Source organism: Bacillus sp. AFS088145 (assembly GCF_002564465.1).
GTDB lineage: Bacteria > Bacillota > Bacilli > Bacillales > Bacillaceae_G > Gottfriedia.
In genome coordinates, this window is record NZ_NUUX01000015.1 from 57,672 (window position 1) to 115,342 (window position 57,671).

The 57,671-nt window shown below is 34.4% G+C and carries 50 protein-coding genes, 1 riboswitch and 1 other annotated feature (2 of these 52 cut by a window edge); of the genes, 6 read left to right on the forward strand and 44 right to left on the reverse strand.

Annotation, left to right across the window (positions count from 1 at the left end):
- The 14 genes from celB to COI44_RS11425 form a co-directional block, all read right to left on the reverse strand.
- On the reverse strand, positions 1-1,234 hold the 5' portion of the coding sequence (celB, locus tag COI44_RS11360; protein WP_098428050.1) for a PTS cellobiose transporter subunit IIC. It extends 83 nt beyond the left edge of the window; 1,234 of the gene's 1,317 nt are visible here — the first part of the coding sequence; it begins with the start codon at positions 1,232-1,234; the stop codon falls past the left edge of the window.
- Positions 1,235-1,256: 22 nt separating this feature from the next.
- A complete protein-coding gene (locus COI44_RS11365) occupies positions 1,257-1,562 on the reverse strand; it encodes a PTS sugar transporter subunit IIB (RefSeq protein WP_069035316.1) in 306 nt (101 codons plus the stop codon).
- 487 nt (positions 1,563-2,049) lie between these two features.
- Positions 2,050-3,390, reverse strand: a complete 1,341-nt coding sequence (gene ypeB / locus COI44_RS11370; protein WP_098428051.1) for a germination protein YpeB — start codon at positions 3,388-3,390, stop codon at positions 2,050-2,052.
- A gap of 16 nt (positions 3,391-3,406) precedes the next feature.
- Positions 3,407-4,120 (reverse strand): spore cortex-lytic enzyme, encoded by a 714-nt coding sequence (sleB, locus tag COI44_RS11375; RefSeq protein WP_098428052.1) that lies wholly within the window; start codon positions 4,118-4,120, stop codon positions 3,407-3,409.
- Positions 4,121-4,275: 155 nt separating this feature from the next.
- A complete protein-coding gene (locus COI44_RS11380; RefSeq protein WP_098428053.1) occupies positions 4,276-6,042 on the reverse strand; it encodes an LTA synthase family protein in 1,767 nt (588 codons plus the stop codon).
- 53 nt (positions 6,043-6,095) lie between these two features.
- Complete coding sequence (locus COI44_RS11385; RefSeq protein WP_098428054.1) at positions 6,096-8,348, reverse strand: glycosyltransferase; 2,253 nt, start codon at positions 8,346-8,348, stop codon at positions 6,096-6,098.
- 7 nt (positions 8,349-8,355) lie between these two features.
- The gene (locus tag COI44_RS11390; protein ID WP_098428055.1) at positions 8,356-8,694 is read right to left on the reverse strand and encodes a hypothetical protein; all 339 of its coding nucleotides are present in this window, start codon (positions 8,692-8,694) and stop codon (positions 8,356-8,358) included.
- A gap of 158 nt (positions 8,695-8,852) precedes the next feature.
- Positions 8,853-9,773 (reverse strand): DMT family transporter, encoded by a 921-nt coding sequence (locus tag COI44_RS11395; RefSeq protein ID WP_098428056.1) that lies wholly within the window; start codon positions 9,771-9,773, stop codon positions 8,853-8,855.
- 226 nt (positions 9,774-9,999) lie between these two features.
- Positions 10,000-11,478, reverse strand: coding sequence for a protein adenylyltransferase SelO (locus COI44_RS11400; protein WP_098428057.1), 1,479 nt, complete (start codon positions 11,476-11,478; stop codon positions 10,000-10,002).
- A 254-nt stretch (positions 11,479-11,732) separates the two neighbouring features.
- The gene (locus COI44_RS11405; protein ID WP_098428058.1) at positions 11,733-12,284 is read right to left on the reverse strand and encodes a VanZ family protein; all 552 of its coding nucleotides are present in this window, start codon (positions 12,282-12,284) and stop codon (positions 11,733-11,735) included.
- Positions 12,281-13,201, reverse strand: a complete 921-nt coding sequence (gene vanY / locus COI44_RS11410) for a VanY-A/VanY-F/VanY-M family D-Ala-D-Ala carboxypeptidase (RefSeq protein WP_098428059.1) — start codon at positions 13,199-13,201, stop codon at positions 12,281-12,283. The genes COI44_RS11405 and vanY overlap by 4 nt, the downstream gene beginning before the upstream one ends.
- A gap of 102 nt (positions 13,202-13,303) precedes the next feature.
- Positions 13,304-14,416, reverse strand: coding sequence for a HAMP domain-containing sensor histidine kinase (locus COI44_RS11415; protein ID WP_098428060.1), 1,113 nt, complete (start codon positions 14,414-14,416; stop codon positions 13,304-13,306).
- Positions 14,409-15,107 (reverse strand): vancomycin resistance response regulator transcription factor, VanR-F/VanR-M family, encoded by a 699-nt coding sequence (gene vanR / locus COI44_RS11420; RefSeq protein WP_098428252.1) that lies wholly within the window; start codon positions 15,105-15,107, stop codon positions 14,409-14,411. Before vanR ends, COI44_RS11415 begins: the two co-directional genes overlap by 8 nt.
- A 260-nt stretch (positions 15,108-15,367) precedes the next feature.
- Positions 15,368-17,899 (reverse strand): vitamin B12-dependent ribonucleotide reductase, encoded by a 2,532-nt coding sequence (locus tag COI44_RS11425; protein WP_098428061.1) that lies wholly within the window; start codon positions 17,897-17,899, stop codon positions 15,368-15,370.
- Positions 17,900-18,263: 364 nt separating this feature from the next.
- Between COI44_RS11425 and COI44_RS11430 the strand changes: the two genes are divergently transcribed.
- A complete protein-coding gene (locus tag COI44_RS11430; RefSeq protein WP_098428062.1) occupies positions 18,264-18,758 on the forward strand; it encodes an acyl-CoA thioesterase in 495 nt (164 codons plus the stop codon).
- 100 nt (positions 18,759-18,858) lie between these two features.
- Here the strand turns inward: COI44_RS11430 and COI44_RS11435 are convergent, their stop codons facing one another.
- The 5 genes from COI44_RS11435 to COI44_RS11455 form a co-directional block, all read right to left on the reverse strand.
- Positions 18,859-19,566, reverse strand: coding sequence for a M48 family metallopeptidase (locus tag COI44_RS11435; RefSeq protein ID WP_098428063.1), 708 nt, complete (start codon positions 19,564-19,566; stop codon positions 18,859-18,861).
- A gap of 156 nt (positions 19,567-19,722) precedes the next feature.
- Positions 19,723-20,538, reverse strand: coding sequence for a DUF5995 family protein (locus COI44_RS11440; RefSeq protein WP_098428064.1), 816 nt, complete (start codon positions 20,536-20,538; stop codon positions 19,723-19,725).
- A 561-nt stretch (positions 20,539-21,099) separates the two neighbouring features.
- Positions 21,100-21,414, reverse strand: coding sequence for a hypothetical protein (locus COI44_RS11445; RefSeq protein ID WP_098428065.1), 315 nt, complete (start codon positions 21,412-21,414; stop codon positions 21,100-21,102).
- A gap of 231 nt (positions 21,415-21,645) precedes the next feature.
- Complete coding sequence (locus COI44_RS11450; protein WP_098428066.1) at positions 21,646-23,373, reverse strand: AAA family ATPase; 1,728 nt, start codon at positions 23,371-23,373, stop codon at positions 21,646-21,648.
- A gap of 212 nt (positions 23,374-23,585) precedes the next feature.
- Positions 23,586-23,882 carry a hypothetical protein gene (locus COI44_RS11455; RefSeq protein WP_088014129.1) on the reverse strand — a complete coding sequence of 99 codons (297 nt, stop codon included), beginning with the start codon at positions 23,880-23,882 and terminating at the stop codon, positions 23,586-23,588.
- A gap of 368 nt (positions 23,883-24,250) precedes the next feature.
- Between COI44_RS11455 and COI44_RS11460 the strand changes: the two genes are divergently transcribed.
- On the forward strand, positions 24,251-24,982 hold the full coding sequence (locus COI44_RS11460) for a hypothetical protein (RefSeq protein ID WP_098428067.1): 732 nt from the start codon (positions 24,251-24,253) through the stop codon (positions 24,980-24,982).
- 113 nt (positions 24,983-25,095) lie between these two features.
- Here the strand turns inward: COI44_RS11460 and COI44_RS11465 are convergent, their stop codons facing one another.
- From COI44_RS11465 to asnA, 10 genes are all read right to left on the reverse strand, one after another.
- Positions 25,096-25,767: a GNAT family acetyltransferase gene (locus COI44_RS11465; RefSeq protein ID WP_098428068.1), complete on the reverse strand. Its 672-nt coding sequence runs from the start codon at positions 25,765-25,767 to the stop codon at positions 25,096-25,098.
- Positions 25,768-25,782: 15 nt separating this feature from the next.
- A complete protein-coding gene (locus tag COI44_RS11470; protein WP_098428069.1) occupies positions 25,783-26,454 on the reverse strand; it encodes a GNAT family N-acetyltransferase in 672 nt (223 codons plus the stop codon).
- A 34-nt stretch (positions 26,455-26,488) separates the two neighbouring features.
- A complete protein-coding gene (locus tag COI44_RS11475) occupies positions 26,489-27,343 on the reverse strand; it encodes a carbon-nitrogen hydrolase family protein (protein WP_098428070.1) in 855 nt (284 codons plus the stop codon).
- 113 nt (positions 27,344-27,456) lie between these two features.
- A complete protein-coding gene (rpiA, locus tag COI44_RS11480; protein ID WP_098428071.1) occupies positions 27,457-28,131 on the reverse strand; it encodes a ribose-5-phosphate isomerase RpiA in 675 nt (224 codons plus the stop codon).
- A 465-nt stretch (positions 28,132-28,596) separates the two neighbouring features.
- A complete protein-coding gene (locus COI44_RS11490; RefSeq protein ID WP_098428073.1) occupies positions 28,597-29,946 on the reverse strand; it encodes an FAD-binding oxidoreductase in 1,350 nt (449 codons plus the stop codon).
- 98 nt (positions 29,947-30,044) lie between these two features.
- Positions 30,045-31,376 (reverse strand): cytochrome P450, encoded by a 1,332-nt coding sequence (locus tag COI44_RS11495; RefSeq protein WP_098428074.1) that lies wholly within the window; start codon positions 31,374-31,376, stop codon positions 30,045-30,047.
- Positions 31,377-31,685: 309 nt separating this feature from the next.
- Entirely contained in the window at positions 31,686-33,473 is a 1,788-nt protein-coding gene (locus COI44_RS11500) for a helix-turn-helix transcriptional regulator (RefSeq protein WP_098428075.1), read from the reverse strand.
- A gap of 94 nt (positions 33,474-33,567) precedes the next feature.
- Positions 33,568-34,146 carry a sensor domain-containing protein gene (locus COI44_RS11505; protein WP_098428076.1) on the reverse strand — a complete coding sequence of 193 codons (579 nt, stop codon included), beginning with the start codon at positions 34,144-34,146 and terminating at the stop codon, positions 33,568-33,570.
- Between the two features lie 199 nt (positions 34,147-34,345).
- Positions 34,346-35,686, reverse strand: coding sequence for an erythromycin esterase family protein (locus COI44_RS11510; protein WP_098428077.1), 1,341 nt, complete (start codon positions 35,684-35,686; stop codon positions 34,346-34,348).
- A 467-nt stretch (positions 35,687-36,153) separates the two neighbouring features.
- Positions 36,154-37,137, reverse strand: a complete 984-nt coding sequence (gene asnA / locus COI44_RS11515) for an aspartate--ammonia ligase (RefSeq protein WP_098428078.1) — start codon at positions 37,135-37,137, stop codon at positions 36,154-36,156.
- A 69-nt stretch (positions 37,138-37,206) separates the two neighbouring features.
- Positions 37,207-37,466, reverse strand: a binding site (T-box leader).
- 389 nt (positions 37,467-37,855) lie between these two features.
- Between asnA and COI44_RS11525 the strand changes: the two genes are divergently transcribed.
- On the forward strand, positions 37,856-38,986 hold the full coding sequence (locus COI44_RS11525) for a serine hydrolase domain-containing protein (protein WP_098428079.1): 1,131 nt from the start codon (positions 37,856-37,858) through the stop codon (positions 38,984-38,986).
- A 275-nt stretch (positions 38,987-39,261) separates the two neighbouring features.
- Here the strand turns inward: COI44_RS11525 and COI44_RS24845 are convergent, their stop codons facing one another.
- From COI44_RS24845 to mmuP, 5 genes are all read right to left on the reverse strand, one after another.
- Positions 39,262-39,567, reverse strand: a complete 306-nt coding sequence (locus COI44_RS24845) for a DUF4304 domain-containing protein (RefSeq protein WP_098428080.1) — start codon at positions 39,565-39,567, stop codon at positions 39,262-39,264.
- A complete protein-coding gene (locus COI44_RS24155; protein WP_167555278.1) occupies positions 39,521-39,658 on the reverse strand; it encodes a hypothetical protein in 138 nt (45 codons plus the stop codon). Before COI44_RS24155 ends, COI44_RS24845 begins: the two co-directional genes overlap by 47 nt.
- A gap of 213 nt (positions 39,659-39,871) precedes the next feature.
- Positions 39,872-40,048 (reverse strand): hypothetical protein, encoded by a 177-nt coding sequence (locus COI44_RS24160; protein ID WP_179887093.1) that lies wholly within the window; start codon positions 40,046-40,048, stop codon positions 39,872-39,874.
- A gap of 466 nt (positions 40,049-40,514) precedes the next feature.
- Complete coding sequence (mmuM, locus tag COI44_RS11535; protein WP_098428081.1) at positions 40,515-41,468, reverse strand: homocysteine S-methyltransferase; 954 nt, start codon at positions 41,466-41,468, stop codon at positions 40,515-40,517.
- Positions 41,443-42,852 carry an S-methylmethionine permease gene (gene mmuP / locus COI44_RS11540; RefSeq protein ID WP_098428082.1) on the reverse strand — a complete coding sequence of 470 codons (1,410 nt, stop codon included), beginning with the start codon at positions 42,850-42,852 and terminating at the stop codon, positions 41,443-41,445. The genes mmuM and mmuP overlap by 26 nt, the downstream gene beginning before the upstream one ends.
- An 83-nt stretch (positions 42,853-42,935) precedes the next feature.
- Positions 42,936-43,043: riboswitch (SAM riboswitch) on the reverse strand.
- 240 nt (positions 43,044-43,283) lie between these two features.
- Here mmuP and COI44_RS11545 point away from each other — a divergent pair.
- On the forward strand, positions 43,284-43,472 hold the full coding sequence (locus COI44_RS11545; protein WP_098428083.1) for a hypothetical protein: 189 nt from the start codon (positions 43,284-43,286) through the stop codon (positions 43,470-43,472).
- A 17-nt stretch (positions 43,473-43,489) separates the two neighbouring features.
- Here the strand turns inward: COI44_RS11545 and COI44_RS11550 are convergent, their stop codons facing one another.
- The 8 genes from COI44_RS11550 to COI44_RS11585 all read right to left on the reverse strand — a co-directional run bounded on the left by COI44_RS11550 (position 43,490) and on the right by COI44_RS11585 (position 54,027).
- Positions 43,490-43,891 carry a nucleoside 2-deoxyribosyltransferase gene (locus COI44_RS11550; RefSeq protein ID WP_098428084.1) on the reverse strand — a complete coding sequence of 134 codons (402 nt, stop codon included), beginning with the start codon at positions 43,889-43,891 and terminating at the stop codon, positions 43,490-43,492.
- A 172-nt stretch (positions 43,892-44,063) separates the two neighbouring features.
- The gene (locus COI44_RS11555) at positions 44,064-45,236 is read right to left on the reverse strand and encodes a sugar ABC transporter permease (protein ID WP_098428085.1); all 1,173 of its coding nucleotides are present in this window, start codon (positions 45,234-45,236) and stop codon (positions 44,064-44,066) included.
- A 15-nt stretch (positions 45,237-45,251) separates the two neighbouring features.
- Positions 45,252-46,766 carry a sugar ABC transporter ATP-binding protein gene (locus COI44_RS11560; RefSeq protein ID WP_098428086.1) on the reverse strand — a complete coding sequence of 505 codons (1,515 nt, stop codon included), beginning with the start codon at positions 46,764-46,766 and terminating at the stop codon, positions 45,252-45,254.
- Positions 46,767-46,877: 111 nt separating this feature from the next.
- A complete protein-coding gene (locus COI44_RS11565) occupies positions 46,878-48,026 on the reverse strand; it encodes a sugar ABC transporter substrate-binding protein (protein WP_286163888.1) in 1,149 nt (382 codons plus the stop codon).
- A gap of 374 nt (positions 48,027-48,400) precedes the next feature.
- Complete coding sequence (locus COI44_RS11570) at positions 48,401-49,942, reverse strand: response regulator (protein WP_098428087.1); 1,542 nt, start codon at positions 49,940-49,942, stop codon at positions 48,401-48,403.
- Between the two features lie 17 nt (positions 49,943-49,959).
- Positions 49,960-51,381, reverse strand: coding sequence for a sensor histidine kinase (locus COI44_RS11575; protein ID WP_098428088.1), 1,422 nt, complete (start codon positions 51,379-51,381; stop codon positions 49,960-49,962).
- Entirely contained in the window at positions 51,371-52,363 is a 993-nt protein-coding gene (locus tag COI44_RS11580; protein ID WP_098428089.1) for a sugar-binding protein, read from the reverse strand. The genes COI44_RS11575 and COI44_RS11580 overlap by 11 nt, the downstream gene beginning before the upstream one ends.
- A 413-nt stretch (positions 52,364-52,776) precedes the next feature.
- Entirely contained in the window at positions 52,777-54,027 is a 1,251-nt protein-coding gene (locus COI44_RS11585; protein WP_097973421.1) for a dicarboxylate/amino acid:cation symporter, read from the reverse strand.
- A gap of 248 nt (positions 54,028-54,275) precedes the next feature.
- On the opposite strand from COI44_RS11585, the gene dcuS reads away from it, so the two are divergent.
- Both dcuS and COI44_RS11595 read left to right on the forward strand, forming a co-directional pair.
- The gene (gene dcuS, locus COI44_RS11590) at positions 54,276-55,886 is read left to right on the forward strand and encodes a DcuS/MalK family sensor histidine kinase (RefSeq protein WP_098428090.1); all 1,611 of its coding nucleotides are present in this window, start codon (positions 54,276-54,278) and stop codon (positions 55,884-55,886) included.
- Positions 55,879-56,592 carry a response regulator gene (locus COI44_RS11595; protein WP_098428091.1) on the forward strand — a complete coding sequence of 238 codons (714 nt, stop codon included), beginning with the start codon at positions 55,879-55,881 and terminating at the stop codon, positions 56,590-56,592. The genes dcuS and COI44_RS11595 overlap by 8 nt, the downstream gene beginning before the upstream one ends.
- 64 nt (positions 56,593-56,656) lie before the next feature.
- On the opposite strand, the gene COI44_RS11600 is transcribed toward COI44_RS11595, so the two are convergent.
- Both COI44_RS11600 and COI44_RS11605 read right to left on the reverse strand, forming a co-directional pair.
- A complete protein-coding gene (locus COI44_RS11600; RefSeq protein WP_286163899.1) occupies positions 56,657-57,145 on the reverse strand; it encodes an ABC transporter permease in 489 nt (162 codons plus the stop codon).
- A gap of 231 nt (positions 57,146-57,376) precedes the next feature.
- Positions 57,377-57,671 carry the end of an amino acid permease gene (locus tag COI44_RS11605; RefSeq protein ID WP_098428092.1) on the reverse strand. 1,058 nt of this gene lie beyond the right edge of the window, so only the last 295 of its 1,353 coding nucleotides appear in the window; its start codon lies off the right edge, out of view; the stop codon is at positions 57,377-57,379.

The window sequence follows — 57,671 nt, forward strand, 5'->3', positions numbered from 1 at the left end:
CAAGATTAATCAATTGCATTGCAGAACCTCTCCAGTTACCACCAGTTGCTAGCCAACCGCCGATAATTGGTGGAGTCGTCCAAGGAATTGCAATACCATGTGTTTTTGGAGCAAATCCCGTTTTCATTCCTATATATGTGGTTACAACAAGTACTAATGGCGTTAGAATAAATGGAACTAAAAGCAATGGATTCATTACTACAGGCGCACCGAACGTAATTGGTTCATTAATATTGAAAATACCAGGTCCAATCGATAGCCTTCCTAGTTGTTTTGCATGCTGACTCTTTGCAAATAATAGCATCATAAGTGCAAAACAAATTGTTGCACCAGAACCACCCATGTAGATGAAGATATCAAAGAATTGTTGTGTAACGACATTTGGCATTGCATGATGAGCTTGAAGTGCTAAACGGTTTGCATCAGTTGCTGCTAACCATACTGGGCCCATTACACCACCAACAATTGCCGCACCGTGTAAACCAACTGACCATAATAATTGAATTAATAATACAGCAATTAACGCGCCAGCTAATGATCCACCAAGTCTACTAAGTGGATCTTGTAATAGATCCCCAACGACATTGTGTAAAGTTTCATAGTGTGTATGTTCAATTAATAAACGAATAATCCATACTAAAAGAATAACTAGAAATGCAGGGAATAATGCAACGAATGATTTACTTACACTAGGTGGTACACCATCCGGCATCTTAATAACAAAATTCCTTTGAATTACCCATCTATAAATTTCAGTTGAGAATAACGCGATTATAATAGCAACAAACAGACCCTTACTTCCTAAAAATGCCATAGGGAGTACTCCGCCTACTTTAATAGCAGCAGTTGCCCCATCTGGCGTAAACATTGTGAAGTATGGTGTTGATAAAATAAATGAAGCAATCGAGATCGCACCAGCATTCAATGCATCTACTTTGTAATGTTCAGCGAGTCGATATGCAATACCAAATCCTGCAATGAGCGCCATTATATCAAATGAAGCACTTACAGGATAAAGCAGCTTTATTTGCCAAGCTGCACCGAATGTTTTTGCCATAAAATCTGGATATCCGTCAAACGGTAAGAAGCCTAAGATTAAGAAAATCGAACCGACAATAATAAGAGGCAGTGTTAAAATAATTCCATCACGTAATGCTTGCAAGTGTTTTTGACCTGCAATTTTACCAGCAACAGGCATTACTTTCTCTTCTAACATTTGAGTAAAGTTGGCCATCACGAATCACCCCTATATGAAATTATGAACCTATTAAATCGATTGCAAATTTCAGGACCTCTGCTCCTTTACACATCCCGTAATGAACCGGATTGATGGCATCAACTGGTATTCCTTTTTGTAAACCTTCTTTTTTTAATTGTGGGAGTAGATACCTTACTTGGGGACCTACAAGTAATACATCTGCTTGATCAAGATGATTTTTAACATCATTAGCACTCACTGCCCAAATCCTTGCATCGATTCCTTCAGATTTTGCAGCAGCTTCCATTTTTGTAACTAATAAACTTGTAGACATACCGGCAGCACAACATAATAATATGTTCATTTAATCCCCCTTTCTCTCTAAAGAAAACGCTTACAATGCAATTAAACTTCTACTTACAAGCAGACTCTATCCCTTACCTCTCTCCCTCTAGAATTTTAATCTCAAGAAATATATATTCACCGTTTTGGACATTAGGACAAATACAAAAAATATTTTTCCACTAATTGAACTCTATAAATTCCTACTCCTAAAGTCGCTTAAAATAAAGCTTTGTACAAGCCTAAAGTATGATAACTTGTCAGAATTAACTGGCAGGATTTTGTATTTAAACTATCTGAAAAAACTCTCGTATTTGTAATAAATAATGCATGTATTTTGAACTGAAATGCTAGTTTTCCATTTTTAAATCTAGTAAAAATGAAAAGGAAATGGTTCTAACTCAAACCATTTCCTTTTTTTATCTTCATTAATATTAGGAAAATCTTTAAAATTACATAGAGGACTTAAGTTACATACTTAGGTCCTCATCGTTAAAAAAGTATGGGCTTCAGTCGTAGTTTTCGACTAAGACATTCAATTTTTTAATCTGTTCTTCTACACCAGTATCCGCATTCACGAATATTTGATATGTGTCATTACCTCGTGTTCCTACAAATTCATAACAAAGTACTTCTTGATTCAATTTATTTAAAATGATCGCTTGGCGCTCTTCCATTATTTTTAAGTTTGAATTAATACTATTTCTAGCTTCTTCAACCGATCGTTTCGGCTTTGGAATCGTTCGTTTTGTATATGCTGCTAAATAATTTTTTGCTGAAAATCCTACAATACTTCCGTCATCAAGAGCAATCTTCATCGTAACTGATTCTGGATAGATTCTTACGCCGTCCTGTTTTGTTACGTATGTAAATACACCAATCGTATCATATTGCGAGCTTTCTGTTAGTTCCATATTGGAGAATTTATTACGTTCTAAAAATTTCAGACCGTTAATTGAAGCTTGATTTAAATCGATTTTTTGCGCTTTAATATCACGACTATCAATAACCCAGACTGGATATCCTCCCTTTTCAGTAATATCCATATAAACTTCACTATTTGTTTTTGGTTCCCTAATTTCTAAGCTATAATACCGATCTTCTAATTTTTCACCTGTAAGACTAACTTTTATTTGTGCGGTACTATTTAATTCAAGAAACTTTTTCGCAATGTCCTTCGCTTGCTCTGGCGTTATTTTTTTGCCTTTTACATTCGAAAGGCTAGCACGGTTTACTTTATAATTTGTCAGTGATGGGTCTGCATTGGCATCGGAATAGGTCATTACATTCCTTTCCACTGACTTGAATCCATCAATAATGACGTTATTTTTCGGATTTTGATCTTTTGCATAAGCAAGCTCTACATCCATCCAACGTAATTTATTCTCAAATACCATATGCTGAACTTTTCTAATCTCCCCTTGAATTTCAGCAGAGTTATCATATAACTTTTGCAGTGTTGCGTATTCATTTTGGGTCAAAGGTTCTTTATCTAAATCTCTTACTGCAGTTCGATAACTAAAATCACCAATATTTGTTAGAAATTCTTCCGTCTTATTAACTGGTAATAGTCTCAAAGGAAGTTGCCCTACGTTAGATCTAGCTTGAGAAGTTAGTCCCCATACTTCAACCAGCGCTGGAGAGAGAGATGACTTTGATTTCATTGCTAAAGTATCGCCAATTTTATCATGTAATAAATCTAATTCATAAGTTAGTTCATGAAATGCCCGTTGATAGTTGTTTTCTGCCTGGATATTGATTTCGTTTTTAGCCTTTTGCTCTGTATAACCCCAATATGATGTTCCGATAAGTCCAATTGCTAACACACCTATTGCAGCTTCCTTAATCACTTAAAACACTCCTTTCTTATCGGCAAAATATATGTCTACCAATTTGTTTTATTTGTGGTCTGCTCCAAATCCAAGCACTTGTCGCTGTGTCTGGATTAAAATAATAAAGTGCACTTTCACTCGGATCCCAACCATTTACAGCATCTAAAACAGCTTTTTTGGCCGTCTCATTTGGTGTTAAATAGATTTGTCCGTCAGATACAGCGGTAAATGCACCCGGCTCAAAAATAACACCTGACACAGTGTTTGGAAACGATGAATTGCTAACGCGATTCAGAATTACTGCAGCAACTGCTACTTGTCCGATATACGGTTCACCACGTGATTCACCATAAACTGCATTAGCCATTAGCTGAATATCATTTTGTGAATAACCATTTGGAACATTCGATCCAGCACCTGCATTTTCACCTTTTTCATATTTTGTAGCTTTTACGAGCATCGCTTTTGTCTTAGCTCCAACAACCCCATCGACAGGCATTCCGAAATTATTTTGGAAATTCCTAACCGCCCAATATGTGTTGTACCCAAACACACCATCGACCTTGCTAGTGTAATAACCGTTGTATTTTAACCGAGTCTGTAATTCAATAACATCTTCTCCTGTAGCACCCATTTGAAGTACTTGGCTTGTAAAAGCATTTACACTGTTAAGTTGAACATTACAAAAGAAACTAAAAAATACTATTAGTAATATTAAAGGACCTTTTAAGAAAACTAGTTTCCTCATCTCAAACCTCCTAAAGTATAATTATCTCTTTTTGTATTTTTTTCAAGAACCACCAATTTATGTAAATACTTTTAAAATGCAATAAGATTTCTTTCCAAAGTCTAAAAATAAGTCAGTTTTTCACCCAATAAAAAAGGGACCTTTTGGCCCCGTTTTTACTTTCTATTAAAGGTTATACCTTCTCCATATACTCGATCATAGATTACCCAATCCCAAATATCATTTGAATGATTTTGAAGTACCCAATCATACCATGAATGTTCAATCTGATCGTTTGTTAGAACTTTCATTAGAAGAGGTGCAATTTCGTAGGATTCTAATTTAAGATTTCCTTTTTCTAAAAATGGCTTCGAATAGTTTCTAATCTTGTCCATTGTATTTTTGTCATTACTCCAAATCCACATCGGTGTTTCATTATACCAATCTTCTCCTTCAATCTTCTCCACTGGTGCTCCCCAATGCTCGTATGTTGCCTTTTTATCGCCAAATGTTGGACGATGGTCACCATAAAAAAGGACAATTGTAGGATTCTTACGTTTTTTTATTTCTTGCCATACTGAAACAAGAGAATTGCCGCTTTTATAAATACCACTTGCATAACTCTCCACTTTTCCTTTTAACTCTTCATCCATCGGTACTCCACTAACTTTCATGTTCTCTTCAGGAAAATGGCCTTTTCGCCAGTCAAAATGATTTTGCATTGTCACAAAAAATACAAATTGGCTCCCTTTTTTATTCATTAATGATAATGCTTTTTTCGAGCTACACTCGTCTGATAAATAAGAACCAAATTTTTGGCAAGAAGATAAATCTGCCTCTGACAAGAACCGATTAAATCCTATGTTAGGATAAACTTCTTTTCGTTTGAAAAATGATGTTTTAAATGGATGAAGGGCTATTGTATCCATACCGAAGTGTCTAACATCATGAATGAAACTTGGTGAAAGTCTATTCCCCATTTTTCCTTCTTGGTATGGTGTCCGATCTTCGAATTTCCGTTTTAATTTTAGACTAGTTAATACTTCAAACTCCTCGTTAGCCGTCCGTCCTCCAAATGTATTACTTATTAGAGTTCCATGAATACCTTCATTTATAGAGCGAAGAGGTGCATTTGGATCAGTGTTCCATTTTAATTTCATGTCATCTAGCATACTGTATGCTTCACTTTGAATCACTAAAATATCTGGTAATTGTTTCGGTTTAGAAAGTGGTTTTAAAGAATTGATTTCTTTAATGACCTCATTTTTTACTTTATTAGTTACATTAGGTTCTCCACGTTTGCTATTTACATAAGTTACTAAAAATGCTGGATACATACCATATCTTTCAACACTAGTCTCGTAATTCCAAGGTATATATTGTACATTTGAGTTTTTAACAAAATAAGCATAGCCTTCTTTTGAACCAAATGTAAAAAAGACTCCAAGTAATACGATTAGTAAAAAACGTAGACTATTTTTCCTTGCAGAAGCATTTCTCCATTTTTTATAGGCAAAGAAAGTCCCTAAAAAAAGAAATGTTATGATTCCAATTAGCCCTCCCCATTTGAGAAGAAATGGAAGCTTTGAAAATTGTAAAAAAACGATTGGGTCACGTAGGAAAAATAAGTCACTTGGATGAAAAGGCTCTCCGGTATATTTTATTTTTTCTGATAGTGCATATGAAAAAATTCCAATTGAACCTACAATCGTGATTAAAATCCACCAAACATTAAAGCCTAGAGCAGAAAGTCCAATTACTAGTATTGAAACAACAACTGACACAATCACAAAGTTCCATTTAAAAAAATCCGTGATAATCCAATTCTGATAAAGATTCACATTGTTCTTCCACAAATAATTATGTGACCAAACAACAAGTAAATAGCTACAGACCAATCCGATTAGAATTGGTCCTAGCAAATTAAAACTCTTTTTAATCATGAAGAATCTACCCTTTACAAAATTATTATCATTAACTTTGTTTATTGTCGTTTTTACATTAATTTCTCATTTGGTAATGCTTCATCAAGTTGGTTGAATTGTTGAATTAATTTCTCCGTAACTAAAGATTCAAACACTTTAGTAGCACCTTCAATATCGCCAATCTCTGATTTGTATTTCGTTTCAAATCTACTTAGAATACTGCCTTCTTCAAAAATTCCCCATATATTATTCCCACTACCTTTGTAATCGCTCAACTTAGAAGGTAAGTATGGATTAATATTTTTATAATCCTTCGTAAACGCATCATTAACAATTAGACAATCGAATTTTGTTGTAAAATTTAAAAACTCTAAAAAGTTAACATATGGGTTTACTTTTATATGCTTTTCAATTACTTCTCCCGAAAGTTCATTTGCAAGTGACTTTGGATCTGAAGTGAAAACATGAAGTTTAATTTTATCCCTTAATTCAGGTTTCGTTAATTTAAGTCCTTCAATTATTTCATTTAATTTCCTCGTTTGATAAAACGCTCCAAAGTAACCTAGATTTACTTTATTCTCATCAATTCTATATTTACTTGCCTTAACGTGATAATATTGCTTCGGTAATGTCGGTTGATTACAAATTCTAGCTTTATTTAAAATGACTTCTTTCATTTCTTTCATTGGGAACATTTCTGACATGTATTTCAACTGATTTTCATTTGTAAAAACAATTTCATCTGCAAATGCATAAGCGATGTATTCACACCAAAAAAACATATTATGATTAAACGCTAGTGGGAATTTTTTTTTCTTTAAAAGAGCATTTACTTTTTTATAGAACCCTAAATCAATAATTGCTGACTTCCGTTCTTTTCCATGAATATCTAATAAGATTGGATCTGAGAATTCTGCAACCCATTTAACCTTTGGATTTTTTAATTTATATTCAAATGCTAAAAAGTGTGAAGCTGGCCAAAGTGCACGGCTATAAATTTTATGATATGTACCGTTTTTTCTTTCTTTTAACTTTATTTCCTTAAGAGATTTGTTAATAAATTCTTTCATTGACTTCCACTGTTTAAAACTACTAGTAGATGATATTTCCATGCGATTATTAATAAAACCATCGACCATTGCATTTTGTCGATAATCAATTTCCCTTACCTTCGACATATTATTATAAATTACATCAACTACTTCATTATTTTCGATAATACGCTTAGCCATTACAGTTCCACTTGTATCAACATATGGCGGAAAACAATAAGAAATAATTAAAGAACGCGTCTCTCCATTGTATAACTTAAAATAAGGAAAATAGACGAAACAATGTTTATTTACTTCTTCAACTACTTTTTCTCTCAATTCATTGCTATTGTTTATATACCTGTCTATAAATCCGTATTGAGCGTGAATTTTTCCTTTAATGAATTGTTGAATGGTAGGACTATTCGTTTCTCCTAGTAAAACATCAAGATGTTTCATTACTTCCAAACGTTCTTTTACATTAAATTCAAATGAATTTTTACGTCTAGAAACTGAATTATCTCTTAAAACTCGATAATAAATTGCCTGCTCTTCTAATGGTACAATCTTTAAGTGAAAATGATGCAAAGCAAATAATTTAGTAAAAAACACTACATCTTCTCCACTTTTTAAACCGAGTTCGTAGCGTTGGGTTTTTACTTTCTTTGTTGGTATTAATTTACAGGCATTCATTGTTAAAACACTATTTAAATCAGTATAAGTATAAACTTTCGTATCTAACGCTTTTTTAATTTGGGAGTTAACAGGATTATTAGGATTACTTTTCCCTTCTAGATCTACGTCCACAACTTGTGAAATGACAACAGATTCTTCATCAGCATGGTCGAATAGTCTTTCAAGAAAGTTAGGTGAAATGTAATCATCGTCATCCAAGAATGTAATGTATTTTTTTGATGCTTGTTGAATTCCCATATTTCTAGCAGCTGAAACACTAGCTTCTTCTGAATGAAGAATATTGAAATGATTAATATGATGTTCCTTAATGAAATTCATCAATATCTCTTCGGTAAGATCTTTTTCTCCATTGATAATAAAGATCACTTCAAAATATTTTGGTGATAAAGTTTGATTTTTTAATGATTCAATACATTTTTTTATCACTTTTTCACCTTTGTATGTCGGGATGATTACGCTTATACCGTTTATTAATTTTTTAAAATGATATTCTGAAAATATTAAGTCTTCCGGGATTTCCTTATTCATTCGTTGGTAAATTTCGATCTTAATTTTTTCAATTTCTTCTAATCTTTGCTGAATTTCAAATTTGTTCAAAACTTACTCACCAACCTCTTAACTTTCTAAAAAGCCATCTTTTAGCTTTCCAATAAAACTGAATTAATCTGCCAAGCTTAGAGTGCATTACTTTTCGATAACGTTCTTCCATTATTTGAATTTCATTCTCTAGCTTTTCAATATACTTTATATTTTTATAATGCAACTCTAACGCTGTTTCTTCATTAATTAATAAGGTTAAGAACTGTTCATAAAACTGAGACTCTATGTCCAAATTATTTAAATTAGATTTAAACTTGTTTAATTTTATAAACCAACTTGGTATTTCTAATTCATTCTCAATTGTTTCTGCATTTAATGAATGAGTTCTTGGATCGATTGTCATCTTGATGAGTCCTTCCTAATAGCTTGAATACTTTATAATATGCCCTAAATAAGCAGTTTTTTTTCATGAAATGATGAATTAGAAATCATTTCTTAAGATAAAAAAAAGACAATCACCTTATCGGTAAATTGTCTTATGATACATATACTATTTTAAAATTAGATTTGGATTTGGTTATCCCTTTTAAATTTGCGAGTTACATCTTCATATACTCCTGAACCAAATAACACACCTATTAATATTAAAATAAATCCGACCACTTGAGTTAAAACAATTTTTTCACCTAAAAATAATACCGCACCAATTAGTGAAAAGAATGGATTTAAATTTAAAAATATAGCCGCCTCTGTAGTGCCAACCGAACCAAGAGCAAAATTATATAGCATATGCCCCATAGCTGTTGCAACAATTGCTGATGCAAAAAATACCGCCCAAATTCCTACTGAATGATGCACCATACTAGCCATTCCACCTGGCTCAAGTATTTGACTAATTCCGAATAAAATAATTGAACCCATAACTAGCATATATCCAGTCATTAATCTTGGATCTAATGTTTTCGAAACTTTTTTTATTAAAACAAAGCTAGATGCTTGAGCTAAGATTGCTAAAAACACATAAAAATCTCCATGCGAAACACCATGAAAACCTCCACCGCTCTGAAAAACAATAAAAGCAACACCCGCAAAACCAAATAAAACGCCTAAAATTCTAACAAAGTTCAGTACACTACCTAAAAAGAAAACCGACAATAAGGCTGTTAAAAGCGGTCCCATTCCAAGAATTAGGCCTCCGTTTGATGCTGAAGTTTGAGAAAGACCGATTGATAAAAAATAATGATGTGCAACTACATTCAATAGCATTGCAAAAAATACATAGCCAAACTCTTTCTTAGTAAGCAAACGAACTTTTTTTATTAAAAATAAAATAATAAAAACACTAACTCCAGCAGTGAAAACACGGATAGCTGTCATCGTAACTGGCATAAAGTTCTCTACTAGAACCTTGGTTGCAATTACATTAAATCCCCATACCACCATAATACAAAATAAAATGATATAAATTTGTTGCTTCTTCAACTTCCCCACTTCTTTCTACTGGCCTAAATATAAAAAGAGGGAAAGTTCCCCTCTTATATTAATTTTAGAAAACTTTTAATTTACTTTTTCTAATATAGTAAATTTTTGAGATTTATTCAAAGTGTATGCTCAGATTCACTAAAAATATGTTTCTTGTTTTACTTAAAAATAAAATACTACCCTAGAAAAAGGTAGTATTCGTACAGTAAAAAATATAAGAATATAATCAAGTACCACAGTAAGTCTGATAAGGACGATTCGGATCAGGAGGTAGTGTACAATAATTTATCTGTTCTTTCGATTCAATAAAAGGATTTGAAAGTGCTTTAAGCAATCTCTCCATCACGCTATAATCTCCGTTCTCTACTGCTGCTTCTAAAGCTTCTTCTACGCGATGATTTCTTGGGATTACGGTCGGGTTGTTGTCTCGCATCAATTGAAGAGATGCTTCTTTTGATTCTGATTGTCTACTTAATCTCTCCTGCCACTGCTTTTCCCATTGTTTAAATTCAGATGATGTAAACAAAGGTAGCTCATCTTGATTACCATATGATAATGCTCTAAACGTATTCGTATAGTCTGCTTTATACTTTTCCATTATTTCAAGTAACTCATCAATTAATGACTTATCCTGTTCTTCATCATTAAATATTCCTAATTTTCTCCTCATTCCTGCGATCCAATTATCAACATAAATAATAGGGTATTCTGAAATTGCATTCTGTGCTATTTCTAAGGCTTTTTCCTGATCATCATGGAATAAAGGTAATAATGTTTCAGCAAATCGTGCAAGATTCCAACCAGCCATTTTTGGTTGATTTCCATATGCATAACGACCGCGGAGATCAATTGAGCTAAATACAGTTGCTGGATCGTACGCATCCATGAATGCACATGGACCATAGTCAATTGTTTCACCACTAATGGTCATATTGTCAGTGTTCATTACACCATGTATAAAACCAACTAATTGCCATTTGATAATTAAGGAAGCTTGGCGCTTAATAACCCCTTGGAGTAGTGAAAGATATCGATTTGGATCATTTGGTTCAATTTCCGGATAATGCCTTTGGATTGTATAATCAGCAAGTTCTTGAAGTTCATTCACACTACCCCATCTTGAAACATACTGAAACGTCCCAACCCGAATATGACTCTCAGCAATTCGGGTCATAACTGCCCCAGGTAATCGAGTTTCACGTTGGATCTGTTCACCTGTCGTTACAACTGCAAGGCTTCGTGTAGTTGGTATCCTTAGTGCATGCATCGCCTCACTAATAATGTATTCGCGAAGCATCGGGCCAAGTGCTGCACGACCATCTCCACCTCGTGAATAAGGTGTTCTACCTGAACCTTTAAGTTGTACATCAAATCGCTCGTTTTTTGGAGTGATCTGTTCGCCGAGTAATAATGCTCTTCCATCCCCAAGCATATTAAAGTGTGCAAACTGATGCCCTGCATATGCTTGGGCCAGTGGTAATCCACCATCTGGCACTTGATTTCCGGCAAAAACATTTACACTTTCTTCGCTTTGAAGTGATTGAACATCTAGACCAAGTGATAAGGCCACTGGTTTATTTAGAACAACCAATTTCGGTGAACTTACCGGATTTAAGTCTTGAGTAGCAAAGAAGAATTCCGGTAATTTTGAATAACTATTATCAAAATTCCATCCTGCATCATTTTTTACATTTCCCTGAGTCATCTTATCCCCCTTTTCCACTTTTTTCTTTTTTATTTACTCTCTACATATAACAAAAAAAGCATAGATTTTCTATGATTTTGTTTTCATAATTCATTTCTCAGGTTAGTGTCTACTCCACAACTTCAATCTATTCTAACATTGAATGAAAAAGGCATAACTTCAATTAGCTCAAATAATAAAAATAACGGCTACTCTATAGCAGCCGTTTTAGTATCGTTTCCCGTTAAAAAGTACTGTTAAACTTGCTCGAAAATTTAAAATTCCTGTTTATCAACAATTTCTCTGTCTTGAACACTGCTTGATGTATTTACGATAAGTTTATTATAAACCTTATCACAAAGCTTGATCACACAATAGCCAAGTAATCCTCCAGAGGTATTTAGTATTAGATCATCTACATCAAAAATCCCTAGAGAAAAAATAACCTGAAAGCTTTCTATGCATAAACTAAAACTCAAAGAACTAATGAATACGCCTTTGAATGACATCCCTCTATTTTTAGACAAGAGAACAAGAAACATTCCTAATGGGATGAATGCTACGATATTCCCAACCAAATTACTAAAATCAGGCCAAGATGATAGACTCTTAATATTAATGAGTATAGTTTTAAATGGGATAAGATTTCCCATTTTCAATTCGTTTATGAGATTAACAGGATTCCTAAGATTAGTCTGAAGTTGATACCAAAGAAAGGATAGATCTCTCCAGCGGAACTTAAATAAAATGACCCTTATTAATGCATACATATAAAAGACAAATAATGCTGAAACAAAAATTTTGTTCATTAATTTTATTATTTTCATTCCGTTAAGCTATCCTCCTTAAGATTAGTATGTTTTGAGCTATTAAATACCGTCACAATCACACCATCCATATTGTTGCCTGATATGTCATAACGAAGATTGGTAGGCACATGAATGGTCGTATTTTTAGTAACAGGGAAATAAGATATTTCGTATTTTTCGCCATTTATAGTAGTTAAAATAGACTTTTGTTTTTTTAAGAAATCCAAGTACTCTTCTAAAGAAAAATTCTTTTCCTCCATAATCACACTATGTGGCAATCCAACATAGCGAATATGCCAAGGTTCATACTGAATGCCTGTAATTGCCGTTTTATCCTTTGGATAGCGTATGATAAAACCGTATTTCCAAGCATTTTTTTCTAGCCACTTACCTTCAGGTGCCTCGTTCATTTTCATTTTGGTAGATCCTACATCAAGTGATAAACCCAAATTATGTTCACTACGGCCTGCAGGCAAGGCATAATCTGATCCCATTTCATGATAAAGTGCATTTTGCTCATCAAAGTCTCGAAAGCCACTATTAATTGTAAAATGGCGAACCCCTTCTTTTTGAGCAGCAACGATCATCTTCGAAAATTTACGGGCAACATCCTCTGACAATTCAATTTTCGTATCAAGCAATTCGTATTCCTTTTTTAATTCTTTGTGAGTGAATAAGTTTACAACGTCTGATTTTATACTTTCCTCGTGCACAGGATATTTTTTGTTTATTAAGAGTAAGTTTCCTTTATAGACCGATTCTTTTGTAATGCTTTTTGTTTGGAAACTTTCAGAAGTCTCTCTATTATCTAATTGTGCATTGTTAATTTTTTTATATGATTGAATCTCTACTTGATCTTGAAGCGAAATTTCTTTATTCACGAATGCAAAACTCAGGCAAATAACTAAAAACACTAAAAATCCCCACTTCTTCATTTTCACGTTCCTCCTAATACTGATTAATTCTAGAATAGGAAAAACTTTTTAAATAAAAAGTAGGGTAAACTTTAAATTTTTCTTAAATTCTTTATGAAACGTTTAAACTTGGTTAATTGGGAGACTTTCCTGCGGTAATCGAACTTCAAATACAGTCCGGATTATACTACTTTCGGCCGTAATCGTTCCATTATGTTGCTCCACAATATTCTTTGCAATGAATAAACCAAGACCTGTGCTATCTTCTTGATGAGTTCGTGCTTTGTCACCGGTATAAAACATATCAAAAAGATATGGAAGTTCCTCCGGAGGAATACAATCCCCATAATTAACAACCTGAACAATCACTTCTTGTCCATCAACAAACCCGTTAATATCTACAAACTGACCATCATATCCATATCGATTTGCGTTGGTTAAAAGATTCTCAAACACACGAGCTAACATCTCTCCATCACCCAAAATAGGTAAATTGGGCAAAAGATTCATTCGAGCGCTCAAATTATTTTTCTCGAAGACAGGGTACAATTCTTCTTTTAGTTGAAAAAGTAAATCACTTAAATTAATTTGCCTTTTTACAAGAGGTAACATGCCATAGTTCATTCTAGTTATTTCGAATAATTCATCAATCAGTTTTTCTAAACGCTGAGATTTAGTAAAGGCAATCGTTAAAAAATGTTTGATTTGTTCCTTAGTTAACTTCTCATCTTTAAGGATTAAATCTAAATAACCCAATACAGAAGTTAGCGGAGTACGCAAATCATGTGCCAAATTTACAACTAATTGTTCTTTACTGTTTTCTGAAAAATCGCCTCTTTGTACGGCTTCTTCTAATTTTTCACTTGCTAGATTAATTGCTTGAGCAATATCACCAAACTCATCATTTGACTGGATTGAAACCCGATGTTGAAAGTTGCCACGTGCAAGATAATGAATTCCGTTTGATATTTCATTAAAATAAGTAGAATAGGGCTTAGTGAGTAAATAGAAAAACAATATCGAAAGTGGGATAAATAGAAATAAAAAGAAGTTAACGTCTCCAATACTCTGTATGAATCGACGAAGCTGGGCCAAGGCATCACCATAACGAACCATCGTGTGATAATAAAGCTGTAATCCTTTAAAAATTATGTAAGTTATCATACCAGCCAGAGTCATACTTAATGCAAATAATACGATGATTTTGGAGCGAAAACTGCGTATAACTTTATCCATTAAATGAATACCCCACTCCCCAAACCGTTTTGATTAACTTATTTTTTCGCTTATCTTCTCCGAGTTTTTTCCGCAAGGTGCGAATATGTACCATTACTGTATTACCACCTTCAAAGTATGCATCACCCCAAACCTGCTGAAAAATATTTTCTACACTAAAAACTTTCTTTGGATGGCTGGCTAATAAATACAAAATATCAAACTCTTTCGGTGTTAGCTCGATGTTTTCACCATAATGCAAAACTGTCCGTTGATCAGGGGATATCATTATTTCACCAAACTCCAAAAGAACTTTATGATCATCTACTTTCGGTTGGTTTAACTTCATAAAGCGTCGCAATTGAGCATTCACACGTGCAACCAATTCAATGGGGGTAAATGGTTTCGTTATATAATCATCTGCTCCAATAACTAGTCCTTGTACTTTATCGAAATCAGATGTTTTAGCACTCAAAAATATGATTGGCATATTATGCCGCTCGCGAATGAGCCGAGTTACTTCATATCCATCCATTTTTGGCATCATAATATCCAATATCAACAAATCAATTGAACCGGTCTCAACTACACGAACAGCCTCATGTCCATCCGAAACTTTAATAACATGATACCCTTCTTTTTCTAAATGTAAGGCGATCAGATCAGCAATCTCCTGTTCATCATCCGCTATTAAAATAGATATAGGCTTCATCAACAAATTTTCCTCCTATTTATCGTTACATCCAGTGGATGATTATCTAATTAAATATACTAGCTTTTGTTGCCCAATAAACTTTAGGCTCTTTTTTATTTTCTATTATTTCCTCTTATTCTTCAAGAATATGGTCCATTTTGGTAGAAGGTTGAACTTTTTCAAAATTTTATCTAACTAGTGTTCTCGTTCGTTCTTTAAGACATAAAAAACTACCCCTTTAGATCATCACATCTAAAGAGGTAGTTCTTCACTTAATTTTATATTCCACACTTCAACTGTACTTGGCAATTATCACATGTATTACAACCACCATGTTCAACTACAGTACCAGCTAGGCAGATTGGACAAGTGTCTCCGTTTTCTACACCTACGTTACCTGTTTTAACTTGAGCAGTTTCATCAGTATCGTTTGTCGTTGCATCATTTCTATTTTCAATTGTTTCTAGTTCTACATTTGTAAAATCATTTTCTTCATTCGTTAGCGATAATACTTGGGCATCACGTGAACCATCTACATAAACAGTTCCGCCTTTTGCTCCACCTTTGTGTAATCTTTCATACACTTTTGCTACTTGTTCAACAGAATAACCTTTAGGAGCATTAACTGTTTTACTAATTGAAGAATCAATCCATCTTTGGATAATACATTGTACATCAGCATGCGCCTCTGGAGAAAGGTCCATTGTTCCGACAAATTGTTCAGGAAGATGTTCAATCATCTCATAAACATTTTCTTCAGTTACTTCATATCCATTTGCTTCTAACCATTCTAGTGCGATATCAGCTACAACTGGAATGAATTTACCTAAACGTCCTGAACGGAAGTATACGAAGTTAAAATAAGGCTCAAGTCCAGTGCTGACATTCATCATCGTTCCAGTACTTCCTGTAGGAGCAATTGTTAATAAGTGCGAATTACGAATGCCACTTTCTAAAACAGCTTCACGAATTTCTTCAGGCATTTTCTTCATATATCCCGAGTTAATAAAACGTTCGCGTCCATCTTCAAAAGTCGATAAGAATGGGAATTCTCCCTTTTCTTCCGCTAATTCAATTGAAGTTTTATAAGCAGTAGTTGCAATCACTTCAAAAATTTGATCAACTAGTTTGTTGCCAGCTTCCGATCCATATACTAGGCCACAACGGATAAGTAAATCATGTAACCCCATCACACCTAATCCGATACGGCGTTCGCCTTTTGCTTGCTTCGTATTCTCTTCGAGGAAATACGGCGTTGCATCAATTACGTTATCTTGCATTCTCGTTCCGATTTGAACAGTTCGCTTTAACTTTTCCCAGTTAACTTCACCGTTTTCCGTCATTTCGGCTAAGTTAACAGCTGCTAAATTACAAACAGAGTATGGAGCAAGTGGTTGCTCTCCACAAGGGTTTGTTGCAACTACTTTTTGACCATAAGAAACAGCGTTCGTCATTTTGTTTGCATTATCTAAGAAGAAGATTCCTGGCTCAGCAGAATAAGTTGCACACACATTAATTAAATCCCAAAGCTCTTTTGCTTTGATTGTGTGGTACGTTCGTACACCATATCCACGTGCAGCCCATTCACGTACATCTCCACATTCCTGCCATTCTTGATCATAAATTAAACGCATTTCATCGTCATAGTTTTCTAAATCAGGGAATTGAAGCTTATATTCTCCATCATTTTCAACTGCTTCCATAAAATCATCAGTTAAACAAACAGATATATTTGCACCTGTTAAAAACTCAGGGTTGTGGACTGAATACTTACCACCGTCATTAAGCAGTTCTTTTGCCTGTTCTATTTCAGGTGTATTTAATTTCCCTTCAATTTTTGCCATATGAATTAAAGCTTCATATGCTGCTTTTTCAGTTGCACTAATAGGTTCGAACTTTAATTTACGCTCTACTTCTTCACGAATTAATTTCGATTTTGTAGTTTGCGCAATATAGCGTAAAACCTTTGGATTTTGGTTCTTTGATACGATGAACTCTACGATATCAGGATGATTGACGTTCATCATAATCATTTGCGCACCACGTCTTGAACCACCTTGAATAACTAAATTGGTTAATTCAGATAAATCATGTAACCAAGAAACTGATCCACTTGAGCGTCCATTCACACTATAAACAATTGCATCGCGCGGACGTAAAGTTGATCCGTTTGTTCCAACGCCACCACCACGTGACATAATTTCCATTACCTTCTTACGGTGTTCACCAATCCCATCACGAGAATCGTGAATATGAGGCATTACATAACAGTTAAAGAATGTTGTTGAAGCACCTGTACCGGCACCAGCCAAAACACGTCCCGCTGGTACAAAAGTTTTGTTAGCTAAAATTTCATAAAACATCTCTTTTACTTCGGAGAATTTTTCTGGAGTTTCTGCAGATGCAAGCCCACGTGCAACACGGTCTGCAATTTGTTCGTAGAAGATTTCAAGTGGTTTGTCTACTTTATTAAATGCAACTGTAATGATTGCTCCGTCTTCAAACTGAGAATCTAATTGAACAGTTACTTCTTCTTGACTATTGTCAATAGCAATTACTTCACCATAACCACGACGAGGAAACTTTGGATCATCCTTATATGTTAGTACAACTAGGTCACCTACACCTAATGTAACAAGCTTAATATCTTTAAATGCGTATCGATCTAACATAACCGTTCTAGATACACCTTTAAATGTTGTTTTATGCATCTTTGGATTAATAGGTGTAATCATTGGAAAATGCATTATGTCTTGATTTAATTTCTGTATATTCGCAGGTAATTCAGCATCAATTATTGTATTTATCATCACCTGTTCCTCCTCGTATAGATTATATCGATTTTACCTTATATCGATATATAGGTGTTCTCTTTCTTTTCAACACCCATATGTAGTATTTATCCCGTCTCAACAAGATATAAATATACCGACTTAAGAAGTAAAAGTCAATGTAAACGACTGAAATAAACTTATTTAAATTTGCACTATTTCCTACAAATTTCATTGACAAATATATATATTACTATTGGATGTTTAAAAACAACTACAAGAATTCCTTCTTCATAAATATCCTTCAATGGAAAGATTGTTCATATAAATTTTAAAAATAAGTATGCTAATTTCTCTATTAAATAGTGTACAATTTATAGATATTAAAGAATGGAGAAATCACATGGTAACTTGTAATGAAACAAGAGTCATTAGAACAAATTTAGTTCTTCCCAATGATGTAAATAGTCATAACACTTTGTTTGGTGGAAAATTAATGAATGACTTAGATATTATCGGAAGTATATCAGCAATGAAATTCTGCCGATCTTCAATTGTAACTGCTTCAACTGATTCAGTTGACTTTCTTCACCCGATTACGATGAAAGATTCGGTTGCATTCGAAAGTTATGTAACTTGGACTGGCACTTCATCATTTGAAGTTTTCGTGAAAGTAACTGCAGAAAACTTAAGAACTGGAGAAGAGAAAATCGCAGCAACTGCTTTTTTAACTTTTGTTGCATTGGATCAAGAAGGTAACTTAATTAAAGTTCCACAAATTGTTCCCGAAACGGAGGAAGAAAAATTCTTATATCAAGGCGGAGAAGAACGCGCTAAAATCCGTAAAAATAGAAGACTTAAAAGTAAGGAATTAGCAGACTTTTTTTACAAAAAATAAAAAATGGGACGACTAATGTCTTCCCATTTTAGTTTTTTAAGCAAAGTACATGAAACTTTATTTTCAGACTGATTGCGAGCGTTTTCGGGCAGTTTGAAACCTATACAGTCATTTTCCAACTAGATAATGCTAACCAATCTTCTCTTTCCTTATATTCTGGAATAATTTTACCGACAAGTCGCCAAAATGACCTATCGTGATTCATATGAACCATATGGCACATTTCATGAACAACTACATAATCAATCACCTTTTGAGGTGCCATTGCTAGTTTCCAATTAAATGTTAATTGCCTTTTTGAATCACAGGTACCCCAGTTTGTTTTACTATCAGTAATACGAATTGATGACGGCTTTACTTTAAAATTACTTTGATACTTCTGAATACTCTTTTCAACTATTGCTTTAATTTGTTGGTAATAAAACCTTTTAAGTGCCTGTTTTATTCGTTCATCCTCTAGTTGTTTTACAATAATATTTAGCCTATTTCCTTCAAAAACTACCTGATCTTGTTGAATACTTTCATCGTGTGAAATTTGTATAGGATATGAATTCCCTAAATAAAGAAATGTCTCACCAAATTCATAAGTCCGTTCTTTTGGACCACGAAGTCGCTCCTTCATTTCATTTGATTTTTGAAGAATCAACTCCCAATTAGCCTCTAAAACTTCAATGACACTTTTATCAGGTGTATCTTTAGGAGCCTGAACCTCAACGTTTCCATAAGCATCTATATAAATACCGATCGATTTCCGCTTTTTATACTTTATATTAAAACTGATTGTTTCATTTAAATATGTATGTATCATTTTTTCTCACCTATCGTTAACCTTTTAATCCTGAATCTTTACAATTATATAATATACTACAGTAGAAGTTTTAATTTTTAAATAGTAAAACAACACTCTAATATACAGTGTTGCCTGAAAATTTTTAGTTGTCCAATCTGCTTACTCACTTTGAACTTACAATTGAATATCACCAGTTGAAGTTGTTTCAAATCGATTATGATTTAAAAGATCTAAGTTTCTTTCAATATTTTTGGATTCACGAAAACGAATTGCCCATAAACCAGCCTTCAGCATCCAACTACTTGGACGGGCGACCATGTTTCCAATCGATGCAACCTCATTATCATGCACTTTTATCAGACCTACCCACTCACTTTCATTAGCTGCAGCCAGCTTTTTCGCAAAATCCCATGCGTAATTTCGAGACTTCTCTAGACTAAAGTTTATGATTGCCTTTGAAGCTTTTGGGTCAACATGATCTAAAAAACCAATCCAAGGTGAAATACGATCCATGTCATCCCTCACTTCATCCACTAATGATGCCAAAATACTATTTATTTTCATAAAGTCATTGTAAAGTGATAAAATATCAGATCCTTGGCATACCTTCGCAGCAGCTACTCCTAGATCCAGATTAATATGTGCATTAATGCCAAGCAATAAATGCTGTAGCAAAATAGATTGTCGGTTTTCTGCGTGACGAAATGCTAAATTCCAACTGAGACTTAAAGGCTCACTATTTAAATAGCTTTTAAGTGCTTTTAAATAGAAATTTGCAAAATTCACATCCAAACTTTCCATTCTTGCTCCGTCTTCGAACTGATTATTTAAAATTCCAACTTTCACTTTAATTGTTACCAACCGATATAAAGAAGCAAAATATCCTAGTTTGTTTTTTGTTTTATTGCTCATTGAAATAATTTCATCTAACTGTTCAATTACATCATCGATTGTATTTGCGTTTCCTATTTGCTTTGATAGACTATTCATTACTCACTCTCCTAACTGTTGTGACAAGTGTGTTGTATTAGATTTGTTAATCAATATGCTTTTAAAAAGATACTTTTAATAGTGGGGTATATCTTTTGATATTCAGTACGTCTATTGATAATTCCTTCGTATGGCGAACACTTCATGAACTTTGCTTAAATAACAAAAAAAGAGCAACTCATCATGAGTTGCTCTTTTTCACGCTGTTGAAAAACAATCTTGTCAATTAATGATCAAATTTTCGTAAAAGGAGTAGAATGATGTTGATTTCCATTACAGGATNNCTTATCCCATAGGAGTCGAGCATCCCTCCATTCCAATCAACTAATTCATCAAAAAAAGTTTATGATAAAAACCTAATTAAATATCCTTTACTTTGTATAACATAACTGTTTATTAATCAGTTTTTATGTCATTTGAGATTGAACATCAACCTATAAACTAATCATTTAAAACTATAAATCTAAAATTTTTGCTCTTAATATTTTAATTTCCGAAAAAACAATTTCTATATTTTGTTGGTGTTTTAAAATTGTTGAAACACTTTAACATTTAAAATCATTAATCGTTAATCGTTAATAAATATAAAAAATGAATTTTATCATCAATAATGTTCCACTTAATTTTGTTTTCCCTATAGACCGTTTTATATTGATTTATAAATGAAGTTAGTTCACTTTCTGTGAGACCTAAATACATTTGTAAATCTACTTCATTAATTAATTGCGAATTACGAGGTAAATCTTTATAATTCATTTCAATTTGTTGATTTCTTGTAATACTATCCAATGAATTAGAAATTAATCTTACACTTATTAAAAAACAAATACTAAAAAAAATAATAGAAATAACTAATAAATTGTTCTTGTATTTCAATAACTCTCTCCTTAAAAAGTTAGATTTACCCTTTGGTATGTATTTGACTTTTATTATATTTCAGATACTCGTTTAATTGGTTTCAATAATGTGAAGGAAAGATGAAATTAAATCATTATTCTAGATTTGTTCACAATTTCTCGAAATGATGATTACAATTGAAAAAAATCCACAAGGCAATTACCTTGTGGATTTTCTTTACATATAATCAATGAAGTACTAATGTTTCAGCTAGTTCTGATCGCTTTCAGGTAATTTATCAAAATCCTTAAGCAATCCTTGAATATTTTTCTCATAAATAGAACCAATCTTTACAGTAGGTGGTTCAGGACGCGTACGTGCATAAATGCTTTCGTAAATATCTTCTATTTCTTCCCCTGTTAAGTCGCCTCTTTTTAGTAGCTCTTGTGCGATTGAGTGTACAAAATCGGCGTGTTCAGTAACAAGTTTTTTTACTTGGCACATTTGGTCCTTTAGAAGAAGGTTAATTTTTGGTCGTAGTGCTCTAAGTCCTTCTGCTTGTGAGCCTAATGCATTCCAGCTGAATAACTCATCGCCCATTCCAACTAAACCTAAATATGCACCACCAAGTAGGGTTGCTTGTTGCAGATCAGATGTGACACCGTTTAATTTCTTGTGGAGAAACTCTTCTTCTACTGCTCTTGCTGCCAAACAAACTTGGATTGCTGCAAGTATTTCGCTGTCGCTTCGATTATATCTTTCTGTTGTTGGCTTAGTCGCAGCCAGACCAAGTGCGTCACCCCTACGAATAATGGTTACCTTCCATACTCGATCATGTGGCTTTAACAAATATTGAGCTACTGCGTGACCTGCTTCATGATACGCTACATTTCTCTTCTCATCTTCACTCATGGATCTAAGTGGCTGCTTAAGTCCCCACTCATACGTTTCCATTGCATCTCGGAAGTCAGTGTAATTTGCAACATCAGCACCTCGCTGATGAGCAATTACGACAGATTCATTCACTATATGTTTAATTTGTGCTGGACTATATCCAATCGTATCAAGTGCAGCTCGCTCTGGTGTTAAAGATGAATCGATTTTCACCTTTTTTAGATAATATTCGAAAACATCAATACGACCATCATAATCTGGAGAATCTACCCAAAGTTTACGGTCAAAACGCCCAGGACGTAGTAATGCTTGATCAAGTACATCTGGTAAATTTGTAGCTGCAATCGTCAGAACTGCGGGGCGCTCTGCTTTCTTTTTACGTAATCCGAGTGAGCGAAGAAATTTTGCTATTTTTGAACTATCAATGTTTGGAGGATCCATTTGCAGTAATAGCTCATTCAATAATCCAGAACCCATTCCCATACCGAACAATCCACCACCACCGGCTCCTCCTCCTTGACGAGACATACCAATTGCGTCGACTTCATCGATAAAAATGATACACGCTCCGTAAATATTAGCTAACTTTCTAGCCTTTTTGTATATTCCCATTACTTTCAAATTCCCTACACCAAAGAACATGTTTTGAAAACTTGGAGCCGAGGCATAAGCAAAAGGTACTTGCGCCTCATTCGCAATAACCTGTGCAAGATAAGATTTCCCTGTACCAGGAGGACCACAAAGCAGCAATCCACGAATTGCCTCTCCTCCCATCTCTTTAAACGTTTTAACACCTTTTAATAGTGTTACGATTCGTTTTGCATTTTCAACAATCTCAGGGTTTCCACGATAATCATCCCACGTTGATCCAGTCTCACCAGGTAAAATCCAATAAGTACGACCTCTGGCTAGAAACCAGAAAATTGCTACAAATTGGATGATCGCCATGAAAATCATAACAGCGAACTGAAATAAAAGACTAACAATCGATATTGCTACACTCCAGTATGTTGGCCCTCCTTTAGTAAGCACAACACCAATCAAAACAATAACAGCTAACCAAATTAATACTCTTCGCCATTTAACCCATTGATATTTTGTCATAAACATTACTTCCTTCTAGGGAATTTTTTGAATATTCTATGAAAAGATTAGCCCATTGGTGCCTAGAAATATATGTATGCAAAAACTAAATAAATTTGTTTGGTTAAAAAAAATAAAAAAACCTCTTTGACATAGGTATTTTAGTTTGTTTACAAAGTCCAAAAAATTTGATTTCAACCTAAAAAGCCCTCCTTAGAAGAGGGCTTCAATAGTTATTGAAATTTACTAAATATGTCTTTCAAATACTTAATAACGATTGCGATTCCACCGATGAAATAAAATGTTATTAAAATCCATCCTGTAGGATCAAGTCCAAACATTGTTATTAAAAACTTCAGTGGAAAAATGAAGTATAGAATATCCTTTAAATATCCTAGTATAAAAGATGTATCGAATGAACCTTTCCAGAATGAACGGATAAATGCTATTACAAAATCAAGAATCATTAATCCAGTTACTGCCCAAATAGTATATAGCATCCAATCCGCAAGTCCGAAGCCTAAATCCATAGTTATCACCACCTTACATCATACTATTCAAAGAAAATAGGCTGGTGATACGAATTTACTTAATTTTCAGATAATATTTTTTAAACCTTTTAAAGACCATTGTTCTGTTCTTTATCCTTGTGTTTATCATATTAATTTAATAAGAGATTAATTGCTAAAATGAGTCTAAGTTCCCACTTCATATTTACTAAAAATACTCTTTTACTAAAATTTATTATATGGAAAGGACAGAACATTACACTCTTCAAATTTCCTAACCAATCGTCGTATTCCAGCTACACAATAGCCCAACTAAACATACCCAAGTTCCCCCATCTGTACTTGAACATAAAATATTAGTAAAAAATTATAGAAAGGGAGAAATAGTAGTGGGATTATTTATTAATAAGAATGAACACCCTGATGTCTTTAAAAATAATGAAACAATACAAACACCGAATCAAGGGCTTGTTCGGCATAATTACTTAGCTGAACTAATAGAAGAACAACAAAAAAATAACATGAGCCTGGAAAAATCAATCTCTGAATTGAAGCCACGATATGAGCAATTAGAAGAATTGCAAACAAATCAGTGGAATCATGTTAAAAATCAAATAAGTAGTCTTATAGGTAGTAACCGTGAGCGTGAACAATTTGAAAGAATCATGATCCAACGGTTAAATACATCAGACGCAAATGACAGTTTGGAAAAACAAACGTTAATTACTCAAATGATTAGTTTAAATGAAGCTTATACAGAATTGGCAAAGCGATTGGAAAAAAGTGAAACTGATAACCAAGCTCTCTCATTACAACTAGATAAGCTAATTGAAAAACAAAATGAAGTAGCTCATGGATTATTACAGCAAGAGGAATTTCAACATGGGGTTTTAGATCGTCTTGATACTCAAGAAGCAATGATGGATAGAATCTCTCACCAGCTCAACAATTTACGCTCGATTATTTTTGAACGAGCAAGCTATATCACGACAAAACTAGAAGACAGCTATAAACTAACAACAGACTATATTTATAAACTTATAAATGGATCCGATAAGCCAAAATCCTATACTACTAAAGTGAGCAATAAAAAAGAGGAAAAACAAAAACAAGCAGACTAAACATATGGTAACTTCTCAATTAAAGGTTTGTTCGAAAACTTTTTTAGTTTAATTAGATCGAATATAAAAAAAGCTTCTCGAAGTCTTTATCGAAAAGCTTTTTTTATGTTCACTTAAAAGTAGACTAATGCGACTTTTTCTTTCTCTTCTAAGTTTTCAATCATTTCATACCAAGACTCTGGTTTATTTGATAACACTGTATAATAACGCTTTAGAAACTTTACGATCAAGTCTGATTGAAGCTCATTCATCTCCCCATCCATTGGAAGGAAACAAAGATCTAGACCTGTTACCGCTTCACCGTCATTGTTCCATGATGGATGAATATATTCAAAATCCAGACGCTTATAGCCTAGGTGAGCTAATACTTCCCTGCGAACATATGGATTCATAGGTTTAACGCCGCCAAATTCATGGTGTTCTACTCGATATGGATCGTAAATTTCAGCAAACATACCTGATAACTTTTTATTATTTTCAGTTGCTAATGTCTGTAAATCTACTAATCTATTTTGTGCCAAATATGGGCCGATACCTAAACCAGCTTGGCCAATTATTGTAAAGTCAGTCATGGCAACATTAAAATCGTCATAATAGCGGTATTCTGTAGCCCCTACTACTCTATCTTCATGGACAGCAACAAAAACACGAATTCCTGGATCCTCCAAAGGTTCTTTCCAAAGATCAAATTCTAATACTTCTTCTGGAGGAAATACATCTTGCATTAATTGATGCATTTGCTTAAATAATGGGTCATTGATATTTGTTATTCTTTTAAATTCCATTTTCTTTCTCTCCCTTTAATTAGAATGTTTAAATGGATTTTCCCATTCCATTAGAGTCCCATAATTGCATGATTCTTCGTCCTCTAAATAATTGGCTACTACTTTAACCGGGGTACGACCACATCGAAGTAAAAAACTAATAACTGGATCCTTTAGCTCCCCTTTTATTACAGCATCTATGTATTGCTTTGGTGACGAGTTATCCGCCTCTTTATGATATCCTGGCATCCTACCTCCACCAAGCAATCTTTCCAAACCAAGATGTACAACAACATCATACATAGAAAACATTAACCATTTGCCTAAACCTAATTTTCGATAGGAAGGTCTGACGCCAATATCAACGACATAAAGTGTATTTCCGTTTGGGCTGTGGTTACGAATATAACCATGATCAGTAACCTCTTCCCATGAATGGTCAGGATGGCTTGGGTCAAACTGAACTAGTAGACCTGTCATAGAACCCGCCATTTGACCATTTACTTCTATACATAACGCTCCCTCTGGAAAAAGAGTTACATGGTTCTTAAGTTGCTCCTCATTCCACCATAGTTCCGATGGGAATGGTGGTGGAAAGCTTTCTTGTTGAATACGGATTAAATCAGTAAAATCATTCTCATTATAATTTCGGATTACCACTGGGACTGGTTTGTCTTGGTCGAAAACAAAAAATTCCTTTCGATACATGTGCTAAAACTCTCTTTTCTATTTAAGAATTAGTTTACCAATCTGGATAAAGGTCTGTACGTCGATCGCGCCATGTTGTAACGGATCCTTTTTCCCGAACTTTGTATAATAAATCTAAATTAAGATCAGCTGTCACAATCATATCCTGATTCATTTCACCTTCTACCATAATTCCTTTTGGAGGAAATGGGATATCATTAGGAGTGATTACAACTGCCTGACCGAAATTTGCACGCATAAAATCAACAGTTGGAAGTGAACCAATTGTACCAGTATTTACAACATATACTTGATTTTCAATTGCTCTTGCATGACATGTATAACGAACTCGGTGGAACCCATGGCGATCGTCTGTGCATGATGGACAGAAAATGACATCTGCTCCTTTAGCTTTTGCCATTCGAACGATTTCTGGGAATTCAATGTCATAGCAAGTCAACATCGCAATTGTTCCTTTATCTGTCTCAAAAACCTCTAGGCCGTCACCTGGACTCATATTCCACTCATTTACCTCTGTTGGTGTAATATGTAGCTTTGCCTGCTCACCAATTCGCCCATCTGGATAGAACAAATGTGCAACATTATATAGTCGATCGCCTTTTTTAATAACATGCGTTCCTCCAATAATGTGCATATTGTATTGTTTTGCCAACTTTATAAATAAAGAACGATATTGCTCGGTAAAGTTTGGTAAATCTTGAATCGTTAAAGCCTCACCTTTTTCATTACCAATTGACATAAGCTGTGTTGTAAAAAATTCAGGAAAAATGATAAATTCAGCTTCAAATTCCTCTGCTGTCTTAATATAATGCTCTACTTGTTTTTCAAACTCTTCAAAGGAGTTTATTGTGTGAAGATGATATTGAACGGCCGAAACTCTTAATTGCATATAATCCCCCTCTTCCCATTAACTCTTTATCTCTTACTATTATTATTGAATATATAGTAGGAACGGGCAAGTATGTACTCTTCATTACATCTAGTAAATAAGTTAACTTTGCACTATTTACTTAATGTTTCAACATTTTTATTTTTCCCCAGCGTGATCACTAAATCAGTCAACCCAACAAATAATCCGTTTTCTACCACACCTGGAATTAAATTGAGCTCTCTTTCTAATATTTGAGTTTGAATATGATTAGGTATACTGCAGTCAAAAATATAGTTTCCATTATCCGTAATAAACGGAGTCGCTCCATTTAAACGAAGTTCAGGACTTAAACCGATTGCCTTAATATGTTTCATCGTCATTTCCATGCCAAATGGAATAACTTCTACTGGAAGTCGGAACTTCCCTAATCTCTCTACCATCTTAGTTGGATCAGCAACTACTATAAATGTTTTAGCTGCCTTCGCAATGATTTTCTCTCTTAATAGAGCGCCTCCCCCACCTTTAATTAGCTCAAAGTTTGGATTAATTTCATCGGCACCATCAATTGCTAGATCAATCTGGTCAATTTTACTAAAGTTTACGAGTTGGATACCCACCTCTTTAGCAAGCTTTTCAGTTTGTATGGAGGTTGGAATACTCTTTATATTCAGTCCTTCCTGAACTAATTGCCCAAGCTTTTTTATCGTATATAAAACTGTAGATCCCGTACCTAATCCAACTACCATTCCATCTTTTACAAATTCTGCTGCCTTTTCTCCTACAATTTGCTTATCATTCTCAATCATATTTACACCTTCTATTTTATTGTTCTATTTCTTAACTAGTATGGGTAATAAATCCAAATTTCATTTTTCGATAGGATGTTCAATTTAATAGTACTGTATAAAAATAGTTTGAATAAAGAATTTTAACTGAGAAAAACTAAATGAAAAAATACTAAGTAAGGTGAAGACTAGATGGATGTCCCTAATTTTGTACTTAAGTTTTGCATCATTATAATGATTTTACCTGTTACTATAGTGTGTTGTTATTTTGGTTACGTAGATAAAAACTACCAAATTGTTATTTTCGGTTTTGCACTGCTATTATTTTCAATACTCGGTAATTACTTTGTCTTTACAAGAGGCAATAAAAGTAGTAAATCGGAGCAATAAGAACCTTTTTCTAGTAACTTCTTAGATATGGAAAAACCGACCAATTTGGAAATTCGATTGATCGGTTTTCCACTACTATTTTTTGAATTTTCCACTTTAAAACCAACTAATAGAAGGCGGTATACTTTGGGGAAATTTAAATAGACTGAATGGGTCATATTCTCGTTTCACAACTCTAAGACGATTTAAATTCCCACCATAATATGCGGTTGGCCAATTTCTAATAAACCGATCAGGCCAATTTACGTAGTCACCAGTAGTGTATCTTGATAAGGCATTCCTTAACTCTTCGACCCACTGATTGTTTTTTCGTTCTTCTTCAGGTTTACTCCAATTAGCAAGATACTCTTGAGCGATAATAGCATCCCTGTAATAGTAGGCAGTTTCATCTGGGCTAATCCGCTTTACAGATCCTCCAAGGGATTGGTGCCAAATACTTGATTTTCCATTTGGTGTATTTTCTAGAAAACTTTTCATGATTAAGATTGCTCTCTTTGAAAAAGTTTTATTTAGAAAAGACCCTGACCTCTTTTTATAAGCTGGGACATTACCACTTGGATCATCAAAAAAATGAACAGCTTCTATATAAGGTACTTCCTTTACCATTACTTTTATGGGTGAACCAGTTTCTGTTAATGGCTGTAACAATTCTTTCAATTTTGTTACTGGGCCTACAAATTCCCCTTGCGCAATAATTTGATTTACTTCCCTAGAATTTAGTTCAATTTCTGAAGTTAGCTTGATATCCGTGTTAATTGCCCAATTTTGCCAAGCATCAAAAGCGTCTTCAAAGTCTTCCCACTCCCAAATAATCGAGAAGATCGAAACTGTTGAAATTGGGTGTACTTTAAATTTAAGCGACGTGACAATGCCAAAATTTCCGCCTCCACCGCCACAGCAAGCCCAAAAAAGATCACTATTCTTGTTCTTATTTGCTTTAATCAGTTTAGCTTTCCCATGCCCATTCGATACAACTATTTCTACTTCAAGCAGATTATCACATGTAAGACCATACAAGCGCGACAGCATCCCGATACCTCCGCCAAGTGTAAGACCAACAAGGCCAACACTACTTTCAGTACCTGCTGGGATTGTCGTACCATTTTCCCATAGTATATTATATACTTTCCCTAAATCAGCCCCGGCTTGTATTTTTGCAGTCATGCTTTTGCAATCTACACTAACTGTATTCATCTCACTAACATCAATCACAAGACCACCATCTACGAGTGAAAAATTTTCATAGTTATGCCTGCCACTTCTTACTCTAAATGGCATATTATTTTCCTTCGCCCAATTCAAAGCATTTAATACATCTCGTTTGTTTTGACAAAATACAATTATTTTAGGGAATTTTGGATTGTTTAAAGTATTATTTGTTCTAGCCTGTTCATAATCCGCATCATTTGGTGTAACAATCCGTCCAGTAAGTTTTGTCTTTTCCAAAAAATATAACCCCTTTCAACATACTGTAAAGAGAATGCTATATTCTATGAAAAATCTTCTGGAAAAGACACTTGCCTAAGTGTGTACACTAAATCTGCTCATTTTCTCTTTTTTACAATCATACGTAAGCCATCTTTCGGACGAAGTGTAATAAGCGGTTCTGTCTCCACTTTATGATGATTAGGAGCTAGTTCAATCGTATAATGCTGAACGATCGTTGCTAATACTAAAGTAGCCTCCATAATTGCGAAATGATTTCCGATACAAACACGTGGCCCACCACCAAAAGGAAAATACGCATATTCAGGAACCCCTTCTACTTTTCCATTCTTAAACCGCTCTGGAAGAAATTCTTCTGCATGTGAGAAATACTTTTCAGAACGCTGCATGATATAAGAACTCATCATGACTGTCTCACCTTTTTGAATTTTGTAATCGCCAATGCTGACATCTTCTATTGCTTTTCTACTAATAAGCCATGCAGGAGGATAAAGACGTATACTTTCCCAAATAGTTTGCTGAGTATAGATTAAATCTTTCATAGAATGAGAATCTGCTCGTCTTTTGCCAAGAACACGATCTACTTCTTCATATAATAATTTAGCTTTATCAGGATGCTGGGATAAAAGATAGAAACACCAAGATAATGCATTTGCAGTTGTTTCATGACCTGCCAGGAAAATGGTCATTGCTTCATCCCTTAATTGTTGATTCGTCATTCCCTCATTAGACTCTTCATCCCTTGCTTGCATTAGTAGTCCTAGTAAATCTTCTTTTGTTTCTGAGCTATTTCTTTTTTCAATAATTTCATATAACACCTGATCGATTGCCTTAATAGCCTCCGATAAAGATTTATTTTTAGGTGTATTCAGTTTGAGTGGAGCTTTTAAAACAGATCGAATTCGCTTAGTTGCAATATCCATAATAATGTCAAAGTGTTTCCCAACACGATCATGTCCTTGGTTCAAATCCATACTAAACATAGTTTTAGCAATAATAGCTAATGTAAGCTCCATCATATCTCTACTAATGAGACGCTCTTCACCATCCTTCCAAGAACTAATAAACTCTTCCGTGAGCAATGTCATATCTTCTGCATAGGATTGTATATGCTGCTTGGTAAATGATGGCTGTATCAAACGCCGCTGCCTCATATGTACTTCATCTTCACTCGTTAACAATCCCTCACCGAGCAAGGTTTTCATCTCTTGAAATGGCTTTGATTTATGGAAAGAATGCTGCTTAGTTACTAATACCTCTTTTATTAAATCGGGCTCCAATAGCAAGTTCATTTTACGATGAGCAAATCGAAATGAGACAATCCTATCATGATTTCTATAAAGTTCACTTAAAAAAAATATTGGATCTTTCCGAAACTCATTCAAATGCCCTAAAGGTGAATAAGAAGCCAGTCCTTTTACTTCAAGCATGAAAATTCACTCCAATTCAGGAAATTTAATCTTAGGATACTCTTATTATATTAGGAAGTGGAGGAGGCTAATGCTTTTTATATTTTGATATACTTGTACTTAAATTTAGCAGACTAGTATTTTAAGATTTATTTTTAGAACTAAAAAAGACTGCCTAATTTAGACAATATTTCAGTTATGATACGTTAAGAGGAAAAAATTGGTACAAACCTTGAAAGGATTGAATCCTGTATTGTACAGGACTCAATCCTCTTAATTTTGTCTTAAGTCGTTTTCCGCTTAGCTCTAAAGAAACAACAAACATTTTTCTCATTCAATAATTCCTATTTCTTGAGCCATCTGGATTGCTTCTTCCTTGTTGCGCACTCCTAACTTTGTGTAAGCTGTGGAAGCATAGTTTCTTACCGTACCACTTGATAAATATAATCTTGATGCGATCGTATTGTATCGTAGTCCCTTTGCTACTAGCTGCAATATTTCTATCTCTCTAGCCGTTAGCTCGTAAACGGTTGCTTTTGATTGCGGTGTCTCATTTTGCGCATCAAACTTCTCAAATATTTTGTGAGACATTCCCCGATCTATCAGGGTCCCACCTCTGTGAATAAGTCGGATCGCATTAGCTAGCTCCAACGTTTCAATAGATTTAAGTAAAAAACCATCCGCACCGTTACGAAGGGTGTCCAATGCCTGTTCCGTATCCTGAAACGTTGTAAAAATCAATACGCGGATATGTGGCCATTGTTGCTTAATCCTTTTGGTTGCTTCGACTCCATCCATGTGCTGCATATCTAAATCCATTAGTACAATGTCGGGTTGCAGCCGCCCGCATAAGTCGATGGCTTGCTCGCCATCTTCAGCCAAACCGACTATATTTAAATCTTCATATCTGTCGAGTAGTGTCCTCAAACTTTCACGAACGAACGGTTGATCGTCGACAATTAACAAACGAATAATTCCATCTTTTATTTCAGTTTGTCGCGGTATAGTACATGTAACAAGCATTCCTTCATCTGGCTTAGTATATACAGACAATTGACCTTGTAAATTCATTACCCGCTCTTTCATCGCTTTAATACCGAAGCCTTCCTGCCATTCTACATTTCCCTTTCCATTATCTTGCACTTCTAACCTCGTAAATTGTTGTTCAAACTGCAATGAAACGATCATTTCATTCCCCTGACCGTGACGTACTGCATTTGTAAGGGACTCTTGTAAGCAACGGATGAACGCTATTCTCGCTTGCCGAGACAGTTCGTATTCCTCTCCGAATGCTCGAAAGCTTACATTCACCCGAGCGTACTCTTGAAATTCAGCTCCAAGATTTTGTAGAGATTGAATTAAGGAAAGCGATTGACACGGAGAATCCATTTGATGTAGGTAACCTCTCACGTCCTCAATACTTTTACGTCCCATTTCAAGCAGAGAATCTAGCCTCTGTATACCCTTTTCGGTAACAAGCTCGGTCCGCAACGTTTCCATCCCCAAAATAATGGAAGTATAAGCGTGGCCTACTGTATCATGAAGCTCACTAGACAGCCTACTTCGTTCCTCTGCAAGTGTAATGCGTTCGATCTGAGACATATATTGCTCAAGAACCGCGTTTTGTTTAGAAATCGCTTCATTTTGCTTATGATTGACGATTAATAAATGAAAAGCGAACCCCATTACATAAGCGAATCCGTAGTAGGTGACCATGATCCAATAGCTATTACTTGGCGCAACCGCATAGAAAATTCCAGTTATAATAAAAATTGTTGTTGGAGCAGTCCAGTAATAGGACAAATGCTTACTATTTGCTGCGATAAGAAACACCGATATAAGAAATGTATTGTAAGCTTCTGGAAATAAAGAAGTTAAATAGATACATAGTCCGCCATATAGCAATATCTCTGTGAACAAGTAATATTTGTAATTGAACAGTAAGGCTACCCATGGAATAGAGAAGGCAACAACCTCCCAAGGAATAATAATCCAAAGTGGTAATGTTAAACCATCCTGAAAATTTAATGTAGCTAGGATGATAGACATACTAACAAGTAGACGGATTCCTAACATAATCCAATCATACCAAAACCAATACTTAACCATATTCAACAAGTCATTTACCTACTAAGTAGCCTTGCTTCTTATTTCCTATATTATAGAATAATCTTTATCGCATTTTTATCCTTTTAATTTAGACTGCAAACTTCTATCGATTTAGCTGCCGTATCATACTGCGTGTATAACCTCCAATTTTTTTTACCAAACTATCTACTATTTTAATGCTTATAGCGGTAGACACTATACCAATAGACATTACAAGGAGCGACTTGGCAAAAGTATCGATCTGCATGAAAATAATATTCATGTCAATCGATCGATACAGTAGTGGTGCCAATAGAAACATAAGTGGCATTACATATAAAATGACTGCACTAATGAGACTGAAAATTCCAATCACAAATTTCCTCATTAACCAAAAGACAGCAGACCAGGTGCGACGATTCGTAAGCCCTAATTTCACTTGAGCCCAGTCTGATGTATCCGTTGTTACACTTCTATTGTAAGAGTCTATCGAAATATCAGTGTAAATTTTCGTTTGTATGCGCTCGAATTGAATAAAGGCTGTGGTAGTCTGAAGTACGCGTATAACTAGTGGAATCCCGACTACGGTAAATGAAAGGGTGAAACTCAATAGCAGAGCTACCAGGTAAAAACAAAAATAAAACAGTCCTGTAATGAAAGTTAGCAATAAAAAATAACCATTCTGGATGAATCTTAATTTCATAAGGTTCATCACTCCTCTCTGTTTAATACCAGCATCATACTGCTTTCTTTGTCAAACCTACTAGTGTAAAAATGTCATATGACATTTTTACATAATGCTAAAAAGGGTGAAACAGCGCCTACTTCTGTTTAAGAAAAGATGATTTTCACCAAAAAACAATCCCGTTCTTGGCTCTGCAAGAAGGGATTGTTTTGTACTCTTAATTAATATGAGATGGACTTGTTTTTCGGATATGAAAAATTATATCGAACTGCTCAAGCAATGAAGTATCATTATATAAAGAACTATTTGGGATGATCTGTCCCCCTATACTCAGTAATGGCCTCTTTTCTCTAACCCATTTCTTTGCTTGACCATTAAGTTGACGATTATCTAACAAAAACATATTATATGGGACTTTTCCAAGGATATAATTGAAACTATTCACATTTTGTGGAATAGTTTCCGTTGCAATCTTACCTCCAGTGGAAGGATTATATTCGCTGTATAAGGTGAATTTCCCCTCTGTAGTTGTACTACCAATTGAGACATAATTATTGTCTAAACGTTCTTTCAAAAACTGTCCCGCAACATTAGGGTAAAATTTCTCATCGATAATACCTTTGGCTATGTGAATATTGTGTGCCCATACCATCGTTTTACCGCCTAAGTACTCTTGTGCCCACATTGCATGATCGGCCAAATATTGATCGTGTAGCTTCACCATACTTGAATATTCATTAGGAAGTAGCATTGTGGTAAATTCCTCTATTGCATTCGCCGTCTCTTTCACCCAGATTAACTCGGATGAAACACTCTCTGTGTTTGCTTGTTCATTTTCATCATTTAGCAATTGGACTACTTTCTCAGCATTTGCCTTGAATTTTTCTTTTATTTCAGGAGCAAGCTGCATATATTCCTGTAGACTTCCAGTGTAAGTAGAAAGCTCTTTATAGTTTTCTTCCACTTCTGCCAGTATATCTGGTCGATGCTGCTTTACATAATCAGTTACTTTATTAAAGACACTTTGGTCCATTGTTTTTAGGTCAAGTCCGATAAATTGAATCTTCTTTTTATTGGTTGGATCAGCATTATAATCTTTCATCCACTCAATCATGGCTATAATTTCATCAGTAGGATATAACAATTTTAAAAATTCCCTAGGATTTCCTTTTCCTGCTTGGATATATTCATTTAGCTTTAAGCCGATTCCCCAATCTTCTTCCATTCCGAAATTCGTAAATCCCATCTCAGTAACTAAGTACTTCACAAGGCGAAACTTCATGGTGAAAATTTCAGAGCTTCCATGAGTATTCTCTCCTAATCCTACATATTGTGCGCTCCCAATCATGTTCTTAAGTGGTTTTAAATCGTCAAATGGTTTTGATGGTTCTATCGTTTTTAATTGCTTTGCCTGTGATTCGATTGAATTAACGATATTATTTTGGATTGGTTGAACTGAATTTTCGACTGCTACCGTTTGAGCTTTTCCCTCTCCACCAAATCCTGCGACTAATATAGCTGTACTAACCATTGCACAATACATCTTTTTCTTATTCATTTTCTCACCTCAATTGAATTTTTTTTCAAAAGCAAGACTGATTCATGTACTTGCACGGATCAATCAATTGCCTTAATTCAATTGTTATTTATTTAATATCACATTTCCTAGTTACATATTGTCATAAGATTAATTGACACAGGTCATATGGTATTCATTACACTTTTGTACTTTCGGTTTTTATCTGTAATTTTTACAATATTAACTCTAAGCTAACTTTATTTTAACTTTCAATAATCGACTAAACTATCAATGCCATCCAGAGCAATAAAAAAAATCGAATTTTACATTCGATTTTTTTTGTACAACTAATGCATGGTTTATTTTAGTTTTCGATTTTCTTAAGTTCACAATAAAATGATACATAGCCTCTATTGATATTCTGATGATTGTTTGACATCAGGATTTGTATATTGCATTCTTCTTCATGATATAGACTCATTCTTTTATTTAGGGGTCCTATCTTTTTAAAACAAATGAATGTTTTCCTTCTTACATGCTTCTCTCATCTCATCAGGCCATACAGAAGATTGAACTTCACCAATATGCGCTTTACGTAAGAAGAACATGCACATTCTTGATTGCCCAATACCACCACCAAGTGTTAGTGGAAGCACTTCCTCTAAAATACCTTTATGAAAATCATACTCGCGCTTGAAATCTTCACCTGTCTTCGTTAATTGCTCATCAAGTGATCTACTATCAACACGGATACCCATTGATGATAATTCAAATGAAGTTTGCAATACTGGATGCCAGAATAAGATGTCTCCGTTTAATTTCCAATCGTCATAGTCAGCTGCACGACCATCATGTTTTTCACCAGAACGAAGTACATCGCCAATTCCAATAATAAAAACTGCACCGTGCTCTTTTGCAATCGCATGCTCACGATCTTTCGGTGTTAATTCTGGGTATTTATCTTCTAATTCTTGGGCTGTAATAAATACGATATCTTCTGGTAAATACTTCCCAAGGTACGGATATTTTTCAAATAAATGATTTTCTAAATCTTTGAAGATTCCATAAATTGTTTGTACGGTTTCTTGTAAATAATCTACTGTACGCCATTCTTTTTGAATAATTTTTTCCCAATCCCATTGGTCAACGTAAATGGAATGAGTTGCATCAAGTTCCTCATCACGGCGAATCGCGTTCATGTTTGTATATAAACCTTCACCAGCTTCATAACCATATTCATGCAGTGCAAATCGTTTCCATTTCGCTAGTGAGTGAACAATTTCTAACTCTTCTCCTGAATGTAGCATATCAAATTCAATTGGGCGTTCTACACCGTTTAAGTGATCGTTTAAACCTGATTTTTTCGTTACGAATAATGGTGCAGATACGCGGAACATTCCAAGACGTTTTGCTAATTGATCCTCAAAAAATGTTTTAACTTCCTTAATTGCGATTTGTGTCTCTCTTACTGTCATTAATGATTGATACATGCCTATTTCCTCCTAAAATGTTTGGATGTAGTAGAAAAAAGCCAACAAAAAAAGCCCTTCTTCCCAAAAAACTGGGACGAAAGGCTTTGGTTCCGCGGTACCACCCAAATTAGCAACAGAGGTTGCTCACTTATTCAGTACGGAGATTAGAGAGATCTCGATACTGTTCTTCTTTAACGGCGAAGTTCACGGCTAAGTCTACTTTCCTCTAAGGGATTTCGGTTAGCGACTCCAGGAGGTTCTTCATAACAGGCTTCGTATCAGGCTCACACCACCCCTGACTCGCTTTGTCTACGTCCTACTACTACTCGTCCTTTCACAGTCGTTTTGATGTCACATCTCTGAAACATTTTATTAATAATTATTTTATAGATAAAAATGAGAAAGTCAACATTTTTTTCAATTTTTATTTTATTCTAAGCAAATAAACAAGGGTATTGTATGTACTTATACTGTTCTCTTTTGATTATTTTCAGCCTGTAATGGTAGGTTTCATTCATTGTTGTAAACTCTTGTTTCATAGATGGCTAATGTTCAACTAAAGCTGCTTTTGTAACTTTTTTCTTATTCAAGTAAATGGCCGTTTAGTTGAATAAGAAATGATAAAATAAAGGTAAAAAACGAACAGAAAGAGGATTAGATAGTAGTTGAATGTAATAGAACGATTTTTAGAAGATGAAATTTCATCTCAAGAGTTGTATGAAGAAATGGAGACGGAATGGAGAGAATAGAAAAGAAAATTGAAAAAATTGATATTCTGCTAAAAGAAATTAGTGGAGAGATAACTGTGGGAATAAGTATATCAATCGTAAAAGATGACAGAATAGTTTATTCCAAAGGATTTGGATATTCTCAACTTGAACCGGATTTAAAATCTATTGATGAAAATACAATAATGAGTATACAGAGTGTATCTAAGAATTTTGTTGCAACCTGTATTATGCAACTAGTAGAAACAGGTTTTATTCGTCTAGATGAACCACTTGTTAATTACCTACCTTATTTCAGAACAAAAGACAAAAAATTAAGTGACCAAATTACAGTAAGACATGTATTAAGTCATACAGCAGGATTCCCGTTTGATTTGGGTATTGCAAATTTAGTTGCTCCAAACGTAAAAGAAATTTATTCAGACACTCCAACTGAGTGGAGTGAAGCATTAGCACATTACAATTTATCAGAACAGGAGATAACTAGTATACAATCTAGAGAAGATCTTACTCGATGGTTTAGTAAGGTTGATTTAGAATATCCTCCAGGAGATGGGTGGAATTATTGCACCGATGCCTATGTTATTCTAGGTGACCTAATTGAAAAACTTACTGGAGAAAGTTGGGAATGCTATTTATTAAAAAATGTAATAAATCCGTTGAATATGAGGCGCACTAAATGGGATTCATCAAAAGTTATAGGAGATAGCAATTATTCTAAATACTATTTAGAATACGAAAAAAAAGAAACGCCCTATCCGACAAATCCCGTTGCGGCCCCTATAGGTTTTTTATATTCAACAGCAAACGACTTAGCTACATATATGTTATTTCAGTTAAGTTATCCATCAAAAAAAATATTGGATTCAAGTTATAAAAAACAAATGCAAAATCCAGGGATTCTAGTCTCAGAGCCATGGAACAACGAAAACAATACCAGATATTATGGTTTAGGCTGGTTTATAGAAAAATATAAAGGTAAAACGATTGTTGAACACGGTGGAGGACAATTAGCAGTACGTGCATTACTTTCATTAGTACCTGAGGAAAGACTTGGTGTAACTGTGTTGTTGAATTTCGATAGTAACATCCATCGAATTATTTCTCGTAGAATCATCGATATAATGTTAGGTATATAGTTTTTTAGCTGTTACGAAAACGAATAACTGGTCTTATGCAACTACCATGGGAGAGCGAAATAATCTTCCATTCACTGTTGTGAATAACTGATTCATGGATGGCTAACGCATTGCGTTAGTTGTATAAGAGTTTCTAAAGGTTGTCTAATTAGACAACCTTTTTTAGTTCAAAAATCATCAATTAAATTTAACAGAGCCTTGCGTAAATGGAAAATATTATTCGAGGGTACATTTGGAAATAGAAGAGAATGTTCTCTTGCGTAATGGGTTTAGAATTATGTGTTGTTATAATAATGAACCTTTAGGTAAAACCATTTTTGTGGCATAGTACAAAAAAGAGTTTCAAGATCCGTTTTCACTGTGATTTTATACCAATGATCTGTTGAATTTTTTATTTCGCTTAATCGAATCCTTAACAAGGAATGTACTTCTATTGGAAAGGTTGTTGATAATTCTCCATTTAAGATAGCAGACACTTTCTCACAAAAAATTCCTGTATTGATGGTAAATTCCACTTGGTTTTTTGTATTCCATTTATTCAATTGAATGTTGACGGTCCATGAAATATGTGAATTTTTCATCCATCGCTTGCAATTTATTTTCCATTGACTGCATTCTTTGGTCTAATGATTTGATTGCCATTAAAATTACTTGCGTTGATTCATCATTCATTTTGACTTCATCCTTTCGATTCGAACGATAATCGATCGGTCATTTCTGGTTTGTGTAAAAAAGGAAAGATATCATTTTAGTTTGGTTGAATGTGTAAAAATATTACCATTCAAAAATGAAAAAGTCATGACATAAAATATGGATGGACTGGTTGACCTAATGGATAGCGTCCTGGTAGTTACGAGTAGAGGGCGATAAGATAAAAAAGCATCCTTACTGGATGCTCTTGATTTGTGTCACAATTTCGTTGTGTTCGGTGATTAATCTTTTCAACTGTTCTTCGAGATGAGGGTCGTTTTTCTTCGCTAAGATGATCTTGACGATGTCGATCGCTTCGCGCGTCTTCATTAATTCTTTTTGCAATTTTTCGACTGCATTCAATTTTGCCATGTTTTACCCTCTTCTTCATTCAGTTTAGTGGATCCGGTCCATAACTGTCCGTTAAGCATACCAAATAAAGCGGATAAATGCACACTTTAATAGTCATGAGTTATTAATTCGAAAAGAAAAAGTATCGAACGATGGTTAGAATAACTGGAATGAAGATGATCCAGCAAATGGATACGTTGATACCAGCTCTTGCAAGGTTTTGATGTTTGCTTGTAATAATTCGTTGGTGTGCTCGTCGAGAACAATTGCTTTGTTCTTTTCAACGAGTGAACGAAGAAGTTGACTGAGATGCCACTTCGAAATGTTTACTATTTATTTTGATATTGTTTGTATTGTTGGCAATGACGAGCGTATACAGTCCCTTTTGTTGAATAACTTTCAGCTATATGAAATTTTTTGAATAACTAAATTAACCTCTTCGTTAACTTTAATTACGAATAAATAGTCCCCTTCACCTTCAATTGGATCAATACTCGGAAGAACGCCACTTGTTCGATATCTCCTCAATGTGATAAGGTGTCGTTCTGCAGCATCCACCTATTAAACGTGCACCTGCTTGGTACCATTCTTCAGATTGAATATCTAACACGTTACATTGTTCATGACCATGCCATGTTTTTGTTTCTGGATTATAAGTTTCACCAGAGTTTGGATAAACAATAATCGGTTTTTTGGTGTTTGCCCTCAACTCTTGTATTGCACCAGTCACAACGGTTACTGGCGCACAATTGATGCCTATTGCTACAATTTGTTCACTTTTCTCAAAAACTCGTGCACACTCTACGAGTTTCATACCTTCACTAATCTCTTTCTCATTTTTTAACGAAAAGGAAAGCCACGCATATGTTTCTGGAAACTCACGTAATAATGTATCTAATACTCTTGCTTCTTGCAGGGAAGGGATCGTTTCAAATGCCAATAGATCTGCACCTGCTTCAATTAACGCTGACATTCTCGAACGGTGAAAGTCTGCTAATGTTTTATCTGTCACACCATAGTTACCTATATACTCTGAACCATCTGCAAGGTAAGCCCCGTACGGCCCAACCGATGCAACAACCAATGGTTTAGGCCTATTCGTTTGCTTATTTTCCTTCCAAAAATCATCTCTTGCCCTTCTTGCAAGTAACACCGTTTCCTTAATTAATTCCAAAGCTTCCTGTTCTTGTATTCCTCGCGCGGAAAAACCACTAATAGTAGCTTGATAGCTTGCTGTTATGGCACAGTCCGCACCAGCACGAAAATAGTCCGAATGAACCTGATAAATAAGTTCCGGATTTTCTAGTAACACACGTGCCGACCAAAGGGGATCGTCCAAATTACATCCATGCGCCTCCAATTCTGTAGCTAATGCTCCGTCAAGAAGCATAATGGAATGTTGGGATAAAATAGCATCAATTGGATTGACTTTGTTCGACATAATCTACGCCCCTCTTTTTTAAATTTTTTGTTAGATAATAACTTCCATAGCAAAACAAAATAAACGGTATGCCGCAATATAAGGCAATTCTCTGTGTTGGATCGAATGCAATTCCAATACACGATGCCAGACAAAGGATAAAAGAAGCAATTGGTACTAATGGATACAGTGGTGTGCGATAAATCAAGTCTTTTTCAGAATTTCCTTCTTTCAAAAATTGTCTGCGAAATAGGAACTGAGAAGCACTAATACTCATCCAAACTACAACTACTGCTAGACCGGAAATGGAAACAAGTACGATATAGACAGTATCTGGTGCCACAATACTTGAGAGCAAAGCCAAAGCTCCACCCACCATGCTGAAAATGACGGCGTTGATTGGAACACCTTGCTTCGTCATTTTTCCAAAAATCGGAGATATCGTATTCTTATTAGCAAGCGACCAAAGCATTCTAGTAGAGGCATAAAGGCCTGAGTTTGCTGCAGATAAAATAGCCGTTAAGATAACGAAATTCATTATGTCAGCTGAATATGGCACCCCAATTCGTTCTAGAACTGCAACAAAAGGGCTCTCTAATACACCAGCATCGGAAATAGGCAATAACGCAGATAAAACAAAAATCGTTCCTACAAAAAAGATGATCAATCTCCACAGAGTAGTTCGAATGGCCTTCGGTATCATTTTTTCCGGGTTCGCGGTTTCTCCAGCTGCAATGCCTATTAATTCTGTTCCCGAAAAAGCAAAATTAACCGCAAGCATGGTCATTATAATGCCCGTAGCACCATGAGGAAATAAACCTCCACTTGTAAAATTAGAAAATAATGGTGCTGCTTTTGAATGACTCATCGGAAGAAACCCTAGCATTGCCGCTGCTCCTAAAACAATAAAAATCACAATAGCTATAACCTTTATCGATGAAAACCAAAATTCGGATTCGGCGAAAAATTTAACAGTCATTACATTTAATACAAAGATCAAAATGGCAAAAATAGCACTCCATATCCAAACATTAATCGATGGAAACCATCGCTTCATAAGTAATCCTGCGGCTGTAAATTCAGAACCTAAAGCAACAGTCCAAGTTAACCAATACAACCAGGCTACTGTATACCCTGTACCCGGTCCAATGTATTTAACTGCATAACTGTGAAATGAGCCCGTTTCAGGCATATGTACGGAAAGCTCTCCTAAACATAGCATAACTAGATAAACCACTAGCGCACCAATCAGATAGGATAGAATTGTTCCAAACGGTCCGGCTTGTTGAATAGTGTAGCCCGAGCTTAAGAATAGGCCAGTTCCAATCACCCCACCAAGTGATAGCATGACTAAATGACGTGCTTGCATGTTCCTTTGAAATTCTTGCCCATTTTTCTTCCCCATTACTACTCTCCTTTAGTTACTATCCAGAAAAAACAAAAACGCACTCTAAAAAAGAGTGCGCTACTGACAAATAAAAACGGAAGCTCTCATCTATCAGGATTATCACCCGCTGGAATTAGCACAGTGTCTACTTAAGCAGACCTGTTGCTGAGGCTTCAAAGGGCCAGTCCCTCCACCTCTCTGGATAAGAAATATTTTTTTTATAACCATATCAATCCATTCAATAATTGTCAAGATAATTCTGTTTTTTTGAAATATTATCAATTATTGACTTACTATTTTATCATTTCTAATGCAACTAAACTGCCATTTTGTTGAATAAGAAATGAACAGATTAGTTCAATAAAGTTAGAGGTATTAATAATTCATTTATGAATATCTATAATAGGTTATTTTGGCATATTAGTTAATGGATTAGGAGGAGTATTGAAATGCCAGGATGGTTAATAAATGTTGTAATAGTTGTAATTTTATTGTTATTAATAAATTTAAATTGGAAAGTAAATAGATTAATGAAGAAATTGAATATAAACGATTTTGATGATGAAATTCTGGAAGTATCAAACGAAGAAATAGAAAAGGAGCTTGAATCAAAATTTACGCATAACCATAAACTCTAATGGAACTAACACTTGCGTTAGTTGAATACTTTTTTTGATTTAGACTCTATACTTGCCACTAAATCCTCTATTGTACCAAAGCATTTTTCGATTTCAGGCAAATGGTAAAATGTACTCGTAGTTTCAAAATTATCTACTTCTTTGTTTGGTGAATATAAATAAACTTTTTTGCCACTTCCAAGAGCGATACCTAATTCAATATGGCTTCCTTTTCCTGCTGGAAACAAAACAACAACAAAATCAGCTTTAATTACAGCTTCCATCTCTTCTTGACCTATTACTTTTAATTCTTCAAGTGTTGCAACGTTTTCATTTGTTGTCCAATCATATGTATTAATGAATCCTTTTTCTATTAAAATTTTACTAACATACCTAACCAATTCAATATTTTTAAGACTTGATGCAAGATAAAACTTCATTATTTCCCACTCCTTTTTATTCTAAATTTTATCATAAATTCGAATAACTCTTATTAAACTATTCTGTCATTTAGTCGCATAAGATAAACTCAATCTGCTCTAACAAATTCAATTCTAAAAAATAAAAAAACAGAAACAAGCCACCACAATCGACTGTTTCTGTTTTTAAATATTATTTCCCTTTATTACGTGTCATTACGTCAAACACAACTGCAAGAACAAGTACTGCTCCTCGAATAATGTATTGGTATGAAATATCAATACCCATTAAGTTCATCCCACTTGTTAATGAAGCCATTACGAATGCACCGATAATTGTACCTGTTACTTTACCAACACCACCAGCAGCAGAAACACCACCTACATAAGCTGCAGCAATTGCATCTAACTCAAACATTGTACCTGCTTGGGGAGAAGCAGATGCAAGTCGAGCTGTAAACAATACGCCTGAAAGGGCTGCAAGCATACTCATTGAACCGAATACAATGTAAGTGATTTTCTTTAAGCTAATTCCACTCAACTGTGCTGCTTCAGGGTTTCCACCAACTGCATAAATGTGACGCCCTAAAGGAGTTCTTGTTGTAATGAAGTGGTAGACTACTACTACAATAAACATGATCACAGCAGTCCAAGAAATTCCTTGATAGCCTGCAAGAATATAGCAAATGTAACCAATGATACCGGAAATAAACAATAATTTTATGATTTGCATTGGCATTGAAAGAACTTCAAAACCGTACTTTATGTTTACGCTTCTCTTTTTAAAATCACTCCAGATAAAAAGAATGATAGAAATCGCACCAATTAATAGTGTTGATATGTGTAAACCATTCAAATTTCCTAAACTAGGAATATAGCCATTTCCAATTGCCTTAAAGCTTTCGTTAGCAACGATGATCGTACCCGTTTTAACAAGAGACATTAGTAATAATCCCTTGAATATTAACATTCCTGCTAATGAAACTACGAATGATGGAATTCCTAAATTAGCAACAAAGAATCCATTAATTAGACCTATGATAGCGCCAAATACTAGAACTGCAATGATTGAAATCCAGACTGGCAAACCGTGTGTTAGAAATAGAGCAACTACTGCTCCTAGAAAACCTGCAACAAACCCAACTGAAAGGTCAATATGTCGAATGACAATTACTAGTGTCATACCTACAGCAAGAACTGCAACATAACCTGTCATATTGATTAAATCACTTAAGTTACGAGATGACATAAATAGGCCATCTGTATTTAAAGTAAATACTAACATTATTACTGCAAGAGCAATATACATTCCGTATTCACGGATGTTTTTCCTTAATAACATGCCTGCTTCTTGAAAAAAGTTCATTTTATTCAACCTCTCTTAAACGGTAGCTAGAGCCATAACGCTCTCTTGAGTTGCTTCTTCTCTTGATAATTCCCCGGTTATTTTGCCTTCTGCCATTACATAAATTCGATCACTCATACCAAGGACTTCTGGAAGTTCAGAGGAAATCATGATAATGCTCATGCCTTGTTCAACCAGTAGATTCATAAAACTATAGATTTCAAATTTTGCACCTACGTCTATTCCACGTGTTGGCTCATCTAATATAAGTACATTCGGATTTGTAAATAACCATTTACTCAACGATACTTTTTGCTGATTACCACCACTCAATTTTCCAACAATTGAAGTGATTGATGGAGCTTTTATGTTTAACTTATTTAAATAATCATTTGCAACGACAATTTCTTCATGTTGATTAATTACGCTTGACTTGGAAATTTCAAATAAGTTCGTAATCGAAATATTATTTTTAATATCTTGTTCAAGAATCAATCCGTCGCCTTTTCGATCCTCTGTTACATAGGCTATTCCAGCTTTTATTGCATCTTTCGGATGTTTAAAACGCTTTTGCTCACCTTGCACTAAAACGGAACCATCAAGTTTGAAATTTGTTGGATTACCAAAAATACTTTTTGCTAATTCTGTTCGGCCTGATCCCATCAATCCAGCAATACCGATAATTTCTCCTTTTCGAACATTTAGATTGATATGATGAAGAATTTTTCGACCCAATTTTGGATCGTACACATCCCAGTCTTTTAATTCTAATGAAACTTCACCAAACTTTTGATTTGGACGCTTCGGATAAATATCGTCAATTTCACGACCAACCATATGTTTGATGATTGTGTTTTCGGTGATTTCTTCTTCATTTAAAGAACAAATTGTTTTTCCGTCGCGAAGTACAGTAACCGTATCTGCAACAGCAATTACTTCTTTAAGTTTATGCGAAATCATAATACAAGAAATTCCTTGATTCTTTAGCTCTTCCATCAAGAAAAGTAGGTTTTCACTATCATCTTCATTTAAAGCAGCTGTAGGCTCATCGAGTATAAGCAATTTAACATCTTTACTAAGTGCTTTTGCTATTTCAACCAGTTGCTGCTTACCTACACCTAACTCTTTAATTTGTACTTCCGGATTAACATCTAGTTTTACTTTTTTTAGCATGTCGATTGCTTTAACAATCGTTTCATTGAAATCAACAGTTATTCCCTTTTTAATTTCATGTCCGATAAAAATATTTTCAAATACGGAAAGTTCAGGAAAAAGCGATAATTCCTGATAGATGATTCCAATACCCTTTTTTTCACTATCACTTATTTTTGAAAACTTTTGAACTTCATCTCCAAAAACAATATCACCTGCATAAGTTCCAAATGGATAAATACCACTTAATACTTTCATTAAAGTCGATTTACCAGCACCGTTTTCACCAACTAAGCAATGAATTTCCCCTTTTCTAACCTTGAAGTTAACATCGCTTAATGCTTTCACACCTGGAAACTCTTTTGAGATATTTCTCATTTCTAAAATAAATTCACTCATATGATCCGTCTCCCGAATTTGCCATCTACTTGAGTCATTGATAAATTGAATAATTAACAAAATAGTGACGGTTAGACCATCACTATTTTGCAAGTTCATTTCTTCTATTAATTACTTCAATCCAGTGAAGTCTGAAGCACTATAGTATCCAGAATCAACTAAGTCTTTCTTCACTGTGCTTTGATCAACAACAATAATATCTGTTTGTTTTGTTTTGATATCAGCTTTACCGTTGTTTGTAACGCCTGAAGCATCAGGTGTTTCATTTTTTAAGATTGAAGTTGCAGTAGCGATTGCATCTTTAACTAAAGTACGAACATCTTTGAAAACAGTCATAGATTGTTTGCCATCAATAATGTATTGTACAGAAGCTTTTTCAGCATCTTGACCAGAAATTACATATGAAGTTACATCTTTGTCTGCTTTAAATGTATCAGCGATAGAACGCGCTGTTCCATCATTTGGAGCAAGAACTAATACATCACCTTTGTCAGCTTTAGAAGCTTTTGTTAAGTTAGATGAAGTTAAGTTTTTAGCTACGTTGAAATCCCAGTTAGTTGAAACTTGACCGATAATTTTTGCTTGCTCATCACGAGTTAAATCAGCTTTAGCTTTTAAACTATTTGCAGCTGCTGAATTCTCAACTTTGAATGTTCCATCAGCAATTTTAGGTTGAAGAACTTTCCAAGCACCTTGGAAGAATAAGAATGCATTGTTATCAGATGCAGCACCTGCGTATAGGTATAAAGGTTGACCTGCTTTACCTGAAGCATGGTCTACAAGATATTGTGCTTGTGCAGCACCTACAGCAACGCTATCAAATGATACATAGTAATCAACTGCGTCAGTACCTGTAATTAAACGATCATAAGAAATTACTTTAACACCAGCAGCTTTTGCAGCTTCAGCTGAAGCAGCAGCAGCAGCACCATCTTGAGGACAAATAATTAAAACTTTGATGCCTTTTGCAATTAAAGAATCAACGTTTGCTTTTTCTTTAGCAGAGTCACCTTGTGAGAATAAAATTTCAACTGAATAATCTGTATCTTTTAAAGCATTTTTAAAGCGAGTTTCATCTTGAGTCCAACGTGGCTCATCTTTTGTAGGTAAAACGATACCAATATCAACTTTACCATTTTTACTTTTCTTACCAGCAGAAGTGCTATCACTTGATGTTGCTGAAGATCCACATCCAGCTGCAACAAGAGTCATTACTAAAAATACCGAAATTATTGCAAAAATCTTTGATAACTTTTTCAAAGTGTTTCCCCCTTTTTTTCTGGTTACGCTTACATAAATAAGGTTATCACGATTTTTATTGGAAACGCTTACCCATTTCCTTCACTCTTTTGTCTATTATCTGCACTAATTTACCTAAACTCAGAAAACGTTTACATTCAGAATATTAAAACTAGCATTTTCTTAACTTTGGGACATATTAGTACAGTTAATTTCGATTCAAAACAAAAAAGAGTCAAACAGCAACTTGATAAAAGTATGTACAAATTAAAAAGCAATTCGTAAATACGATCATTAAGTATGTCGTTAGACTCTTTTAACAATAAATATTCAAATACAGTAAATAATCGTTTATCAGTTCAAATTCAAGTATTCAAATTCTCCTCTTATTCTCTTTAAATATTCATTAATACCTTTTTTCGATATTCCTTAGGAGATTCATTCGTACATTTTTTAAATACTCGGCTAAAATAATTTGGATCATTATAGCCCACTTGGTAACAAATTTCTTTTAAATTCAATTCTCTTTTTTCCATTAATTGTTTTGCTTTATTGATTCTCAAATTCATTAAATAATCACTGAAAGTCTCACCTGTTTGCTTTTTAAATAGTTTGCTAAAGTAGACTGGATTCAATTTTAAATAGTTGGCCACTTGCTCAAGTGAGAGATCCTCAATGAAGTGATGAGCGATATATTCCCTAGCTAATATCATCAGATGATTCGTTTTGATTTCTTTTTCTCGATCGATCTTTGTAATTAAATTAATGATTTGTTGCTCCACAAACATCTTCAATTGACTGATTTCATTAATGTCTGGAATATGAAATTTCTCAACTTCAATCGATGAACTACGGAGAGATTGGAAAATTTGATTAAATAGTGAATTTAATTCCGTTCTAACTTGCGAAACATCATAATTAATAAATCTTTCATACAAATTATTAAATTGGTTCATAACGTCTTCTAAATCAGCTTTTCTAAAAGTATCAATTAAAACTTGTTTTTCCACGTCCGTTATACTTAAAGATAGATTTACTGAATGCAGATTAACACGTGTTAACTCATCACATTCTAAACTTGCCTGAAATGCCTCATTATAAGATTGTCGTAACCCTTCAATTCCTTGCTTTAAAGACCCAATACCAATCACTGTTTGATAACCAGTTTGATTTTCTATGTATTCAATGGTTTTTAAAGCATCTTGATAAAGTACAAGTGATTGAAGATCGGCTTCTCGATTTGGCTGTACTGGAATAAATATCGCTAATTGGCCATCTACAACAGGGCTAATTAAACAATTCCTCGAAGATTTCATAAAATGCCTAACACATTCATAAATTCTCCTCTGCTCCTTGTCATTTTGACTAATTTCTTTAGGCAATTTAATGACGTTCGCATAACCTAACTCAATTTCAAAACCGAGAATACTAGACAATTGAGACACATTTAGTTCTTGTACAGTATTAAACATTAACATTAATGTATATTCATTTTCAGTGAGAGGACGTATAATCGATAAATTTTCTATAGCCTCTAATTCTTGTAATCTTTTCTTATGCTCATCTTCTATTTCATCGATCATTTTTTGAAGTAAAGAGATGATATGATCCTTTTTAGCAGGCTTTAAAATATAATCTTTAACACCTAATGAAATGGCTTCTTGTGCATACGTAAAATAGTCATATGCAGTGACAATGAATATTTTGGTATCAGGTAGTTTTTGTTTTATAACAGAAACAGCTTCAAGCCCTTGAATACCTGGCATTTTTATATCCATAAAGATAATATGAGGCTGGTATTCTATTGATTTTTCAATCGCAACTCGTCCATTTTCAGCCTGTTCAAATTGAAATTGATTAGGCATTGAACGGTTAATCATCAGTTCAAGTCCCTCGCGCTCTAATGGTTCATCATCAACAATTAATAAACGATACATGGGTACCTCCTTTAATTTTAAAATTTTGATGAGACAGGAAGCTTTAATATAATGGTTGTCCCTTTATTTATTTCACTTTTGATATCAACAATATCTTCTTCTTCATAAAAGAGGCGCCAGCGTTTAAACACATTAGTTGTACCTAATCCAGTTGAGCTTTTTTGAGAGATGATCGGCATAGACGACGTTAAAAGAGCCTCTCTAGTCTCTTCTCCCATGCCAGCACCATTATCATAAATTTCGATGTAAATATATCTTTCATGATTCTTGATATTAATCCCTATTACTGCTCCTTGCTCCATCCCCTCGATACCGTGTATAAATGCGTTTTCAAGAAGTGGTTGCAATGTTAAACAAGGAACTTTATTTCCTAAACAGGACTCATCTATATTTAATTCAAAGCGTACACGATCTCTAAACCTTGCCTTTTGAATCGAAAAATATTCCTCAGCATTTCTAACTTCTTCTAAAAGAGTTACGGGCTCGTCTAATTTTCGTAAATTATAACGTAGCAAATTCGAGGTCGATACAGTTAGATCACTCGTTTGCTCAGCCCCTTCAATATAGGCTAACTTAGATATAACGTTTAACGTATTAAACAGGAAATGCGGGTTTATCTGACTTTGTAAAGCTTTCAACTCCAGCTCCTTTACAAGGCGATCTTTCTCTACTATTTCAATATTTTTTATCATTAAATTGCTTAAGTTCTTAGACATTTCATTGAGGATTTTACCAAGAATACCGATTTCATTATTTCGATACAATGTGGGTGGATCCACATTAAAATTACCTTTACCAATTTGTTTAGCCATATAAACTAATCGATTAATTGGAATGACGATACTTCTAGACAACCAAATGGCAAAAACAATACTAATGATAGTCGTTATAACGAACAACTGGACACCTAATTGATTCATAGACTGAGTATTTGCAATAATCTTTCGAAAAATAGGCTGGTAATTACTAAGCTCTAAATCAACTAAGTTTTGACTATCCTCTCTAATAAACCCTGATATTTTCTCTATATCCCGGTATTGATCTGTATAACTTGAAAAATTTTGAGAGACTAAATTATCTGTAATCGATGATTCTAACCCTAGAAAAGAATCAATCATATGGGTAAAGTTTTCTAACACAAGCTGATTATTTTTAGTAGCATTATGTGTTAATAATTCCTTTTTTAATTTTTGTAAATTGCTTTTATGCTGCAAAATCGATCGATAGTTTTTTGGCTGTGGATTAATAATATAACTACTCACCAAGCTTAAATTCTCCTGAGTTTCAGAAGAGATTTGTTTATATAAAAATATTTTATTAATCATTAAATTATAACTCTCTTGAACTTTCTTACCATTTTCAAAAATAAAAAATGAAACTAGATTTAATAAAATAACTAGAATAGGAATAAAAATAAATAATTTTGTCCTAATTTTCAACGTTTCTCCTCCTGATCAACGTTTCTTTCGTCACCACCTCGGTTGGTGTAAAATTTTCTTTATTAATAACTTTTCCATGTAACGAATCAATTAATAAACCTACAGATTGAAAGCCCATTTCATACGGCTTCTGAATAACAGTTGCTTTAATCGCATCATCTTGAACTGCTTGAAGTGTACCTTCAATGTTATCAAATCCAAATATCTCAACTTGATTTAACTTTAAATTTTTTGATGCATTCAAAATGCCAATTGCGTCTAAAGCACTTGTACCAACCATAACTGAAATGTCTTTATTATTACGAAGCATGCTTTCAGTTTGAAGCTTTGCTTGAATAATCGATATATTAGAGGACTCAATATCCTTTACTACTAATTTTGGATGCTTTTTAACAATACTTAAAAATCCATTTAATCTAGCCTGCTGACTTTCTGATTTTTCACTCCCTATAATAACGCCAATTTTTCCAACACCATTCGTTTCCTCTACAACAACTCTTCCTAACTGCTCACCCGCGCTAAAATTATTTGTGCCAACATAAGCAATACGCTTACTTTTTGGCGCATCTGTATCAATTGTAATAACAGGAATATGTTGTGTAACCGCTTTATTAATTACGGGCGAAAAAGTATTCTCATCCAGGCTTTGTACGATGATACCATCCACTTGAGAAGCAATTGCCTTTTCTAATAACTTAATTTGTTCTTCCGGACTTGTACGTAAAGGACCGATATATTCAACATTTACTCCATATTTTTCTGCAGCAACATCTGCCCCTTCTTGTACTTTCCTCCAATAAGGATTATCAAACTCCTGCGAAATAAGGACAAAATGGAGTTTTTTCTTCGGTTCTACTTCCCGACCCTGTAATTTTTGAACTGAATTTTCAATATTTCTAGCATTTATTTCAAAATGAATAAGTACATAAACAAACAATAAAAAAAGTACGCTTAAAATAATCGACCATTTTTTCTCTTCCATAATGTCCTCCAGTCCTATATTAAAATAGTACATTTTGATGATACAGTTTACAAGACTATTAGACTTTACAATTTTTTCCCTTTAATTTTATTCGAACGAATGATTTAATAAAGAAATTTGAAACTTCAATCTACTTTTACTAAATCTTAAATCGCTATATTAAGATTTCTTCCAAAAAAAAATGATCCCCTTTTCGAAAATAGGAGATCATTTTCATAAAACTATCTAGTCTTTTGGAAATAACCCACATTCCTTTTGGCAAGTTGAGTATTATAAAGATTGGTTTGCAAGTACTGCTCTGGTAATTGAACAGCTATCCAATTATTAGACTGCTTTTATACTGGTCAAATAAAAAAAGTGCACAGACTATTTCTGTACACTTTGTTATAAAGCTTGCTTTCGCATTTTCTAACTTAAACTGTAATTTTTGTCTCCTCAACCTGGTAAATCGGATGAAATTCACCTTCAGACTTGGAAACTACGACAGTAGCAACACCGTTTCCAATAAGATTAGTAACTGCGCGTGCTTCAGACATGAAACGGTCAACTCCAAGAATCAGTGCCATTCCCTCTACTGGGATTGACGGAAATACCGCTAAAGTTGCGGCTAATGTCACAAACCCAGAACCAGTAACTCCCGCTGCGCCTTTTGAAGTCAACATTAATACACCTAGTAGTGTAATCTGCTGCCATATGCTTAGGTCAGCACCATAAGCTTGTGCAATAAATAATGCTGCCATCGAGAGATAGATGGAAGTTCCATCAAGATTAAAAGAATAACCAGTTGGAAGTACAAGTCCCACTACTGATTTTGAGCAGCCATATTTCTCAAGCTTTTCCATCATTTTCGGTAACGCTGCCTCAGATGATGACGTTCCAACAACAAGAAGGATTTCTTCTTTTATATAAGCAATAAATTTGAAGATATTAAATCCGAACATTTTAGCAATTCCGCCAAGAACTAGAACAATGAATATGGCCATTGTAAGGTAAACAGAACCCATTAGTTTTCCAAGATAGATAAGAGAACCGATACCGAATTCTCCAATTGTATATGCCATCGCACCGAAAGCGGCAAATGGAGAAACCTTCATGATAATATTAACAATTCCAAAGAATACCTCAGTCAATTTCTCAAAAAAATCGATGACCGGCTTACCTTTCTTACCTAAATGAGCAAGTGAAATGCCAAATAAGATTGCAAGTAGAAGTACTGGAAGCAGCTGACCATTTGCAAATGCCCCAATGAAGCTTTCAGGAATGATTGATGTGATAAAATCCATGAAACCATGGCTTGTTTCCGAGGCTGCCTTAGTGTATTGAGAAATATCTCCTTTTCCCGCTGCTGCATCAATCCCTTTACCTGGCTTTAATACATTTGCAACAATAATACCGATTGCTAAAGAGATTGTCGAAACGATTTCAAAATAAAGTAAGGCCTTCCCACCAATTTTGCCAACCTTTTTTATATCCCCCATTCCTGCAATCCCGATAACAATGGTTAAGAATATAATCGGTGCAATAACAACTTTTACTAGCTTAATAAAAATATCAGCAATAACCTTTAGCTGTGAACCAATCTCTGGAAATACGAATCCGACCAAAATACCGAGAAAAATTCCTAAAATCACTTGAGTTGTAAGACTTTTAAAATTAATTCTCAATGTGCTTAACCTCCAATCAATTTTGAAAACGATTACAATTTTTTGAATTATTTACATGTTACAATTTTGTGAACATTATAAATAGTTAAAATAACTTTATAAAGTGTTTTGTAATTAATGTAAGTAATAAAATCATGAGGTTAAGTTTAATTGGACTGTATTTTATAGTAAATTGGAAAAGTATTATTAAAAACCATTAGAGCAATAGTAGTTCGATATGATGAATCTAGTAATAGTTGGAGGTTAATGTGCACGATCGGCGATTTAGAATTAAATTAAGTACAATTATTATTTTCTTTGTTTGTTTAGTGGTACTCCTATCTTTAATGATTACTGACTTATTAATCAGTCATACTGTCAGTAAAAAAATTATAAATTACCAAGAAGAAAAGGCCTTAATTGTAGCTAGGACTGTTGCTAAATCACAAATTGTAATTGATGAATTAAGTAACGACCACTCCACTACTGCAATTCAAGATTATACAAAGGATATTCAAACTGCTACAAATGTAATGTTTATTGTCGTAATGGATATGAACGGAATTCGAAAATCACATCCAAATCCGGCAAATATCGGCAAACATTTTGTTGGCGGTGATGAAAAGGCGGCACTAAAGGGTAAAGAGTATGTATCGATTTCGCATGGTACTTTAGGTGAATCAGTTCGTGCTTTTACTCCATTATACAATTTGAGAAATAAACAGATTGGCGTGGTTGCAGTTGGAATTTCACTTAAGAGTGTAGAGTCTGTACTTGGCAAAAGTCATTGGGATATCCTTATCGTGACAGTTCTTGGTTTAATAATAGGCGTCATTGGCGCTATTTTACTTGCAAGATATATTAAAAGGACATTGCTAGGGCTCGAACCCTTTGCTATTGCTAAGATTCTTGAGGAGAGGAGTACGATGCTCCAATCTGTTCATGAGGGTATTATCGCAGTTGATAATCAATCAACAATTACTTTAGTAAATAAATCTGCATTACAAATCTTTCAAAAGGCAGGGCTTTCTCAAAAGCCCGTTGGCATGAAAATTGATGAATATATGCCTTCAACAAGATTGGATCACGTTTTAGAAACAGGTAAACCCGAACTAGATGATGAACAAAACATTAACGGTGTTTCCATCCTCGTTAACAGAGTTCCTCTTGTGGTAAATGGCAAAGTAGTTGGAGCTATTTCTACATTTCGGGATAAAACCGAAGTAAATCAGTTGGCCGAACAATTAACAGGTGTAAGAACCTATGCGGAATCCCTTCGCGCCCAATCCCATGAGTTTATGAACCGACTTCACGTTATTCTTGGTATGGTCCAAATGAAATCCTACGATGAATTATCAGGATTTATCCGTACTTTAGTGAACTATCAAAATCAAGAATTTGGACAGATTACTCAGCATATTAAAGACCCTGCCCTGGCCGGATTTATTATGGGCAAATTAAGTTATGCAAGGGAAGAAAATGTGGAGTTCTCTTTCGAATGTAAAAATGTCATTCCAGAGCCGAAAGACCCTAAGTTCACTCAAGATTTAATTACCATTCTTGGGAATTTGATCGATAATGCAATAGAAGCATTGTCTGATACTGAAGAAAAAACACTGGAAGTAATCTTTAATTATGTAGATAAATTTTTAACAATCGAAGTTCTAGATTCAGGACCTGGAATGACTGAAGAGTTACACAAGAAAGTATTTGAAAAAGGGTTTTCCACAAAAGGCGAAAATCGTGGCTACGGCCTTTATTTGGTTGCAAATAGTATCAAAAAACTGAGTGGAGAATTAATCATCGATTCAAAATTACTACTAGGGACTGAGTTCCAAATACAAATCCCATATGAAGAAAAGAGGTATGGTTATGATTAAAGTCCTGATTGTAGAAGATGATCCTATGGTTGCTGAATTCAACAAACGTTACCTTAATGAGATAAGAGGTTTTAGTTTAATAGGGATATCCCATACCGTGACAGATGCCATTACGTTCCTTGAAAACGAACAGGTAGACCTTATTTTGCTAGATGTTTATATGCCTGGTTCAACTGGACTTGAATTGCTTAGTTTTATTAGAGAACAAAACATGGCAGTAGATGTCATTCTAATTACTGCAGCTACGGACAAAGAAAAAATTCATACTGCAATAAGGTATGGGGCTGTAGACTATCTAATTAAACCGTTTGAGTTTGAAAGATTTAATCAAGCATTGTTGAAGTATAAAGATAAGTATAATTTTTTTGCAAATAAAACCTTATTTAGTCAGGAAGATCTGGATGAACAGTTCTTTAGTATAGATCAAAAACTGGTCGAAGAAGCAATGAGTAATTTGCCTAAAGGCTTAACTAGCAGCACCCTACAGGTTGTCATTGGGGTGATAAAATCAAAAGGCAACAGTCAATTTACAACTGATGATATCTCTGAGACCACCCTTATATCACGCGTATCGATTCGAAAATATTTGAAGTTTCTAACTAGTCTTGGTGTCCTTGAAGAGTCATTGACATACGGGATTGGAAGACCAGTTTATTTGTACACACTAAAATTAGATAAACTAAATAAAGTGAATACATTACTTTAAAAGTGACTTTTTTTAAATTTAAATAAAAAGGCACTGACTTTTTCAAGGTCAGATGCCTTTATACTTATGATGTTGGAGACGGAAATCTTGCAGCTTCAAAATGAGTACTAACTTCCCCATCAACATTTGCTCCGATCACACCAGCAATGCTACTTTGTGCAAAAACCTCAACCTTATCCAAAGCATTAAGTTTCTGGATCGTCGAAACATTTACAGCATTTCCGAAGTTTATTGGACCAAAGAAGTCGTTATCGATCGCGATTGCGGGTTGTCCATTTACACGTATTTCAATCCGTGCTCTATATTTGACATTATTATCATTCGGGATAAAAGAAATCGTAGCAGAAATTAAATAGACCCCATTATTTTTTGGTCTAAACACTGAGGTAAATGGATTATACTCATTTGCTAAATCAAATTGTTTAAGTTGATAATTCACTTTTACAAAAGTGTTTTCAGGAACAGTTTGATTTGCATTATTAACAGCTCTAAAAGCCGATGCAATATTAATATTCTCTTTATTCTCTTCATTTGAATCATTTGGTTTTTTCATTTTTGGCGGCACACTTTTCACTTCACTCTCTCATAAACTCCTATCATTATATTGAGACCAGGCTTAAGTGATTGTATGCTTGTCCTTGTACGAGTACTATTTATGGGAAGTTAAATCTTATTAATTTATTGGGCTCAGTTAAATTAATTTTTTGAACTTTTAATCAAAAAAAGAGCTTTACTCATAAGAGTAAAGCACATATTAATTGATGACAAATTTACCAACTAGTTTCTACAAGTTTTTGTTAAGGCGACTTTTCCATATATACGTTATCGTAATAAAGATATAGATGCAAAGAGTAATAATCGTTACGATAACCGGTGTCGTGAAAATAATTCCGATTAGAATCATCATTAATGCGATGATCACAGCCCAAGTCGTATATGGGAACCATTTAACCAAATAGTCACTTGTTTTTCCAGATGACTGTTTACGTGATTTCAAATGGGCAAAAGCAATAATCAACCAGATGAATAATACGGTATATCCAAGCGATCCCATTAGGAAATCAAAAGTCTTGCTTCCT

Excerpts from the sequence above, each read along its gene's own strand:
- COI44_RS11365 (WP_069035316.1), bottom strand. The coding sequence starts at position 1,562 with ATGAACATATTATTATGTTGTGCTGCCGGTATGTCTACAAGTTTATTA.
- sleB (WP_098428052.1), bottom strand. The coding sequence starts at position 4,120 with ATGAGGAAACTAGTTTTCTTAAAAGGTCCTTTAATATTACTAATAGTA.
- COI44_RS11380 (WP_098428053.1), bottom strand. The coding sequence starts at position 6,042 with ATGATTAAAAAGAGTTTTAATTTGCTAGGACCAATTCTAATCGGATTG.
- COI44_RS11390 (WP_098428055.1), bottom strand. The coding sequence starts at position 8,694 with ATGACAATCGATCCAAGAACTCATTCATTAAATGCAGAAACAATTGAG.
- COI44_RS11400 (WP_098428057.1), bottom strand. The coding sequence starts at position 11,478 with ATGACTCAGGGAAATGTAAAAAATGATGCAGGATGGAATTTTGATAAT.
- COI44_RS11405 (WP_098428058.1), bottom strand. The coding sequence starts at position 12,284 with ATGAAAATAATAAAATTAATGAACAAAATTTTTGTTTCAGCATTATTT.
- vanY (WP_098428059.1), bottom strand. The coding sequence starts at position 13,201 with ATGAAGAAGTGGGGATTTTTAGTGTTTTTAGTTATTTGCCTGAGTTTT.
- COI44_RS11415 (WP_098428060.1), bottom strand. The coding sequence starts at position 14,416 with ATGGATAAAGTTATACGCAGTTTTCGCTCCAAAATCATCGTATTATTT.
- vanR (WP_098428252.1), bottom strand. The coding sequence starts at position 15,107 with ATGAAGCCTATATCTATTTTAATAGCGGATGATGAACAGGAGATTGCT.
- COI44_RS11425 (WP_098428061.1), bottom strand. The coding sequence starts at position 17,899 with ATGATAAATACAATAATTGATGCTGAATTACCTGCGAATATACAGAAA.
- COI44_RS11430 (WP_098428062.1), top strand. The coding sequence starts at position 18,264 with ATGGTAACTTGTAATGAAACAAGAGTCATTAGAACAAATTTAGTTCTT.
- COI44_RS11435 (WP_098428063.1), bottom strand. The coding sequence starts at position 19,566 with ATGATACATACATATTTAAATGAAACAATCAGTTTTAATATAAAGTAT.
- COI44_RS11440 (WP_098428064.1), bottom strand. The coding sequence starts at position 20,538 with ATGAATAGTCTATCAAAGCAAATAGGAAACGCAAATACAATCGATGAT.
- COI44_RS11450 (WP_098428066.1), bottom strand. The coding sequence starts at position 23,373 with ATGACAAAATATCAATGGGTTAAATGGCGAAGAGTATTAATTTGGTTA.
- COI44_RS11455 (WP_088014129.1), bottom strand. The coding sequence starts at position 23,882 with ATGGATTTAGGCTTCGGACTTGCGGATTGGATGCTATATACTATTTGG.
- COI44_RS11465 (WP_098428068.1), bottom strand. The coding sequence starts at position 25,767 with ATGGAATTTAAAAGAATAACAAATATCAATGACCCATTATTTAAGCAA.
- COI44_RS11470 (WP_098428069.1), bottom strand. The coding sequence starts at position 26,454 with ATGTATCGAAAGGAATTTTTTGTTTTCGACCAAGACAAACCAGTCCCA.
- COI44_RS11475 (WP_098428070.1), bottom strand. The coding sequence starts at position 27,343 with ATGCAATTAAGAGTTTCGGCCGTTCAATATCATCTTCACACAATAAAC.
- rpiA (WP_098428071.1), bottom strand. The coding sequence starts at position 28,131 with ATGATTGAGAATGATAAGCAAATTGTAGGAGAAAAGGCAGCAGAATTT.
- COI44_RS11495 (WP_098428074.1), bottom strand. The coding sequence starts at position 31,376 with ATGCTTGAAGTAAAAGGACTGGCTTCTTATTCACCTTTAGGGCATTTG.
- COI44_RS11505 (WP_098428076.1), bottom strand. The coding sequence starts at position 34,146 with ATGAAATTAAGATTCATCCAGAATGGTTATTTTTTATTGCTAACTTTC.
- COI44_RS11510 (WP_098428077.1), bottom strand. The coding sequence starts at position 35,686 with ATGAATAAGAAAAAGATGTATTGTGCAATGGTTAGTACAGCTATATTA.
- asnA (WP_098428078.1), bottom strand. The coding sequence starts at position 37,137 with ATGTATCAATCATTAATGACAGTAAGAGAGACACAAATCGCAATTAAG.
- COI44_RS11525 (WP_098428079.1), top strand. The coding sequence starts at position 37,856 with ATGGAGAGAATAGAAAAGAAAATTGAAAAAATTGATATTCTGCTAAAA.
- COI44_RS24845 (WP_098428080.1), bottom strand. The coding sequence starts at position 39,567 with ATGAAAAATTCACATATTTCATGGACCGTCAACATTCAATTGAATAAA.
- COI44_RS24155 (WP_167555278.1), bottom strand. The coding sequence starts at position 39,658 with ATGAATGATGAATCAACGCAAGTAATTTTAATGGCAATCAAATCATTA.
- COI44_RS24160 (WP_179887093.1), bottom strand. The coding sequence starts at position 40,048 with ATGGCAAAATTGAATGCAGTCGAAAAATTGCAAAAAGAATTAATGAAG.
- mmuM (WP_098428081.1), bottom strand. The coding sequence starts at position 41,468 with ATGTCGAACAAAGTCAATCCAATTGATGCTATTTTATCCCAACATTCC.
- mmuP (WP_098428082.1), bottom strand. The coding sequence starts at position 42,852 with ATGGGGAAGAAAAATGGGCAAGAATTTCAAAGGAACATGCAAGCACGT.
- COI44_RS11545 (WP_098428083.1), top strand. The coding sequence starts at position 43,284 with ATGCCAGGATGGTTAATAAATGTTGTAATAGTTGTAATTTTATTGTTA.
- COI44_RS11550 (WP_098428084.1), bottom strand. The coding sequence starts at position 43,891 with ATGAAGTTTTATCTTGCATCAAGTCTTAAAAATATTGAATTGGTTAGG.
- COI44_RS11555 (WP_098428085.1), bottom strand. The coding sequence starts at position 45,236 with ATGAACTTTTTTCAAGAAGCAGGCATGTTATTAAGGAAAAACATCCGT.
- COI44_RS11560 (WP_098428086.1), bottom strand. The coding sequence starts at position 46,766 with ATGAGTGAATTTATTTTAGAAATGAGAAATATCTCAAAAGAGTTTCCA.
- COI44_RS11570 (WP_098428087.1), bottom strand. The coding sequence starts at position 49,942 with ATGTATCGTTTATTAATTGTTGATGATGAACCATTAGAGCGCGAGGGA.
- COI44_RS11580 (WP_098428089.1), bottom strand. The coding sequence starts at position 52,363 with ATGGAAGAGAAAAAATGGTCGATTATTTTAAGCGTACTTTTTTTATTG.
- COI44_RS11595 (WP_098428091.1), top strand. The coding sequence starts at position 55,879 with ATGATTAAAGTCCTGATTGTAGAAGATGATCCTATGGTTGCTGAATTC.
- COI44_RS11600 (WP_286163899.1), bottom strand. The coding sequence starts at position 57,145 with ATGAAAAAACCAAATGATTCAAATGAAGAGAATAAAGAGAATATTAAT.